The organism is Ruegeria sp. BF10, assembly GCF_056538725.1.
In genome coordinates this window covers 230,686-288,356 of sequence record NZ_JBQFTR010000002.1, presented here as the reverse complement: position 1 = coordinate 288,356, position 57,671 = coordinate 230,686, and the positions used below count along the sequence as shown (strand labels likewise).

General features: G+C 58.4%; 50 protein-coding genes, 2 pseudogenes and 1 riboswitch (1 of these 53 running past the window's edge). Of the genes and pseudogenes, 29 read left to right on the top strand and 23 right to left on the bottom strand.

Annotation, left to right across the window (positions count from 1 at the left end):
- Positions 1–147: 147 nt before the first annotated feature.
- The 3 genes from gpmI to ACR0DJ_RS11075 are packed head-to-tail and all read left to right on the top strand — an operon-like array spanning position 148 to position 4,139.
- Positions 148–1,665 (top strand): 2,3-bisphosphoglycerate-independent phosphoglycerate mutase, encoded by a 1,518-nt coding sequence (gpmI, locus tag ACR0DJ_RS11085; RefSeq protein WP_480684959.1) that lies wholly within the window; start codon positions 148–150, stop codon positions 1,663–1,665.
- Positions 1,662–2,792, top strand: a complete 1,131-nt coding sequence (locus ACR0DJ_RS11080) for a murein hydrolase activator EnvC family protein (protein WP_480684958.1) — start codon at positions 1,662–1,664, stop codon at positions 2,790–2,792. Before gpmI ends, ACR0DJ_RS11080 begins: the two co-directional genes overlap by 4 nt.
- Before the next feature lie 6 nt (positions 2,793–2,798).
- A complete protein-coding gene (locus tag ACR0DJ_RS11075; RefSeq protein ID WP_170345285.1) occupies positions 2,799–4,139 on the top strand; it encodes a S41 family peptidase in 1,341 nt (446 codons plus the stop codon).
- 42 nt (positions 4,140–4,181) lie between these two features.
- Here the strand turns inward: ACR0DJ_RS11075 and ACR0DJ_RS11070 are convergent, their stop codons facing one another.
- The 3 genes from ACR0DJ_RS11070 to ACR0DJ_RS11060 form a co-directional block, all read right to left on the bottom strand.
- Positions 4,182–5,708, bottom strand: a complete 1,527-nt coding sequence (locus tag ACR0DJ_RS11070; RefSeq protein WP_480684957.1) for an MFS transporter — start codon at positions 5,706–5,708, stop codon at positions 4,182–4,184.
- A gap of 78 nt (positions 5,709–5,786) precedes the next feature.
- Positions 5,787–6,146, bottom strand: a complete 360-nt coding sequence (locus tag ACR0DJ_RS11065) for a hypothetical protein (protein WP_480684955.1) — start codon at positions 6,144–6,146, stop codon at positions 5,787–5,789.
- An 11-nt stretch (positions 6,147–6,157) separates the two neighbouring features.
- Positions 6,158–6,919 carry a DUF6478 family protein gene (locus tag ACR0DJ_RS11060; protein ID WP_480684954.1) on the bottom strand — a complete coding sequence of 254 codons (762 nt, stop codon included), beginning with the start codon at positions 6,917–6,919 and terminating at the stop codon, positions 6,158–6,160.
- Between the two features lie 252 nt (positions 6,920–7,171).
- On the opposite strand from ACR0DJ_RS11060, the gene ACR0DJ_RS11055 reads away from it, so the two are divergent.
- The 4 genes from ACR0DJ_RS11055 to ACR0DJ_RS11040 are packed head-to-tail and all read left to right on the top strand — an operon-like array spanning position 7,172 to position 13,417.
- Positions 7,172–10,279, top strand: coding sequence for an ABC transporter transmembrane domain-containing protein (locus ACR0DJ_RS11055; RefSeq protein WP_480684952.1), 3,108 nt, complete (start codon positions 7,172–7,174; stop codon positions 10,277–10,279).
- On the top strand, positions 10,272–11,156 hold the full coding sequence (locus ACR0DJ_RS11050; RefSeq protein WP_480684951.1) for a CPBP family intramembrane glutamic endopeptidase: 885 nt from the start codon (positions 10,272–10,274) through the stop codon (positions 11,154–11,156). The genes ACR0DJ_RS11055 and ACR0DJ_RS11050 overlap by 8 nt, the downstream gene beginning before the upstream one ends.
- 60 nt (positions 11,157–11,216) lie before the next feature.
- A complete protein-coding gene (gene accD / locus ACR0DJ_RS11045; protein WP_170345291.1) occupies positions 11,217–12,146 on the top strand; it encodes an acetyl-CoA carboxylase, carboxyltransferase subunit beta in 930 nt (309 codons plus the stop codon).
- Positions 12,143–13,417 carry a bifunctional folylpolyglutamate synthase/dihydrofolate synthase gene (locus ACR0DJ_RS11040; RefSeq protein ID WP_480684950.1) on the top strand — a complete coding sequence of 425 codons (1,275 nt, stop codon included), beginning with the start codon at positions 12,143–12,145 and terminating at the stop codon, positions 13,415–13,417. The genes accD and ACR0DJ_RS11040 overlap by 4 nt, the downstream gene beginning before the upstream one ends.
- Before the next feature lie 62 nt (positions 13,418–13,479).
- Here ACR0DJ_RS11040 and zapE read toward each other — a convergent pair whose 3' ends face one another.
- Positions 13,480–14,547 carry a cell division protein ZapE gene (gene zapE, locus ACR0DJ_RS11035; protein WP_425079669.1) on the bottom strand — a complete coding sequence of 356 codons (1,068 nt, stop codon included), beginning with the start codon at positions 14,545–14,547 and terminating at the stop codon, positions 13,480–13,482.
- A 148-nt stretch (positions 14,548–14,695) separates the two neighbouring features.
- On the opposite strand from zapE, the gene ACR0DJ_RS11030 reads away from it, so the two are divergent.
- Entirely contained in the window at positions 14,696–15,931 is a 1,236-nt protein-coding gene (locus tag ACR0DJ_RS11030; protein WP_425079668.1) for an MFS transporter, read from the top strand.
- Between the two features lie 45 nt (positions 15,932–15,976).
- Here the strand turns inward: ACR0DJ_RS11030 and ACR0DJ_RS11025 are convergent, their stop codons facing one another.
- The 6 genes from ACR0DJ_RS11025 to ACR0DJ_RS11000 form a co-directional block, all read right to left on the bottom strand.
- Complete coding sequence (locus tag ACR0DJ_RS11025) at positions 15,977–18,016, bottom strand: bifunctional aldolase/short-chain dehydrogenase (protein ID WP_480684949.1); 2,040 nt, start codon at positions 18,014–18,016, stop codon at positions 15,977–15,979.
- 75 nt (positions 18,017–18,091) lie between these two features.
- Complete coding sequence (gene mtnA / locus ACR0DJ_RS11020) at positions 18,092–19,186, bottom strand: S-methyl-5-thioribose-1-phosphate isomerase (RefSeq protein ID WP_480684948.1); 1,095 nt, start codon at positions 19,184–19,186, stop codon at positions 18,092–18,094.
- Positions 19,187–19,307: 121 nt separating this feature from the next.
- Positions 19,308–19,763, bottom strand: a complete 456-nt coding sequence (locus tag ACR0DJ_RS11015) for a YaiI/YqxD family protein (RefSeq protein WP_425079665.1) — start codon at positions 19,761–19,763, stop codon at positions 19,308–19,310.
- A complete protein-coding gene (sthA, locus tag ACR0DJ_RS11010) occupies positions 19,760–21,217 on the bottom strand; it encodes a Si-specific NAD(P)(+) transhydrogenase (protein ID WP_425079664.1) in 1,458 nt (485 codons plus the stop codon). The genes ACR0DJ_RS11015 and sthA overlap by 4 nt, the downstream gene beginning before the upstream one ends.
- Positions 21,218–21,220: 3 nt before the next feature.
- Positions 21,221–22,054 carry an S-formylglutathione hydrolase gene (fghA, locus tag ACR0DJ_RS11005; protein WP_480684947.1) on the bottom strand — a complete coding sequence of 278 codons (834 nt, stop codon included), beginning with the start codon at positions 22,052–22,054 and terminating at the stop codon, positions 21,221–21,223.
- A gap of 103 nt (positions 22,055–22,157) precedes the next feature.
- Positions 22,158–23,087: an AEC family transporter gene (locus ACR0DJ_RS11000; protein WP_170345299.1), complete on the bottom strand. Its 930-nt coding sequence runs from the start codon at positions 23,085–23,087 to the stop codon at positions 22,158–22,160.
- Positions 23,088–23,233: 146 nt separating this feature from the next.
- On the opposite strand from ACR0DJ_RS11000, the gene ACR0DJ_RS10995 reads away from it, so the two are divergent.
- The gene (locus ACR0DJ_RS10995) at positions 23,234–23,851 is read left to right on the top strand and encodes a TetR/AcrR family transcriptional regulator (protein ID WP_425079662.1); all 618 of its coding nucleotides are present in this window, start codon (positions 23,234–23,236) and stop codon (positions 23,849–23,851) included.
- A 106-nt stretch (positions 23,852–23,957) separates the two neighbouring features.
- On the opposite strand, the gene ACR0DJ_RS10990 is transcribed toward ACR0DJ_RS10995, so the two are convergent.
- Together ACR0DJ_RS10990 and ACR0DJ_RS10985 are read right to left on the bottom strand one after the other, a co-directional pair.
- A complete protein-coding gene (locus ACR0DJ_RS10990; RefSeq protein ID WP_425079661.1) occupies positions 23,958–24,137 on the bottom strand; it encodes a hypothetical protein in 180 nt (59 codons plus the stop codon).
- Positions 24,138–24,339: 202 nt separating this feature from the next.
- Positions 24,340–24,551: pseudogene (locus ACR0DJ_RS10985) on the bottom strand (hypothetical protein); the annotation flags it as partial.
- A gap of 116 nt (positions 24,552–24,667) precedes the next feature.
- On the opposite strand from ACR0DJ_RS10985, the gene ACR0DJ_RS10980 reads away from it, so the two are divergent.
- Positions 24,668–24,949 (top strand): hypothetical protein, encoded by a 282-nt coding sequence (locus ACR0DJ_RS10980; RefSeq protein ID WP_480684946.1) that lies wholly within the window; start codon positions 24,668–24,670, stop codon positions 24,947–24,949.
- Positions 24,950–25,121: 172 nt separating this feature from the next.
- Here ACR0DJ_RS10980 and ACR0DJ_RS10975 read toward each other — a convergent pair whose 3' ends face one another.
- Both ACR0DJ_RS10975 and ACR0DJ_RS10970 read right to left on the bottom strand, forming a co-directional pair.
- Complete coding sequence (locus ACR0DJ_RS10975; protein WP_425079660.1) at positions 25,122–25,823, bottom strand: GntR family transcriptional regulator; 702 nt, start codon at positions 25,821–25,823, stop codon at positions 25,122–25,124.
- A 78-nt stretch (positions 25,824–25,901) separates the two neighbouring features.
- Complete coding sequence (locus tag ACR0DJ_RS10970) at positions 25,902–27,263, bottom strand: formimidoylglutamate deiminase (RefSeq protein WP_425079659.1); 1,362 nt, start codon at positions 27,261–27,263, stop codon at positions 25,902–25,904.
- Positions 27,264–27,345: 82 nt separating this feature from the next.
- On the opposite strand from ACR0DJ_RS10970, the gene hutI reads away from it, so the two are divergent.
- From hutI to ACR0DJ_RS10905, 13 genes are all read left to right on the top strand, one after another.
- Positions 27,346–28,557, top strand: coding sequence for an imidazolonepropionase (gene hutI / locus ACR0DJ_RS10965; protein ID WP_480684944.1), 1,212 nt, complete (start codon positions 27,346–27,348; stop codon positions 28,555–28,557).
- Positions 28,554–30,092: a histidine ammonia-lyase gene (gene hutH / locus ACR0DJ_RS10960; RefSeq protein WP_425079657.1), complete on the top strand. Its 1,539-nt coding sequence runs from the start codon at positions 28,554–28,556 to the stop codon at positions 30,090–30,092. Before hutI ends, hutH begins: the two co-directional genes overlap by 4 nt.
- Complete coding sequence (gene hutG / locus ACR0DJ_RS10955; RefSeq protein WP_425079656.1) at positions 30,089–30,883, top strand: N-formylglutamate deformylase; 795 nt, start codon at positions 30,089–30,091, stop codon at positions 30,881–30,883. The genes hutH and hutG overlap by 4 nt, the downstream gene beginning before the upstream one ends.
- Positions 30,880–32,562 carry a urocanate hydratase gene (gene hutU / locus ACR0DJ_RS10950; protein WP_425079655.1) on the top strand — a complete coding sequence of 561 codons (1,683 nt, stop codon included), beginning with the start codon at positions 30,880–30,882 and terminating at the stop codon, positions 32,560–32,562. The genes hutG and hutU overlap by 4 nt, the downstream gene beginning before the upstream one ends.
- Before the next feature lie 142 nt (positions 32,563–32,704).
- Entirely contained in the window at positions 32,705–33,754 is a 1,050-nt protein-coding gene (nadA, locus tag ACR0DJ_RS10945) for a quinolinate synthase NadA (protein WP_425079654.1), read from the top strand.
- A 6-nt stretch (positions 33,755–33,760) separates the two neighbouring features.
- On the top strand, positions 33,761–35,329 hold the full coding sequence (locus tag ACR0DJ_RS10940) for an L-aspartate oxidase (protein ID WP_480684943.1): 1,569 nt from the start codon (positions 33,761–33,763) through the stop codon (positions 35,327–35,329).
- Entirely contained in the window at positions 35,326–36,174 is an 849-nt protein-coding gene (gene nadC, locus ACR0DJ_RS10935) for a carboxylating nicotinate-nucleotide diphosphorylase (RefSeq protein ID WP_480684942.1), read from the top strand. The genes ACR0DJ_RS10940 and nadC overlap by 4 nt, the downstream gene beginning before the upstream one ends.
- 115 nt (positions 36,175–36,289) lie before the next feature.
- Entirely contained in the window at positions 36,290–37,270 is a 981-nt protein-coding gene (bioB, locus tag ACR0DJ_RS10930) for a biotin synthase BioB (protein ID WP_480684941.1), read from the top strand.
- Positions 37,267–38,400 carry an 8-amino-7-oxononanoate synthase gene (locus ACR0DJ_RS10925; protein ID WP_480684940.1) on the top strand — a complete coding sequence of 378 codons (1,134 nt, stop codon included), beginning with the start codon at positions 37,267–37,269 and terminating at the stop codon, positions 38,398–38,400. Before bioB ends, ACR0DJ_RS10925 begins: the two co-directional genes overlap by 4 nt.
- On the top strand, positions 38,397–39,017 hold the full coding sequence (gene bioD / locus ACR0DJ_RS10920; RefSeq protein ID WP_480684939.1) for a dethiobiotin synthase: 621 nt from the start codon (positions 38,397–38,399) through the stop codon (positions 39,015–39,017). Before ACR0DJ_RS10925 ends, bioD begins: the two co-directional genes overlap by 4 nt.
- Entirely contained in the window at positions 39,014–40,300 is a 1,287-nt protein-coding gene (gene bioA, locus ACR0DJ_RS10915) for an adenosylmethionine--8-amino-7-oxononanoate transaminase (protein WP_480684938.1), read from the top strand. Before bioD ends, bioA begins: the two co-directional genes overlap by 4 nt.
- On the top strand, positions 40,297–40,917 hold the full coding sequence (locus tag ACR0DJ_RS10910) for a pimeloyl-ACP methyl esterase BioG family protein (protein WP_425079648.1): 621 nt from the start codon (positions 40,297–40,299) through the stop codon (positions 40,915–40,917). Before bioA ends, ACR0DJ_RS10910 begins: the two co-directional genes overlap by 4 nt.
- Entirely contained in the window at positions 40,914–41,669 is a 756-nt protein-coding gene (locus ACR0DJ_RS10905) for a methyltransferase domain-containing protein (protein WP_170345316.1), read from the top strand. The genes ACR0DJ_RS10910 and ACR0DJ_RS10905 overlap by 4 nt, the downstream gene beginning before the upstream one ends.
- Before the next feature lie 4 nt (positions 41,670–41,673).
- On the opposite strand, the gene ACR0DJ_RS10900 is transcribed toward ACR0DJ_RS10905, so the two are convergent.
- Complete coding sequence (locus ACR0DJ_RS10900; RefSeq protein ID WP_170345317.1) at positions 41,674–42,447, bottom strand: DeoR/GlpR family DNA-binding transcription regulator; 774 nt, start codon at positions 42,445–42,447, stop codon at positions 41,674–41,676.
- 217 nt (positions 42,448–42,664) lie between these two features.
- Here ACR0DJ_RS10900 and ACR0DJ_RS10895 point away from each other — a divergent pair, with 217 nt between their 5' ends.
- The 6 genes from ACR0DJ_RS10895 to ACR0DJ_RS10870 all read left to right on the top strand — a co-directional run bounded on the left by ACR0DJ_RS10895 (position 42,665) and on the right by ACR0DJ_RS10870 (position 51,076).
- On the top strand, positions 42,665–43,609 hold the full coding sequence (locus ACR0DJ_RS10895) for an ABC transporter substrate-binding protein (RefSeq protein ID WP_425079646.1): 945 nt from the start codon (positions 42,665–42,667) through the stop codon (positions 43,607–43,609).
- Positions 43,610–43,683: 74 nt separating this feature from the next.
- Positions 43,684–44,706, top strand: a complete 1,023-nt coding sequence (locus ACR0DJ_RS10890; protein WP_480684936.1) for a quaternary amine ABC transporter ATP-binding protein — start codon at positions 43,684–43,686, stop codon at positions 44,704–44,706.
- Positions 44,703–46,694: an ABC transporter permease gene (locus ACR0DJ_RS10885; protein WP_480684935.1), complete on the top strand. Its 1,992-nt coding sequence runs from the start codon at positions 44,703–44,705 to the stop codon at positions 46,692–46,694. The genes ACR0DJ_RS10890 and ACR0DJ_RS10885 overlap by 4 nt, the downstream gene beginning before the upstream one ends.
- Before the next feature lies 1 nt (position 46,695).
- Positions 46,696–47,577 (top strand): phosphotransferase, encoded by an 882-nt coding sequence (locus ACR0DJ_RS10880; protein ID WP_480684934.1) that lies wholly within the window; start codon positions 46,696–46,698, stop codon positions 47,575–47,577.
- A gap of 8 nt (positions 47,578–47,585) precedes the next feature.
- Entirely contained in the window at positions 47,586–50,030 is a 2,445-nt protein-coding gene (locus ACR0DJ_RS10875; protein ID WP_480684933.1) for a GcvT family protein, read from the top strand.
- 266 nt (positions 50,031–50,296) lie between these two features.
- Complete coding sequence (locus ACR0DJ_RS10870) at positions 50,297–51,076, top strand: inositol monophosphatase family protein (protein ID WP_425079642.1); 780 nt, start codon at positions 50,297–50,299, stop codon at positions 51,074–51,076.
- 23 nt (positions 51,077–51,099) lie between these two features.
- On the opposite strand, the gene ACR0DJ_RS10865 is transcribed toward ACR0DJ_RS10870, so the two are convergent.
- The 8 genes and pseudogenes from ACR0DJ_RS10865 to ACR0DJ_RS10830 form a co-directional block, all read right to left on the bottom strand.
- Positions 51,100–52,110, bottom strand: coding sequence for a FecCD family ABC transporter permease (locus ACR0DJ_RS10865; protein WP_170345323.1), 1,011 nt, complete (start codon positions 52,108–52,110; stop codon positions 51,100–51,102).
- Between the two features lies 1 nt (position 52,111).
- Positions 52,112–53,062: an ABC transporter substrate-binding protein gene (locus ACR0DJ_RS10860; protein WP_253283829.1), complete on the bottom strand. Its 951-nt coding sequence runs from the start codon at positions 53,060–53,062 to the stop codon at positions 52,112–52,114.
- 16 nt (positions 53,063–53,078) lie between these two features.
- Positions 53,079–53,852, bottom strand: coding sequence for an ABC transporter ATP-binding protein (locus ACR0DJ_RS10855; protein ID WP_170345324.1), 774 nt, complete (start codon positions 53,850–53,852; stop codon positions 53,079–53,081).
- The gene (locus tag ACR0DJ_RS10850) at positions 53,849–54,205 is read right to left on the bottom strand and encodes a DUF1636 family protein (RefSeq protein ID WP_480684931.1); all 357 of its coding nucleotides are present in this window, start codon (positions 54,203–54,205) and stop codon (positions 53,849–53,851) included. Before ACR0DJ_RS10850 ends, ACR0DJ_RS10855 begins: the two co-directional genes overlap by 4 nt.
- A gap of 97 nt (positions 54,206–54,302) precedes the next feature.
- Positions 54,303–54,499: riboswitch (cobalamin riboswitch) on the bottom strand.
- A gap of 99 nt (positions 54,500–54,598) precedes the next feature.
- Positions 54,599–55,264 (bottom strand): D-lyxose/D-mannose family sugar isomerase, encoded by a 666-nt coding sequence (locus ACR0DJ_RS10845; RefSeq protein WP_170345326.1) that lies wholly within the window; start codon positions 55,262–55,264, stop codon positions 54,599–54,601.
- 16 nt (positions 55,265–55,280) lie between these two features.
- Positions 55,281–56,207, bottom strand: coding sequence for a carbohydrate kinase family protein (locus ACR0DJ_RS10840; RefSeq protein WP_480684930.1), 927 nt, complete (start codon positions 56,205–56,207; stop codon positions 55,281–55,283).
- 40 nt (positions 56,208–56,247) lie between these two features.
- Positions 56,248–57,297, bottom strand: coding sequence for a glucokinase (locus ACR0DJ_RS10835; RefSeq protein ID WP_480685236.1), 1,050 nt, complete (start codon positions 57,295–57,297; stop codon positions 56,248–56,250).
- A pseudogene (locus tag ACR0DJ_RS10830) lies at positions 57,274–57,671 on the bottom strand (GH1 family beta-glucosidase) (its annotated part continues 904 nt past the right edge of the window); the annotation flags it as partial. The gene ACR0DJ_RS10835 and the pseudogene ACR0DJ_RS10830, both read right to left, overlap by 24 nt.

The window sequence follows — 57,671 nt, the reverse complement described above, 5'->3', positions numbered from 1 at the left end:
AAAAATTCAGGGGACCGTTGTTTTCCAGCGATGGCCCGAAGCTGGCAGGTCGTTTGATTAATTCTGCGTAATTTGCCGCAAAGATGGTTCACCCCTTGCCGGCCAGACGCTAGAAGAAGACCCAAGAGCAGTAATCGGAGAATTTCAATGCCAACCCCCAAACCCGTTGTTCTGTGCATTCTTGATGGGTGGGGCGTGTCAGACGACACACAGGCGAATGCGCCCCATCTGGCGAATACGCCGACCTTTGACGCGATCATGGCCAAATGCCCGCATGCCACACTGACAACGCATGGCCCGGACGTAGGTCTGCCCAGCGGGCAGATGGGTAACTCCGAAGTCGGTCATACAAACATAGGCGCGGGCCGTGTTGTGGCCATGGATCTGGGTCAGATCGACCTGGCTATCGAAAACGGTTCATTCTTTGGCAATGAGGCGTTGCAGGCTTTCATTTCCAAGGTCAAATCCTCAGGGGGGACGGCTCACCTCATGGGGTTGGTCTCGGACGGTGGTGTCCACGGGCACCTGAACCACATCATCGCGGCAACCAAGGCCATTTCGGATGCCGGTGTTCCGGTCGCCCTTCATGCCGTCACGGACGGGCGCGACGTGGCCCCCAAATCTGCGCTGACCTATCTTTCCCAGTTGGAAGAACGGCTGCCCGAGGGGGCTCGTGTTGTCACGGTAAGCGGTCGCTATTTCGCCATGGATCGCGACAATCGCTGGGAACGGATCGCAGAAGCCTATGACGCGATGATCAACGGCAAGGGCAGGGTCGCCAGCACCGCACATGGCGCCGTGGACCATGCCTACAACCAATCTGAGTCTGACGAATTCATTACGCCAACCGTGTTGCAGGGTTACAAGGGCGTCACCGACGGCGATGGCTTTTTCTGCCTTAACTTCCGTGCAGATCGTGCTCGCGAAATCCTGCGCGCGATTGGTGAACCGGGCTTTGCCGAGTTCGAAACCGGGCCGCGGCCGAAACTGTCGGCGCTGCTGGGTATGGTAGAGTATTCGGACGGTCATAACGCATATATGACCACGGTTTTTCCGAAACGGGCGATTGTGAACACGCTCGGGGAATGGGTCGCCAAGCAGGGGTTGCGTCAGTTCCGGCTGGCTGAAACCGAAAAATACCCCCATGTCACTTTTTTCCTGAATGGGGGCAAGGAAACCCCTGAACAGGGTGAAGATCGCTTTATGCCCAAGTCACCCAAGGTTGCGACCTATGACTTGCAACCCGAGATGTCCTCGGCCGAGGTCACAGCCAAATTTGTCGAGGCGATTGAACAAGGCTACGACCTGATCGTAACCAATTACGCCAACCCTGATATGGTCGGGCATACCGGCGATCTTCAAGCTGCGATCAAGGCATGCGAGGCCGTTGATGCAGGGTTGGCTCAGGTCGTTGCCGCCTTGGAAAAAGCAGGTGGTGCAATGATCCTCACCGCCGATCACGGTAACTGCGAAGTGATGGTTGATCCGGAGACCGGCGGCCCGCATACGGCGCACACGCTGAACCCGGTGCCCATAGCTTTGGTCGGAGGGCCAGAGGGCGCGCAGGTGAGTCAGGGGCGGTTATCTGATTTGGCGCCGACACTGCTTGACTTGATGAACCTGCCCAAACCGGCGGAAATGACCGGAGAAAGCCTGCTGTCATGAGGCTGACCGCCCTAGCGATTGTGCTGCTTTCAGCTTGTCAGGCCTGTGCCCAGACCGACTCTTCTCGGGCAGCACTGGATGCGGCAAGGATGCTGGAACAGGCGTCGATCTCTCTGAGCGAAGCAGAAGGCGCAAGGGATCGGGTGCGGGCGCTGACCAAAACGATACAAGCCTATGAGGCCGGGCTGAGCGCGATGCGGACCGGTCTGCGCAAGGCTGCAACACGCGAAGCGCAACTGAGCGCGCAACTGAGCGCGCGTGAGAAGGACGTCAGGCAGTTGCTTGGCGTATTGCAGACCATCGAAACGACCGCACCGCCAGTGCTGATGCTACACCCTTCAGGCCCATTGGGCGCGGCGCGGGCCGGAATGATGCTGTCTGAGGTCACGCCTGGGCTCAATGCAAAAGCGCAAGCGCTGGCGCAGGACCTGCAAGAAGTTCAGACCTTGCGTCTGCTGCAACAAAGCGCCTCGGAAACTTTGACCGAAGGGCTGCGCGGTGTGCAGGATGCCCGCACAAAGTTGAGCGAAGCGATTGCCGACCGCACCGATTTGCCGCGTCGGTTTGTCGAAGACCCGGTGCGCACGGCCATTCTGATATCTTCGACCGAGACTCTGGATGGCTTTGCAAGCGGTCTGTCAGAAATCTCGGAAGGTGAGATCATTGAAACCGACGCAAGCATCCTGGATCAGAAAGGACAGATTCCCTTGCCGGTGCAGGGCGTCATGCTGCACAAGGCCGGTGAACCGGACGCCGCAGGCGTCGCCCGCGCAGGTCTGGTCATCGGCACCCGTTCCCGTGCGCTTGTAACATCCCCGACCGCGGCCACGATCCGCTATCGCGGGCCATTGCTGGATCTGGGAAACCTGGTCATTCTGGAGCCGCAACCGGGCCTGTTGTTCGTGTTTTCGGGCTTGCAAGAGGTCTATGGTCAACCCGGGCAGGTGATCCCCAAAGGCACTCCGGTTGGCCTGATGCCGGGTGAAACGCCGGAAATCGGCGCAATATTGTCAACAAGCGGTGATGGCACTGGAACTGATCGCCCAGAAACGCTCTATATAGAGGTAAGAGAAGATAACAGCCCGGTGGACCCGGAAACGTGGTTTCGGACCGACAAGGATGGATAAACGAGTATGAAGAAATTTGTGATGGCCGGTTTGGCCGGAACGTTGGCAGGCATTCTTGCAACAACGCAGATCGCAGGCCCCCTGTTGGCGCAAGAGGCCGTGAACAAGGCCAGCGTCTATGAACAGCTTGACCTGTTCGGTGACATTTTCGAGCGCATCCGCGCACAATATGTCGAAGAGGTCGAGCCCGAAGAACTGATCGAGGCTGCAATCGATGGCATGCTGACCTCTCTTGATCCGCATTCCAGTTATCTCTCGCCCGATGATGCCGAACAGATGCGCGTGCAGACCCGGGGCGAGTTCGGTGGGCTGGGCATTGAGGTCACGCAGGAAGACGGTTTTGTCAAAGTCGTGTCACCCATCGACGACACACCCGCTGACGAGGCCGGGATCGAAGCCGGCGATTTCATCACACATGTGGATGGCGAAAGCATTCTGGGCCTGACGCTGGACAAGGCGGTGGATCTGATGCGGGGTCCGGTCGGCTCCGAGATCGTCATTACCGTCGTGCGCGAAGGTGAGCCTGATCCGTTCGACGTCACCATTATCCGTGACACGATCAAGCTGACCGCCGTTCGTGCGCGCACCGAAGGCACGAGCGTCGTCCTGCGCGTAACGACCTTCAATGATCAGACCTTCCCCAACTTGCAGGAAGGGTTACGGGAACAGATCGAAGAAGCCGGTGGCATCGACAAGGTCAATGGTGTCGTACTGGACCTGCGCAACAACCCGGGCGGTCTGTTGACACAGGCCATCAAAGTTTCGGATGCGTTCCTGAACGAAGGTGAAATCGTATCGACCCGTGGACGGGACCCGGAAGAGGGTGAGCGGTTCAATGCCACCCCCGGCGATCTGGCGGAAGGCAAACCCATTGTCGTGCTGATCAATGGCGGTTCGGCTTCTGCGTCCGAAATCGTTGCCGGTGCCTTGCAGGATCATCGCCGCGCTATCGTCGTCGGCACCAAAAGCTTCGGCAAGGGGTCGGTTCAGACGGTGATGCCGCTGCGGGGCGATGGTGCGATGCGCCTGACCACGTCCCGGTATTATACCCCGTCAGGGCGGTCGATTCAGGCTCTGGGCGTCAGCCCTGATATCATCGTGGAACAACCCCGCCCGGCGCCTGAACCGGAAGAGGAAGAAACCAATGCCCGTTCACGGTCCGAGGCCGACCTGCGCGGCAGCCTCAACAATGACAGCCTGAGCGAAGACGAGATCCGCCAGATCGAAGAAGATCGCGCCAAGGCCCAGGCAACGGCAGAGCTGAGGGAAGAGGATTACCAGCTGGCCTATGCCATTGATATCCTGAAGGGGTTGTCGGCCTTCAACCCCAACGGGCCGTCACAGTAAAACGCAAAGGGCTGCGCATGTCGCAGCCCTTTCGGACCGGTTTCAGCTTTCGATCCGGTGCAGTTTCTTTTCGTCGAGAAGCAGCGCCAGAACGAGACCGACCGAAACGGACAAGGCCGAAAAGACGAAAGCCATACTCATCCCGCTGTCAAACGCCGCCGACAATGCCCGTTGAACCGTCTCTGCCTCGCTGGGTGACAACCGGCTGATAACCGCGTGGGCGGATGGCGTATCAAGTGTTCCGCCGTTGATCGTCCGAAGCTCTGCTTCCGTCAGCTTGATACCGGAAGCGGCCACATACTGGCGAAGCTCAGACAGGCTGACGACGTACATGATGGCCGTGGCGCAGGCGACAGAGATTGCGCCATAAACCAGGTGGGTCATGAAGCTCAGGCCGCCAACCAGCCCAGCCCGTTCCGGCTTCACGGCACACATTGCAGCCGTGCCGGACGGCCCAACCGTCAAAGTTGCGCCCAGTCCGATCATCGCCATGCCGGGCAGGATACGATAGTACCCCAGATCGCTGGGCATCACCACAATCGTCGCGGCCCCAATCGTGGCAATCAGATACCCCCAGAACAGCAACCGCTTGGGGCCGAAATCATTGTAAAGCGTGCCTGAAACAATTGATCCCACGGCAAGCAACACGGTTAGCGGCGCCAGGCCCAGTGCCGATTCAAACGTCGACCAGCCCAGCACCTTTTGCATGTATTGCGGGAAATACAGCAGCCCCACAAAAGCCGCGGACACGTTGAACATGTTCAGGCCAAGGGTGATGCGAAACTCGCGGTTTTGCATCATCTGCGGCAAAAGCAGCGGCTCTGTCACGCGTTTTTCGACTTTGGGGAACAGAATGAAAAGCGCAGCGCTGATGAAAAACAGCATCACCAACGGAACGGACGTCCATCCCCAATCTGCGCCCACATCCAGACCGTAAAGCAGAGCTAATACGGCAAAGGACAAAACACCCATTCCGGCGAGGTCGAGAGGCTCACCCTTTTTGTGGTGGGTTTCCCGTTCCATCAGGATCAGCGCGGTGGCCATCGAAATGCAGGAAAAGACCACATTGGCGAGGAAGAAATACCGCCACTCCCCCAGGTTCACAGCCAAGCCGCTGATCATCGGGCCAAACACGTTGCCGGTCGTCACACCCGCCAGAATAAGCCCCATCACCAAGGCTCGATGTTCTGGTTTTGATACTTTGGTTGCCCCGAAGGCCAGCGTGCAAGGCCAGACGCATCCTGCGCCAATACCTTGCAACGCGCGTGCAACGATCAGGAAGTCAAGACTGGGCGAAACAAAGCACATGACCGAGGAAAACAGAAAGATCGACAAGCCAAAAAGCATCATCCTGCGGTGGCCGTACATGTCGCCAAGCCGCCCGCCTGCGACCATGGTCATGGCGAAAAACAAGGCATAGATGTTCAGAACCCATTGGGTGCTGGTGATATCGGCGTCAAAGCTGTTTTCGATCGCAGGCACCAGCATCAGGGCACCGGTAAAATCGATGCCGATGCCAAACCCTGTCACCATCAACGCGATGACTTTGACTATGCTGCTGCGATCCATGACAAGGCGCGATCCGCTCTGAAAACGCTGATGATGCACGAATCTGGCAAGATTGACAGGAAAACCGGCCGGAACGGATCAGGGGTCGTCTCGGCAGATCCGGCGGAAAGCGCGTTTCAGCATATCCAGCTCAGCCCGCAGCAAATCAATTTCGGCCCTGAGATCATCTGCGGCGGGCTCACCGGCAATCACGGTGAAGCTTCCCAGTTTCTCGGTCGTGGTTGCATCTGCAACGACGAACGTGTGGACGCCTTCGGATAGAGCGGCAACAGGCACCTGAATGCGCAAGTCCCATCCGTCTTCTGCGGGCGACAGGTCAACATCGCTCAGGGTTTCGCCCTGATAGCTTACCTCGGGGTTTGGCGTATTGCTGGCTTGAATGTGGCCTTGCCAGATTCCGTTTTCGAAACGGATGAAGGTTAGCTTGGTCTGCGTCATGACTGATCTTCTCACAAATCGGCGCGATGAAAACGGCAAAACGTAAGATCCCGGACCACCATGCGATTCATTTCGGGCGATTCAAAAATCAGATCCAGCCACATTTTTTCGATCCTGCGCTCATTCAGGGGAAGGTGCGCAAGATCAAAATCCACGGCTTTTGACACCTCGCCGGGATCAAGGCTTCGCAACACCTGTTCCATATTGGGCCCGTGCTGAATGTTGAGGCGCGCGAACACGCCCAATGGCTTTTCACACTCGATCAGGGTTTCCACCCTCACAAGGTGCTCGCGCGTTAGGTGAATTGCAGCGTCCTCAAGCAATTCGACCGAAACGGACAGAAAGGATCCCCCAAAGCTGAAAACCTCGACCACGAGACTGAACGGAGCCAGATCTCTGTCCCCTCTGTTTCGGATTTGCCGCACGGCAATTTCGGAAAGCGGGCAATCGTGGAACAGGCTGACCTGACGGTCCAGAACGGTCTTTCGCGGCGCCGAAGCCACACCCGGTTGCGTCAGAGGTCCGCGCCATAGGTCGGGTCGGCAGCTCCAGTCTGTTCCGACGGGTTTGGGAAATTGCGTGGACCCAATCGTTGGCCGGATCAGGCGGCTGTCTGCCTGCTGAATCAAATGATCAAGATGCCTGCGCAAACCGCGGGCCTGATCCCGTTGCAAACGCAAATCCGCCTGGCTGGCAAACGGCGCCTGATGCGCGGCCCGGCGCCAGCGCCTCAGAATCTTGCGATGAAAATAGCGATCCAGAATCCTGCCCATGGCCACGTCGTCCGATAATGTTCGGCCTTAGTCAAGAACAACGGCATGAACAAAACCGCAATAACTGAATTGCTGTCGAAGCTTTGTGTTTTCCTGTTGGGGTCTGCCCGCAATCTGGTTAGGTGCAACATGCTGAAACTGACCCGGTCTATTCTTGCAATGTACCGGGTCAGTGCTTACCGTTTGGCTCCTGCAAAGTGGGTCACCCCAAGAACAGCCACACAACAGTTTAGCGCATGACAAGGCCAGGTTATGGAGTCCACTTTATTTGCCTTCATTTGGAAATATTCGAAGAAACAGCAACTTGTTCTTCTACTGCTCACGGTCCTGTCGTTCCCGTTTCTTTACGCTTCGCTGGAATTGCCCAAACAAATCATCAACGACGCAATCGGCGCGCCGGGTGACACGGTAACCATCTGGAACTTCACCGTGACGCAGGTTCAGTATCTGATGATACTGTGCGTTGCATTCCTGGCGACGGTGATCGTGAGCGGTGTCATGAAGATGCGCATCAACACGATGAAGGGTGTCCTTGCAGAGCGCATGCTGCGGCGCTTGCGCTACACGTTGATTCAACGGTCGATGCGGTTTCCGAAATCCTATTTTGCGACAACCAGCCAGGGTGAGCTGGTATCGATGATCACGTCCGAGGCCGAACCGATGGGTGGCCTGATGGGGGATGCCATCGCGCAGCCGGTTTTCCAGTTCGGCCAGATGATGACGATCGTCACCTTCCTGTTCATGCAAAGCGTTTGGTTCGGACTTGCCAGTATCGCGCTGATCCCGCTTCAGGCCTGGCTGATCCCCAAGCTTCAGCGGCAAATCAACCTTCTGAACAAGGACCGCATTCAGGAAGTTCGACGTCTGAGCTCGGAGATCGGCGAAACTGCGGCGGGTATCAGCGATCTGCGTACCAACGGAGGATGGCGCTATCGCCTTGCGCAATTCAGCCATCGGCTGGGGAAACTGTTCGAGATCCGTTTCAAGATCTACAACAAAAAATTCTTCATGAAGTTCCTCAACAACCTGATAACTCAGATGACACCTTTCCTGTTTTATTCAGTGGGTGGATATCTGGCGATTACCGGTGAAGTGACCGTCGGTGCGCTGGTTGCCGCGTTGGGCGCCTACAAGGATCTGAGCGGCCCGTGGAAGGAATTGCTGACCTATTACAACCAGGTCCAGGACATGTCTTTGCGGTGGGATATCGTCACCGAGAGGTTTGCGCCGGACAACATGATACCGGAAGAACTGTTCCTGGGTGAGCCTGAAACCATCCCGCGACTGACTGGCGACATCGAGCTGCGAAACGTGACGGTTCGCGACAGCGATGGTAAAACCGTTCTCGAAGATCTTGATCTGACCATTCCGCGTGGCGCGCGCGTCGCAATTCAGTCTGGACAGGCGTCGGAACGCAGTGCGTTGGGACAGCTTCTGACACGTGAGGTATTGCCGGCTCAGGGTGAGGTGATCATAGCCGGGCATGATCTGCGGGGTCTGCATCAGGCCGTCATCGCGGCCCGGATCGGCTATGCCTATTCGCGCCCCTACCTGTTCGACGGGACGTTGGGCGACAACCTCTTGATGCCTTTGCGCACGCATCCGCGACATCAAGCAGATACGCTCAGGGCTCCGACGCGGTGGCAGATCGAAGCTGTTCGCGCAGGCAATTCACCGGATTCTCTGGACGATGAATGGATTGATCCCGGCCTCGCCGGTCTTGACGATATCGACGACATACGTGACTGGTGGTTCCAGCTGGTGGAAGCGATGGGCATCGACGAGTTCATGTTCCGCCGTACATTGCGTACGCAGTTCGACCCGGAGATTCACCCGGTTCTGGCACAGGAAGTTGTCAATCTACGAGGGACCATCGCCAAGCGCCTGGCTGAAAAGGGGCTTGATCGCTATGTGTACCGGTTTGACCCTGATCGGTTCAACCCGGCAGTTCCGCTGGGTGGCAACCTGTTGTTCGCCGCACCATCCAGGGACATTTCTCCGGATATTCTGGCGGGTGACGAACGGTTCGTTCAGATGCTCAGCGCCCATGATCTGGCGGACGACGTGATCAGCATCTCTCAGGCTGTCATGGACACGCTCAGCAAGACCTTCGGGCGGGACGGGGCGGATCACCCGCTTTTCCTGAAGCTTGGCATGTCCAAAGACATGTATCACAAATTGCTGGATATCGAAGAACGGCGCAAATCCAAAGGCGATACGGCAGTGAGTGACCAGGAGCGTGCCTTGCTATTGACGGTACCGTTCCTGTTGACGGCCGAGCAGATCGGCCCAAACTTCCCGGAAGAATACAAGGAAAAGATTCTTGCCATCCGCAAAAGCCAGGCCAAGCGGCTGCGGGATGCGATGGGCGGCATGTTCATGTCAGTTGCGCCGGACATTTATGTGCCGCGCCTGACCGTGATGGAAAACGCGATCTACGGCCGGGTGTCGTTGATGGCCGGTGCACACGCGGACGAAATAGAAGACGTTGTGGCCGAAGCCATGAACGAAGCCGGCCTGCGACGCCGTGCAGCTGCCATCATCTACGATCTGCCAACAGGCCTGGGCGGGAACAATTTGCCGACCGTCTTTCAGGAGCGTGCCGCGTTCTCACGCGCGGGGATCAAACGGCCTGACGTCCTGATTCTGGACAGGGCCCTGGCAAGTCATGATTCCGAAAGCCGGTTGCGCACCCGCCTGAAACTGCGGGAATTGTTGCCGGAATCCATCATGATCTTTATGGAAGATCACTTTGCACATCCCGAAGCGTATGATCTGTTTGTGGAAATCAAGGATGGTCGTATCGACGGTGTGTCTCGATCCAAATCCACGCCAGAAGACAGCACGTCTGACGATCTGAGCCGCAAGCTCGAGATCATTTCCGCGACCGAGTTGTTTTCCGGTGTGGATGGCCGCAACCAGCGGCTGCTTGCTTTCTCAGCGCAATGGTACGAAGCAGCAGCGGGGCAAGTCATCTTCTCGCGTGGTCAGGCGCCCGACGCGGCGTATCTGTGCGTCTCGGGGCAGGCCAGGCTGGACTGGCCCACGGATGATGGACAAAAACGCCCGATCTCGATCATCGAGCCCGGGCGACTGATCGGTGATCTCTCGATCATCACGGGAGAGCCCAGACAACTGGATCTGGTCGCCACCGAAGATAGCAGTTTCCTGCGTATCGGTGCCGAGGAACTGCGTGCGGTGGTCGAAAGCGATGCTTCGGTTGCGACGCAATTGCTACAGACTGTTGCGGGGTATCTGACTACGTTGTCCACAAGAATCAATGCGGCGCAGAACCCCGAGGAACTGCTCCCGACCATTACGGATCAGGCGATTCAGGAAAGCACGGGTGAAAATGCCTAAAGCATATTCCGCTCATGACCATCTGGTCGAAACCGCACGCGGCAAACCGGAAATCTGGCGCCTGTTGCTGGGGCTCTTGCTGGTTGCCGTGCTGGTCAGCGTTCTGAACATGGTGTTTTTTACCGTGGTTGCCGGGATGGGCCCGGAAAGCTGGGCGCAGACGCTTCTGATGGGCGGTTCACCCCTCGCGCTGCTGTTGCTGTTGGCCAGCTTCGGTTTCATCATTCTGGGCGTGGCCGTCGCCGCGCGGCAGGTTCAGCACAGGTCATTGGTGTCCATTGTCGGCGGGTACCGATTGGCCGCGGGTCAATTCCTGAAAGTGTTGAAAGCATTGCTTATTTTGGGCGTTGTCGGGTTCCTGCTGCCGCCTTACGGCTTTGGCGGATCTCTGTCGCAGAATCTGCCATTGTCGACCTGGCTTCTTCTGTTGCCGGTCTCGGCCTTGGTTGTTCTGGTGCAGACCAGCGCCGAAGAACTGTTGTTCCGAGGATATATTCAGCAAACCCTGGCAGCCAGATTCCAATCCCCTGTCATCTGGATGGGGGTCCCCTCCATCCTGTTTGCAATCGGACATTACACGCCCGACATGGCTGGCGACAACGCGCTGCTGATTGCGCTATGGGCTTGCGTTTTCGGTGTGCTGACATCGGACCTGACGGCACGGGCCGGAACATTGGGGCCAGCTATAGCCTTGCATTTTTTCAACAACATCATTGCGTTGCTGTTCATCTCGTTGCCTGACAACCTGAACGGGCTGGCCCTGTTCACCCTTCCGTTCGATGCATCTGATGCCAAACAGCTTCGTCCCTGGCTTCTGGTGGACCTTGCCGTGATGTTCGTTTGCTGGCTGGCCGCGCGACTTGCGCTCAGGCGTTGATTGCAATTCCTTCCATGGCGTCCTATTTGACGTCAACACCGCACAAGCCAAGGTTCCGACATGAACTGGATCACAAACTACGTCCGCCCCCGGATAAACTCGATCTTCTCACGCCGCGAAGTGCCTGAAAACCTCTGGCACAAATGCGACGAATGCGGAACGATGCTGTTCCATCGCGAGCTGGCGGAAAACCAGAATGTCTGCACACAGTGCGACCACCACATGGCGATCACGCCGCGTGAGCGGTTCAAGCACTTGTTTGACGGCGGGATCTTTACGGAACTCGAGGTGCCTGCGCCAAAAGACGACCCGTTGCAATTCCGCGATCAGAAGAAATACCCCGATCGCATGAAAGCAGCGCAGAAGAAGACCGGCGAAAAAGAAGCCATGCTGGTCGCCTTGGGTGAAATCGGCCGCACCCCAATCGTGGCCGCCGCGCAAGACTTTTCGTTCATGGGCGGATCGATGGGGATGTATGTCGGCAACGCGATCATCGCTGCCGCGCAGGAAGCGGTAAAACTCAAGCGTCCTCTGATCCTTTTCTCGGCTGCCGGTGGCGCCCGTATGCAGGAAGGTATCCTCAGCCTGATGCAGATGCCGCGCACCACTGTGGCAGTCGAGATGCTGAAGGAAGCCAACCTGCCATATATCGTTGTTCTGACTCATCCGACGACTGGCGGGGTCACTGCATCTTATGCGATGCTGGGCGATGTCCATATCTCGGAACCCAATGCGCTGATCTGCTTTGCCGGACCTCGCGTGATCGAGCAGACGATTCGCGAAAAACTGCCCGAAGGCTTTCAGCGTGCCGAATACCTGCTGGATCACGGTATGCTGGACCGTGTCACTAAACGTACCGAAATGCGCGACGAGTTAATCACCATCACGCGGATGCTGATGAATCTGCCGCCGGCGATCATGGGCGATCTGCCTGCACCGGAGCCAACCGACGCAACAGACCCCCCCGCCGAAGAGACAGATCAGAAATGACGGCCAAGACGTCCGACGCCATCCTCGACCGGATGATGGCGCTGCACCCCAAGATCATTGATCTGACCTTGGACCGTGTCTGGCGTTTGCTGGCTGCACTGGACAATCCTCAGCTGAAACTGCCGCCGGTCATCCATATTGCCGGGACCAACGGCAAGGGCTCGACTCAGGCGATGATCAGAGCGGGGCTTGAGGGGGCAGGGCGCTCGGTACACGCCTATACCTCGCCGCATCTGGCCCGTTTTCATGAACGTATTCGATTGGCCGGAGAGCTGATCTCGGAGCCAGAACTGACGGCAATTCTGGATGAATGCTACGCTGCCAATGGCGGCGAAAACATCACCTATTTCGAGATCACCACATGCGCCGCCCTGTTGGCCTTTGCCCGCGCCAAGGCAGATTTCACATTGCTCGAGGTCGGGCTGGGCGGGCGTCTGGACGCCACAAATGTGATCGAAAACCCGGCCGTCACGGTTATTACCCCCGTATCCATCGATCATGAACAGTTCCTGGGTGGTACTTTGGGCAAGATCGCGGCGGAAAAAGCGGGCATCATCAAGCCTGGCGTTCCGTGCATTGTCGGCCCGCAACAGGACGAAGCGCTTGAGGTCATCGAATACACGGCCGCCCGATTGGGTGCGCCTTTGTTGGTTCATGGTCAGCACTGGCACGTGCAGGAAGAAAACGGACGTCTGATCTATCAGGACGAAACCGGTTTGCGAGATGTGCCTCTGCCCAACCTTCTGGGCGCACATCAGGTTCAGAATGCGGGCGCAGCGTTGGCGGTTCTGCGCCATCTGAACATGGGCGATGACGCATACGATGCCGCTGTCACCAAGGCCGAATGGCCGGCACGCATGCAGCGGCTGAAATCCGGCCCGCTCGTCGATCAGGCGCCGCAGGCCGAGATTTGGCTGGATGGCGGTCACAACGCCGCCGCAGGTGTCGCGTTGGCGGATGTGTTGGCGAATCTGCCGCCAAAACCGACGCACATGATCTGCGGCATGCTCAACACCAAGGATGTGACCGGGTATCTCGCACCTCTGGCAGAGAAGGCGACAAGTCTGACAGCCGTGTCCATTCCGGGCGAGACCGCAACGCTCAGCGCGGAAGAAACCGCTGCGGCTGCGGCCAAGGTCAACCTGCCCGCATCCACCGCTGACAGCGTAGCGGACGCATTGAAAGTGATCACGGACAATGACCCGCAGGCGCGTGTTCTGATCTGCGGCTCGCTCTACCTGGCCGGAAAAATTCTGCAAGAAAACGCGTAGGCGCGTTCCAGCCTCTTGCCCTTGCTGACACGGTCTTGGATGGGGCGGGCGATACGGGCGGATCAGCGCCCCTGTCGCCCCCAATCCTGATCCTGCATTTCCCGCAGGCGCGATGCCGTGCGTTCAAATTCGAAGGTTCCTTCGCCTTCGACATACAGCATCTCGGGTTCGGCCGCAGCCGAACAGATCAAACGCACCCTGGCTTCGTAAAGCGCATCGATCAGGGTGACAAAACGCTTGGCTTCGTTGAAATTGTTCCGAGACAGGCGCGGGATGTCCTCAAGCACCAGCACCTTCACTTCTTCCGCAATCGCCAGATAATCCCCCGGTCCCAACATGCGGCCACACAGATCATAGAAGGAAGCCCGCGCCACCCCGTTGCGAAAGGCGGGCAATTCAACGGCCCGACCTTTGACGTGCAACACAAGCGGATCAGCGGGCCCACCGGCAAGATCTGTCCAGACCTGCCGGATTTTTTGCCGGGCTTCTGGGCCAATCGGAGTGAAATAGACCGGGGCACCCTCCAACCGGTTCTGCCGATAGTCCGTGGGCGACACCAACTCCCACACCTGCAACTGCTCTTTGATATGCGCGATGAACGGCAGAAACAGCTGCCGGTTCAGCCCATCCTTGTACAGATCGTCGGGATGCCTGTTCGACGTGGTAACCACGACCACGCCGCCCTCGTGCAACAAGTCAAACAGCCGCCCGACGATCATCGCGTCCGTAATGTCGGTGATCTGCATTTCGTCAAATGCGAGCAAGCGAACTGAGTTGACCACCTCCTTCGCCACCGGTGCCAGGGCATCCTCGACATTCTGTTGCCGTGCCTTGTGCATTCCAGCATGGATTTCCTGCATAAAGGCATGAAAATGCACACGCCGTGCCGGGATATTGCCCAGCGTATCGACGAACATGTCCATCAGCATCGATTTTCCACGCCCGACACCGCCCCATAGGTACAATCCTTTGGGGGGCGGAGGCGCCTTGCGGAAGAGCCCGCGTTTGACCGGCTTGGACAGTGCCGCCCGGATACGTTCGAATTGGGGCAGAACGGCCTCTTGCGCGTCGTCGCGTGTCAGCGTTCCGTCCGCGATGCGGGCCTCGTAAAGCGAAATAAGATCCGTCATGAATCCGAGCCTTACCCGTCACCTCGCCCGTTGAAAAGAAGCCATTTTTGGCGACACATCAATTTTGTTTATCCGTGTCCGCAAATCTGCTGAATTGACGGTGACACCAAAAGTAATACGGTCCTCCGGACGTAACGCCTGAGGTCCCATGTCCCAATCCGTCCGCTTGTTGAATCCGATTCTGATTGTCGGATGTATCATCATCACGGTCAGCTTCGCCGTGCGCGCTTCGTTCGGCGTATTCCAGATTCCGATAGCGGATGAGTTCGGCTGGCTGCGGACCGATTTCTCGATGGCGATTGCAGTTCAGAACCTGGCCTGGGGCATCGGGCAGCCGATCTTTGCTGCGATTGCCGAAAAGGTGGGCGATCGCCGAGCCATCATTCTTGGCGCTCTCACCTACGCGGCTGGCATGGTGCTGACGGCGTGGTCCGTTACGCCGTTCGAGCATCAGATATACGCTTGGCTGGTGGGTTTCGGCATCGCCGGAACCGGGTTTGGTGTGGTTCTGGCGGTTGTCGGTCGCGCGTCCACCGACGAAAACCGGTCCATGTCGCTGGCCATTGTTACCGCCGCGGGCAGCTTTGGGCAGGTTCTGGGGGCGCCAACCGCGGAATGGCTTCTGTCATTCCTGCCATGGCAGCACGTCTTTGTCGTATTCGCCGTGGCGATTCTCGCGCTTGTGCTGACCTTGCCCTTCATGCGCGCACCACAGCCCGCCTCGAAGTTTGAGCTGGAAGAAAGCATGAGCGAGATACTGGGCAAGGCGTTCCGCGACCCTTCCTACGCGCTGATATTCCTGGGATTTTTCAGCTGCGGATACCAACTGGGCTTCATCACCGCGCATTTCCCGGCATTCGTGACCGAGATGTGCGGGCCAATCCAGCCCGGAGGTGTACTGCATGCAATCGGGATCACCTCCACATCGGCCCTGGGTGCCGTGTCGATTTCATTGATCGGTTTGGCTAATATCGGCGGTACGCTACTGGCGGGCTGGACCGGCAACCACTTTCCGAAAAAATACCTTCTGGCCGCAGTCTATACGGGCCGGACGATTGCCGCGGCTTTGTTCATCGTGTTTCCGATCACACCGCTTACGGTCATCGTGTTCTCGCTGGTGATGGGATCGCTTTGGCTGGCCACCGTGCCGCTGACTTCGGGTCTCGTCGCGCATCTTTACGGTTTGCGCTATATGGGAACGCTCTATGGTTTTATCTTCCTGAGCCACCAGATCGGCAGCTTTCTGGGTGTCTGGCTTGGCGGGCGCATGTATGACCAGTATGGCGACTACAACATGGTTTGGTGGATCGGGGTCGCGATCGGTGCCTTCAGCGCGATAGTACACCTGCCGATCCGCGAGAACCGAACAGCGGTTCCTGCCTGAGGCACAACGATACGCCACAGGCCGGGAACCAATCGGGTAAAGGCGTTACCGAAGTTCGGCTTCGGTGTTGCCGCCATCCACCGTCACGACATGACCGGTGGTGCGTTCCATCAGCGCCAGCGCAACAAAGGCATGCGCGACATGCTTTGCCTCGACTTCGCGGCCCAGCAGGTTGCCTGACATATAGGTCTCCTCGGAAACGCCACGTGCGGCAGCGCGTTCCTGAATGAACCCATCCGTCAGCAGGCCAGACCGAATTCGATCTGCATTCACCCCGTTCACACGGATTCCGTATTCGGCCAATTCAAGTGTCAACTGGCGCAACAGGAACAGGGTGGCGGCTTTTGGCGTGCCATAGGCCCCCATGTTCCGGCCCGGGTTGATCGCCTGTTTCGAGATATTGAACAGGATCTGACCGCCGCGGCCCTGAGCTTGCATCACTCGGGCAGCCTGTGTCGCAAACGCCTTGTGCGCGAAGAAATTCAGCTCGAAAGCCGCTCGGAATTCCTCGTCGTCAAGATCCAGCAACGCGCCCGAAGTCGCGGCCCCGGCATTCGATACCATTACATCGAGCCCACCAAACCGGTGTATCGTCGCCGCAATCGCGGCATCTGCGGCGCCTTTCTCGGTGACGTCGCAGGCATATGTCGAATGCCATGTGCCAAGGGTCGATTTGGCATCTGCCAACGCCCGTTCATCCCGATCCACCAGAACGACATTTGCACCGGCTTCAGCAAAGGCCTTGGCGGTCGCCAGACCTATCGCCCCAGCACCGCCGGTCACCATCACGATCTTACCCTGAAGCGGAGGCGCTGAGCTTTTGCCCAGCTTCGCCTGTTCCAAGGACCAGTATTCACAATCAAAGCGATCTTTTTCATTGATGGGGAAAAAACCGCCCGCGTCTTCGCCCACCGTTCGCACCCGCAGGTTTTGTTCCGCAAGATCCGCCGCTGCCGAGGCAGCCTTCGCGTTCGGGCCCATTCCCAGGATCCCCACACCCTCGATCCAGGCATGCTTGGGGTCTTGGGGCAACAGTTTCTTGGGTTCGTCGGCCTGCGGCGCCTGCCGTTCAAAGTATTCCCGATAGTCTTTGGCAAACTCTTCGACCTTTGCCTTGATCCGTGACCGTCCCCCGGATAGGTCCGGCGCCCGCAAAACAAGCGGGCATCCTTTCGTTCGCAATACGTGATCCGGCGACGCCATGCCCCGCTGGGCCAGTGTATCAATGTCCGGACGATCAAAAAACCGCATCACTTCCGGCCCGTTGCGAAGGTCAAAAACCGGCATCGGGTCATCCCGTTGAGCCGCCACTTCGGCGATGACCCCGCGCAGGATCGGCAATACCTCAAGATTCTCAGCCGGATCGCGACGGCCAATTGTCGTCAGGTCCTTCATTCCGAAATAGGCAGCAACCTCGTTGGTATGCGCCACGATCCGGTCATAGCTTTCCTGCGCCGTCGCGCCGAACGTAAAATGCCCATGCTGAAGCAGCAGAAGCCCTTCGACATTCGGGTTTTCGTCAAACACCTCGGCCGCCTTTTTGGCCAGCCCGAAGCCAGGCATGATATAGGGCACAATGCCCAATCGGTCGCCAAAAATCTCGCGGCAGACATCCTTGGCATTTGGCAGATTGGCGAGCACCAGAAAGGGTGTCGCGTGCGTGTGATCCACATATTTATGCGGCAGAAATGCATGCAACAGTGTTTCCACAGAGGGGTTCGGTGAACCCGAGTCCAACAGATTGGCGCGCTGAACATTGACCATCTGCGCGTCTGACAGATGGTCCAATGCGCGCAGTTTCATCAAAGGATCAAGCCACACACCTGGCAGGCCCGGCGCCTCGATGCTGTCCAGATCCCACCCAGATCCCTTGACATGCAGAACGCGCTGCGGATCGCCGAACAGATCAGGGCGTTCCAGCTTGACCGACGTGTTGCCTCCTCCGTGCATCAGGAGGTCCGGGTTCTGACCGATCAGCCGCGAGGTATAGACACGTTCGCCCAGCTCCTGATCTGCGGGATCTGTTCCGGCCCGATCCCGCCATTTCCGTGCCTCGTCGGCCCTGTACCAGTTTTCAATCATCATTCATTCTCAGCAAGTTAAGCGGGTGCATGATCCGCGTGGGCGATTGCACAATTCAGGACTGTGCTAAACAAAGTGTTAACCAGCCCGTTCGGGAAACAACCGGGCAAGCCCGTCGGCAGAAGCCTCGCTGACTCCGCGCTCGGTGATAAGCCCCGTCACCAGCCGGTTTGGGGTGACATCAAAGGCAGGATTGCCACCTTCCGTGCCATCCGGCGCCACGCGTACATCCGAGATACTCCCCTGCTCATCAACCCCCATGACATGAGTGACTTCCCTGGCATCACGTTCCTCGATCGGGATTTCAGCCACACCGTCGCGAACGGTCCAGTCAATCGTGGGTGAGGGCAGGGCGACATAAAATGGCACACCGTTGTCCCGCGCAGCCAAAGCTTTCAGATAAGTCCCGATCTTGTTGCAAACATCACCTTGGGCCGTGGTTCGGTCCGTGCCCGTAATCACCAAATCAACCAGGCCGTGCTGCATCAAATGACCGCCGGCATTGTCCACGATGTAACGGTGGGGAATGCCATGTTCGCCCAATTCCCAGGATGTCAGCGCGCCCTGGTTGCGCGGTCTGGTTTCATCCACCCAGACGTGCAGGGGGATGCCCGCGTCATGCGCGTGATACATCGGGCTTGTGGCCGTGCCCCAATCCACAGTCGCCAGCCATCCCGCGTTGCAATGAGTCAACAACCGTACCGGCTCACCGGCGGGTTTTCGGGCGGCGATATCCTTGATCAGTTCCAACCCGTGGCGGCCGATTGCGGCGTTGATCTCGACATCTTCGTCTGCAATCTCCTGCGCCAGCGACCAGGCGCGCTCGGCACGATCACCCGGAGCAAGCGGCATCAGCGCTTCTCGGCATCTGTCCAATGCCCAGCGCAGGTTGATTGCCGTGGGTCGGGTTGCATGCAAAACGTCATACGCGGCGTCAAAGGAGGCTTCGGAGCTGTCCCGAGACATCTGCTCGGCAATTCCAAACGCAGCGGTCGCGCCAATCAAAGGTGCGCCCCTGACCCACATATCCCGTATCGCAGCTGCAAATTCATCAAGCGTTTTCAGGGTTACGACCCGAAAATCATGCGGCAACCACCTTTGGTCGATGATCCGGACCTCGCCTGCCGGTTTGTCCCACCAAATAGACCGATAATGGGTGCCTTGTACTTTCATAACGCAGTCTCCGTATTCGAAAAGCCTGATCGGAATTCAAGCACAGGGTGCGTTCTAATGAGGTACTTGTAAACGGGCGTTTCGGAATTCGGGTCAGTATTTGATCTGGCGAAAGGAATGATCATCCCTTTCTGGCGGCACGTATTTCCCGTTCCAGGGCGTCCAGAAACCGCGAGCGGTCGGCCTTGCCGAAGGGTCGCCCACCGCCGCCGGTTCCCAGCGGATTGGCTGCGCGCAGATCGGCCATCAAATCACGCATGGCCAGTTGCTGACCAATATTCGCCGCCGTGAAGGTTTCACCGTTCGGGCGCAGCACGCGTGCGCCCGCTTCGACGCATTTTGCAGCCAAAGGAATGTCGGACGTAATGACGACATCCCCCGCTCCACAACGTTCGGCAATCCATTTGTCGGCCTCATCGGCGCCTTCGGAAACGACAATGACCTGCACCAGCGGGTTGGCCGATGGTCGAAGCCCGCCATTGGACACCAGCGCCATCGGCACTTTGTGCCGGGTCGCGACCCGTTCGGCCTCGGCTTTTACAGGGCAGGCATCGCCATCGACATAAAGCGTCGTCACGCCTTCTTCGCCTCTTTCTTTGCCGGTTCCGCTGGTTTCTTTTTGACCTTGAATTCCTCGGGTATGGGCATGCGGTTGAACGCATCCAGGCCCGCGATTTTATATGCTTCGGCAAGTGTCGGGTAGTTGAACGTGTTCTGAACGAAGTAGTCCACCGTACCTTTCAGGTTCAGCACGGCCTGCGCGATGTGAATCAGTTCAGTCGCGCCTTCACCGACGATCTGGACACCCAGCACCCTGCGGGTCTTGAGCGAGAACAGCATTTTCAACATGCCGTGTTCCAGCCCCATGATATGCCCGCGTGACGTCTCGCGGAATCGCGCGACACCGACCTCGTAGGGGATGTTGCGCTCCTGCAATTCTTCTTCCGACATTCCGCAGGTTGATATTTCAGGCACTGAATAGATGCCGTACGGATACCACGGGCTTTCCGGCAGCGTGGGCGTTTCAAGCGCGTGACAGGCAGCCACGCGCCCCTGTTGCAAAGAGGTCGATGCCAGCGACGGATGTCCGATCACATCGCCCGTGGCATAGATATGTGGCACAGCCGTTTGATAGGTCTTGCGGTCGACCTTGATCCGGTTGCGATGGTCCGTCTCCAGCCCGACGGCATCCAGATTGAGTTTGGACGTCGCTCCCATGCGTCCGGCCGCGAACAGAAGCATTTCAGCACGAACGTGGCGACCGTTGTCGAGGGTCACTTCCACATGCTCGCTGGCGTCTTCAATCTTCTCGACAGCCGAGCCCAAACGCAGGTCGACACCGTTTTCCCGGATCTGATGCGTAAAGTCGTGGATCAACCGGCTGTCGATGAAATCCAGAAACGTGTCGCGGGGTTCAATCAGCGTGACGCGCACGTCCAGGGCTGAAAACATCGTGGCATATTCCACACCAATGACCCCGGCACCGATGACAACCAGCGAGCGCGGAATCTCTGCCATTTCCAGAAATTCGTCACCATCCACCACCGTCTTGCCGTTGAACGGAACATAATCCGGGCGATAGGTTTTCGTGCCTGTCGCAATCAGGAACTTCGCGGCCGTTACGCGCGTTGTTTCTCCGGCATCGGTTGCGACTTCTACTTCGTGCGGTCCGACAAACCTGGCCAGACCGTCCAGAGTTTCGACGTGGTTCCGGTTGAACTGATGCTCCAACACGTCGACCTCGTGGTCGAGGGTCATATGCAGTCGGGCTTTCAGATCCTCTGCCCGGATCTGATCCTTTACCCGGTAGGAACGCCCGTAAAAGCTGCGTTCGCGCCAGCCCGACAGGTTCAGCACCGTTTCGCGCAGGGTCTTGGACGGAATTGTACCGGTATGGACAGAGACGCCACCAAAACGGTCTTTGCGGTCGATGACCAGCACGCGCCGTTTCAGTTTGCCCGCCTGAATTGCCGCAGAACGCCCAGAAGGCCCTGAGCCTATGATGATCAGGTCATAATCGTAATTGCTCATTCCTCAGTCTCCGTACAGGGCCTCGGCATGGAAGATGACGTGATCTTCCATAAACGTGGACACAAAGAAGTACGAATGATCGTAACCCGGCTGGAAGCGATACGTCGCTTGCTGGCGGCGTTCGGCGATGGCTTGCGCCAATGCTTCGGGGCGCAGAAGATCCATGAACTGATCGTTTGCACCGGTGTCGATCAGGATCGGACCGTCGAAACCGGTTTTCTTCATCAACAAAGATGCATCGTGTTTTGCCCAAAGCGCTTCGTTGTCACCGAGATAGGCGCTCAGCTGTTTGCGGCCCCAATCCGCTCCGGTCGGGTTCGAGATCGGCGCAAAGGCTGACACCGAACGGAAGCGTCTCGGCAGGTTCATGGCAAGTGTCAGGGCACCGTGACCCCCCATGGAATGGCCCGTAATGGCCTGACGTTCGCTGTCGATGGCGAAGTTTTCGAACAGCAGGGCGGGCAGCTCTTCGGCAACATAGTTCCACATCCGGAAATGAGGCGCCCAAGGTTTCTGTGTCGCGTTCACATAGAATCCCGCGCCCTGACCCAGATCGTAATCCTCATGATCCGCGACACCTTCGCCACGCGGTGACGTATCCGGAAACACCACGGCAATTCCCTGTTCCGCGGCCCACGCCTGAGCCCCGGCTTTGGTCATTGCGTTTTCATGGGTGCAGGTCAATCCCGACAAATACCAAAGAACCGGGACCGGGCCGTCTTTGGCCTCGGCTGGAAGAAACAGGCCAAAAGTCATGTCACACTTGCACGACGAGGAGGCGTGGCGGTACACGCCCTGCACACCGCCGAAACAGGCATTTTCCGAAAGTGTTTCCATCAGGCACCGTCCTTATTTTCGAGTCGCAACATGGCTAACGATCCGCGGACCCGGCGTAAAGTCCATGCGCCTTCGGTGAGAGTATTTTTCGAAAAGGTGAAGGTCAGAAAGTGCCCGCCCAGGCGATCACCATCGGCACGGTGAGAATACTGACGATCGTGGATAGAAGGATTGCCGCCGACGCGCGATGCGGGGCAATGCCGTAATGCGCAGCCAGCATGTAAACATTGCCCGCAACAGGTAAAGCCGCGGCAGAGATGGCTACAGTTGCCGGAAAAGTTTCAATCGGTATCAGCCATAGCAGTGCGACCGCGACGCAGGCCGGATGGATCACCAATTTGCAGAAACTCAACCAAGCCGCGATCTGGACACGTTCAGCCGACTTGCCTGCCAATGATGCGCCAATGGCGAACAATGCTCCGGGAGTTGCGGCACCGCCGAGAATGGTCAGAAAATCGCCAAGAGGTTCAGGAACAGGTATTTTCAGCGAGGACCAGATGAGACCGGCCGAGATGGATACGATCATGGGATTCCGGACCAAACCCATTCCGATCAGCTTGAAGGTGGTCGGGGTCAATTTACCGTCACGGCCGCCATTGATCAGGATCACGATCAGGGATGAAAACACCACCAGATCGACGGTTAGGACCAGCATCACGGGCCCAATCGCAGCCTCAGAGAACAAAAGAGCAAGCATGGGCAGCCCCAGGAACCCGACATTGCCGATGGCCGCGCACTGAGCTTCGACCGCGGCGGTCGGGATGTCGAGCCCGCGCAGCCAGGCGATGGCCGATGCCAGAACGTATACGGTCACAGTGCCCAGCAGATATCCAAGGATGAGCCGGGCATTGAAAATCTCGGCAAAGGGAAGGGTGGCTGCAAAGCGAAACAGCATCGCTGAAAGCGCAAAGTAAAAGACGAACTTGGTCAGATAGGCCGTGGCTTCAGCCGTGAAGAACCGCGTGCGCCCCGCCCAAAAGCCCAGGCCGATGATCGCGAAAAACGGAAGGGTGCGCAGAAAGATTTCGACCATGGGCCAAGTCCTAGCACGGTTTGAACGCGCTGCAAGTACCCGACATCAAAGCAAATGCATCGTCAGCTTCGCTGAAATATTCGAGAATCGTTGTATCTAAACCGAACGGTTTATAAACTGGCGCAGTTATCGATCGAGGAGACGACATGACCCAGACTGCCACCATCCTGCGCACCGGCCGGAAATTCGATCAGGTTCTGCGCGGGGCTCGAGAGGTTTTCATGGCGGATGGGTTTGAAGGGGCAAGTGTGGATGACATCGCTCGCGCAGCCGGTGTGTCAAAAGCAACGCTCTACAGTTACTTCCCTGATAAGCGCCTTTTGTTCATGGAAGTCGCCCAAACAGAATGCTGCCTGATGGCCGAGCGGGTCCTCTCGATGATCGACGAAACCAAGCCGGCCCGCGAAGTGCTTCAGATCACGGCGACACAGCTGACCAGATTTCTTGTGTCAGATTTCGCGCAACAGGTTTTCAGGATCTGCGTTGCCGAACGCGACAGGTTCCCCGAACTGGGTCGCGCGTTCTATGAGGCGGGGCCACAAAATGGCCAGCGACAGATGGCCGAGTATCTGGAAAAAGCCGTGGCCAAGGGCGAATTGGCCATTGATGATGTACATATCGCTGCCGAGCAGTTTTCCGAACTGTGCAAAGTGCGGATCTGGACCCGGGCGGCTTTTGGCATTCAGAACACCTTCACCCAGGAAGAAATAGATCAGGTTGCTGCTCAGGCTGTCGACATGTTTCTTGCCCGTTACGGGGTCTGACCCACAAAAGTGATGGCCCGCGCCCGGAACAGGGGCGCAGACCACCGCTCACTCACCAAAACACTCGATACACAACAGTTTAAAGCTGTAAGTCTTGTAAAACCGTTTACTCGATGAAAGTTCCGGTCAGACTGTCGCTGACAGGCTGTGCCGGATAAGCAATCACCGCGCGTTCGCCTGTGTTGACGAACAGGTCTGCGGGCCTGCCGGGGTCCAACTTCAAATCCGCCGCTTCGTCGGATTGCTGATCGTTCAGTTTGACCCGGGCTTTTGAAAGATCCCGCAAGTATGTTCACTTTCCAATGCGTTAGCCGAGATATCAAAGATAACACCTGGGGCCTCGGGCACATCGGCCTGCGCGAAAGGGGACAAACTGACCCGCCCCGGAAACGTCCCTCGTTCTGACGTAGAGCTTGTTTGGCTTGGGAAGGCGCAAATGAATGCGAAAAAGCTGTTTCACGAAAGCCCGGATCATTGGGATGGACCCGTCACGCTTTCGTGCCGCTCCGATTGCTTGCTATCGCAGCCTTTGCATCGAAGGCCAAAGGGCTTTCCAGCCGAGGGCCGAGTGCCTGCGTCGTCGATTGTGGAAGCCGTTGAAACATTCGAAGATTGCGATCTCGGTGTCTCTACACGTTTTCCAGGATTGCTGCCACAACAGCTCAGCTTTGATCGTCTTGAAGAAGGTTTCGACCATTGCCCGGCAGGCTCATGTATAGCATTCTTTCCAGAGCCGGGCGGCGTTATCATAGCAGTTGCTGGTTCTGGCTGAGCGGACGATTGCGGTAAACGCGATACCTTCTTGGACTGACATCCATGATCTGGCACAGCCGCTCGACAGGGAGGATGTCGGAGGTCTTGGCGGTGAAAGCAAACCTCATTTGCTTTACTCCGCAAAGAACTTGGTGGCAATTTTTAGCTCCTCTCCATCTTAAGCATGCGGTTCTTTTTCCGCAGTTCCGCGACCTCGCGCTCGAGATCAGACTGGGCGGACGGCTTCTCAGGATTGCGCCGATCCTGCTGGATCAAACGGCTCAGCGTCGAGAAGCCAATACCAAAATCTGTTGCAACCTGCTTTCGCGGCAGGCCGCTGGTTAACCTTACCCGCACTGCCTCCGCGCAAAACCCCGGGACAGGACCGGATAGACTGGCTTTAGGATCGAAAAATCATCTTTCGGAAGGGTCAAAGGGGCTATGACGGCAGTAAGGAAGGTGTGTTCGAAACAGTAAGGTTTTTCACCACCATCAAAACCTGTTCAGCGCGTTGGCCTCAATACGTGGTGCGCATCTGGTATCCCTGATGGAAAGTCATGCGCACGAATGTAACGGGATCGCTGCGAAACCAGGTCGTGCGTTCCAGCTGAAACAACGGAGTGCCGGGCGGTACGGCTAGGAACTCCTGCAAATGCCCTGTTGCCGGGACCGCCGAGAAGGCAATTTCAGCGTTTGAAAACGGCACCTCGGACAGCAGCCATTCATTCGGCCCGGTGGTCAGGAAATCTTCGTCGAGAACCTGAGGCACGGTGCTGACGTTGATCCAGCGTTCCTCGAACTGAAACGGACGGTTGTCGGCGTGGTGCATGCATTGCAGATGGATGACCTGCGCACCTTCGGGAATGCTCAGCTTTGCCTGCAACCACGCGGGGCAGTCGATCAGTGTTCGGCTGACCAAGGCATAGCGGTATTCGGCATTCATTTCTTCGATGGTCTGCCGAACGACAGTGATTGGCAGCTTCGCCTGCTTTACCGGCGTGGTCACAACACGCGTGCCACCCTTGCGTTTGCGGGTGACAATGCCTTGTTCGGCAAGTTCCCGCAGCGCCCGATTGACCGTCGCCCGTGCAACGCCGAATTCGGCTGCCAGTTCCATCTCGGTGGGCAACAGACTGCCCTGCGGCCAGACTCGGGTTTGAATGCGGTTCACGACTTCGTCCCGAATGTCCTGGAAACCTAGATGTTTTTGATCGGTCACGTGGTGTTCATCCAATTACGTACAAACATATTGGTATTATGAGGCCATTTTTGTCAGCCCGTAAAGGCGGCAGCAAGCTCAAAGCCTCGGCATGAGATCAGCCATGGCCCGCCGATAGTCAGATACGATCCGATCCCGTGCAATATGACGGCCCCGGCGTACCTGATGGCGGCCAGCCGACCACAGATCGGTCACTACGTGATCCTTCGCGGCAAAGACCAACCCGTCGAGCAACTGTTCAGGACGCAGGGCGCAAAGCGCAGGGTCCTGACTGTCAATGGCAACAAGATCCGCCAGCATCCCTTCTGCGATCTGACCCGCCGCGCGCCCCAGGGCTTGCGCGCCACCCAAAGCCGCATTGCAATACAGTGTTTGTCCAACCGAAACGTCCCCTTCGACCAGAACATTCCGCGACAGGTCTCGCAGGCGTTGGGAATACTCCAGCGTACGCAGTTCCTCTGTCGTCGAAATCAAAATGTTTGAATCCGACCCAACTCCGAAACGACCACCGGCTTCAAGAAAGACGGCGCCATTGAAGGGGCCATCCCCCAAATTGGCCTCGGTGATCGGGCAAAGCCCCGCGACCGCGCCGGTTGCCGCCATATCGCGGGTTTCCTTTTCCGTCATATGTGTGGCGTGGATGAGGCACCAGCGTTGGTTTACCGGCGCATTGTTCAGCAGCCATTCCACCGGGCGGGCGCCCAGACCCTCGTGAACCTGCGCAACCTCCATCGGTTGTTCCGCTATGTGAATGTGGACAGGTCCCGTCTTTTTTGCGTCCAGAACCCCGGCAAGATCTTGCGGTGACGTCGCGCGCAAGGAATGCGGGGCAATGCCTATCTGACAGTCATCCGGCAGATCGCCCAGTGCCGCTTGTGCTTGCTCGACCAACGCCAGATAGCGGTCCACGTCATTGCCAAATCGTTGTTGACCCGCTTCCAACGGCTGCTCGCCGACCCCCGCATAGGAATAAAGTACGGGCAGATGCGTCAGCCCTATTCCCGTCTCGGCCGCAGCAGCCATGATCCGCTGAGACAGCTCTGCAAGATTGGCATAGGGTGTGCCGTCTGGCTGGTGATGCAGATAATGGAATTCACCAACCGAGGCGTAACCTGCTTCCTGCATCTCCATATAGACCAGTGCGGCGATCGCCTGCACCTGATCGGGCGTCAGGTGCGCGGTGAAACGATACATCAGTTCCCGCCATGTCCAGAAACTGTCGCGTCCTGCCATGCGGTATTCGGTCATCCCCGCCATCGCGCGCTGGAACGCGTGGCCGTGCAGATTGGCCAGCGCAGGCAGCAAAGTGTCGACGCATGTATCGCCATCTTGCGCCGTCGCGCCCTGTTGCAGCGACGCTATCAGACCTTCCTTGACTTCTACCCGCAGGTTCGAAGCCCAACCGGTGCTCAATAATGCGCGATTAGCAAAGACAGCCATTTTTCACCTCATTTTATGAATAGACATATAAATGATAGAAATGTACTAGAAAAGAAGGAAATGCACGGAGGTTGCGAGTCACATGCAGACGCAAACGCGGGTTTTGACGGATCTTGACGCTGCAACGATGACCGAAGGCGGCGCGCCATACGGTTTGGTTCCGAATGCAGCGATCGCGTTTCAGGACGGACAAATCGCATGGATCGGAGCTGTCGCTGACCTTCCTTCAAGATTCGCCGACCAGCCACGGACTCGACTCGGTGGACGCCTGGTTACGCCTGCGTTGATCGATTGCCACACTCATGTGGTTCACGGTGGCCATCGCGCCGCAGAATTCGAAATGCGCCTGAAAGGCGCGAGCTATGAAGAGGTTGCCCGCGCCGGGGGTGGAATCATCTCGACCGTAAAGGCCACGCGCGCGGCCGGCGTGGAGGAACTGGTCGCACAAGCATTGCCGCGAGTTGATGCGATGCTGGCCCAAGGAGTATCGGTCATCGAAGTGAAGTCCGGTTACGGGTTGGATGACAAGACTGAATTGAACATGTTGCGCGCGGCTCGGGCGTTGCCGGATCATCGTCCCGTCCGCGTTCTGACCAGCTTTCTGGGGGCGCATGCGGTGCCTCGGGACTATGAGGGCAGGGTGTCGGACTACATTCATCAGGTCTGCATTCCCACGCTTCGCGCCGCTCATGCCGAGGGATTGGTCGATGCGGTCGATGCCTTCTGCGAAGGCATCGCCTTTCAACCCGAAGAGTTGATCCCGCTTTTTGATGTCGCGACAGAGCTTGGCCTGCCGATCAAGATCCACGCCGAGCAATTGTCGAATTTGGGCGGTGCAAAACTGGCTGCCGGATACGGCGCGCTGTCGGCAGATCATATAGAATATCTTGACGAAGCAGGTGTTCAGGCCATGGCGCGGGCCGGAACCGTAGGCGTCATTTTGCCGGGTGCGTTCTACACACTGCGCGAAACACAGGCGCCACCGATTGACCTGTTGCGCCAGCACGGTGTGCCCATGGCGCTTGCCACGGATTGCAACCCCGGTTCAGCGCCGATGACCTCGTTGCTGCTTGCGATGAACATGGGCTGCACCCTGTTTCGCATGACGCCAGAGGAGGCCCTTAAGGGCGTAACGACCCACGCAGCCCGCGCTCTCGGGTTGGCTGACCGCGGTCAGATCTCAGTCGGGCATCGCGCCGATCTGGCGGTTTGGAATGTCGAACACCCTGCGGAACTGGCCTATCGCATCGGCTTCAACCCTCTTCATACTCGCATATTCGGAGGTGTATTTTGACGACGCTCACCCTTACCCCGGGCACCGTTACCCTGTCGCAGCTGGAACAGGTCTTTCGCGAAGAGCGCGCTGTTCAACTGGATCCCGCTTGCCGCCCGGCCGTCGAAGAAGCGCACAAGCGCATCGCCGATGCGGCGGCGGGAGAGGCCGCCGTATATGGCGTGAACACAGGGTTCGGGAAACTGGCCAGCGTCAAAATCGCGGCCGAGGACACAGCAACCTTGCAGCGCAACCTGATCCTCAGCCATTGCTGCGGTGTGGGCCCTGCGATCCCGCGCAACCACGCAAGGTTGATGATGGTTCTGAAATTGCTGAGCCTTGGTCGCGGGGCCTCGGGGGTTCGGCCAGAGGTGATCACCCTGCTGGAAGGGATGTTGTCCAAGGGTGTGACCCCGGTGATCCCGGCGCAGGGTTCGGTCGGGGCTTCGGGCGATCTTGCGCCCTTGTCCCACATGGCTGCCGTCATGATGGGCGCTGGTGAGGCCGAATTCGGTGGCGATGTGATGCCCGGTGCCGTTGCGCTGTCCAAAGCGGGTCTGCAACCCATCGAATTGGGCCCCAAAGAAGGGCTGGCGTTGATCAATGGCACCCAGTTTTCGACGGCCTTTGCACTGGCCGGCCTGTTTGGCGCATGGCAGGCGGCGCAAAGCGCGCTGGTTACCTCGGCGCTGACGACGGATGCGATCATGGGATCGACCGCCCCGTTGCAACCGGAAATCCACACGCTGCGCGGGCATCGCGGGCAGATCGAGGCCGGCGTGACCATGCGAGCGCTACTGGCCGGGTCGGTCATTCGTGAAAGCCATCGGGATGGCGATACCCGCGTTCAGGATCCGTATTGCATCCGCTGTCAGCCTCAGGTGGTGGGCGCCGCGATGGATGTGCTGAGGCAGGCCGCGACAACGCTGGAAATCGAGGCCAACGCGGCGACGGACAATCCTCTGGTTCTATCGGAAACCGGCCTGATCGTTTCGGGCGGGAATTTTCATGCCGAACCGGTTGGGTTTGCTGCAGACATGATTGCGCTTGCCGTGGCCGAGATCGGGGCAATTGCGCAACGCCGCATTGCGTTGATCGTCGACCCTGCGCTCAGCTTTGATCTGCCGCCGTTTCTGACGCCCAATCCGGGCCTGAATTCGGGCTATATGATCGCTGAGGTGACGACCGCCGCACTGATGAGCGAAAACAAGCATCTGGCCAATCCGTGCGTGACGGACTCGACGCCCACATCGGCCAATCAGGAAGATCACGTTTCGATGGCGGCTCATGGCGCGCGGCGGTTGGGGCAGATGGTTGCCAATCTGGAACGTATTCTGGGGGTCGAGCTGCTCTGTGCCACACAAGGTGTCGAATTCCGTGCGCCGCTGCCCACGAGCGAAACGTTGCAGGCCGTGATGGCACGGCTGCGTGCCGAGGTGCCAGCCTTGGGAGATGATCGCTATATGGCGACCGAGATCGAAGCAGCCTCGGCCCTGATTGCCAGTGGCGAGATTGCCCGTGGCACGGGCATCGCCATGCCGGAACTTGGCGCATGAGCGGCCCGGTCGAAATTACACGTGGTGAAAGCCCCATTGTGCTGGGTCTGCCGCATACCGGCACTTATGTGCCCGCCACGATCGAGGCCAAGTTGAATGCGCGGGGCAGGGCATTGACGGATACGGATTGGCATATTCACACCTTGTATGAAGGACTTCTGCCCGGTGCGACCACGGTTCGGGCGACCTTCCACCGATATGTGATTGACGCCAACCGGGACCCGTCGGGCGTGTCGCTTTATCCCGGTCAGAACACGACAACCCTTGTGCCGCTGACGGATTTCGACGGCCAGGGCATCTGGGACATCCCGCCTTCCGGAAAGGATATCCTCGAACGACGGGAAGCTTTCCATGCGCCGTATCATGCCGCCCTGAAGGCCGAGCTGGAACGCGTGAAGGCGGCCCATGGGTTTGCGGTGCTGTATGATTGCCACTCGATCCGCAGCCATATTCCTTTTCTGTTCGAAGGTACTTTGCCCGATTTGAACATCGGCACGAACAATGGGGCGACCTGTGCACCGGAAATCGAAGCCATAACACATGAATTCGCGGCGTCCTCGCCCTATACGGCTGTTCTGAATGGGCGGTTCAAGGGCGGATGGACAACGCGCCACTATGGGCGCCCCTCGGAAGGGGTGCACGCGATCCAGATGGAGCTGGCTCAGTCGGCTTACCTGAGCGCCGAAGCGCCGCCCTGGACTTTTGATACCGACAAAGCCGACCGCCTGCGCCGTTGGCTCAAAGATATCCTTGACGCTATCCACGACACTGCATTGGAGCTTGCCCGATGACCGACCCTCGTAAAAACACTCGTGACATCTATCCCCCGACAGGGCCCGAACTGAACGCCAAAAGCTGGATGACCGAAGCGCCGATGCGGATGCTGATGAACAATCTGCACCCTGATGTGGCCGAGAACCCGCATGAGCTGGTTGTCTACGGTGGCATCGGCCGTGCCGCACGGACGTGGAAAGATTTTGATACCATCGTTGCCAGCCTCAAGGATCTGGAGGAAGATGAAACGCTGGTGGTGCAATCCGGCAAACCGGTCGCCATCGTTCGGACACATGCCGATGCACCTCGGGTGCTGATCGCGAACTCAAACCTCGTGCCGCATTGGGCCAACTGGGATCACTTCAACGAGCTCGATAAGAAGGGCTTGATGATGTACGGCCAGATGACGGCCGGTTCGTGGATCTATATCGGGACGCAAGGCATCGTTCAGGGCACCTACGAAACCTTCGCCGAGGCGGGACGCCAACACTATGACGGGGACCTGACCGGCAAGTGGATTCTGACTGGCGGTCTGGGCGGCATGGGTGGCGCGCAACCTCTGGCAGCGGTCTTTGCAGGGGCGTGTTGCCTGGCTGTCGAGTGTAATCCTGACAGCATCGATTTCCGCCTGCGCACCAAGTACCTCGACGAAAAAGCCGAGACGCTGGACGAAGCGCTCGAAATGATCGACCGCTGGACCCGGGCGGGCGAGGCGAAATCGGTCGGTTTGCTGGGCAATGCCGCCGAGGTTTTCCCCGAAATCTACCGGCGGATGCAGGCGGGCGGCATGCGCCCCGATATCGTGACCGATCAGACCAGCGCCCATGATCCGGTCAACGGCTACCTGCCGCTGGGCTGGAGCATGGCGCAGTGGAAAGACAAGAGGGAAAGCGACCCCAAGGCCGTGGAAAAGGCAGCCCGAGCGTCGATGAAACAACACGTGGCCGCCATGGTCGATTTCTGGAACGCGGGTGTGCCGACCTTAGACTATGGCAACAACATCCGGCAGGTGGCGCAGGACGAAGGCTTGGAAAACGCCTTTGCCTTCCCCGGTTTCGTGCCCGCCTATATCCGCCCGTTGTTCTGCCGTGGCATCGGCCCGTTCCGCTGGTGCGCGCTGTCGGGTGATCCCGAGGATATCTACAAAACCGACGCCAAGATGAAGGAACTTTTCCCCGACAACACGCATCTGCACAACTGGCTCGACATGGCACAGGAGCGCATCGCGTTTCAGGGCCTTCCCGCGCGGATCTGCTGGATCGGACTGGGCGACCGCCACAAGGCCGGGCTGGCATTCAACGAGATGGTTAGGAATGGAGAATTGAAGGCACCGGTCGTCATCGGTCGTGACCACCTCGACAGCGGTTCGGTCGCGTCGCCGAACCGCGAAACCGAAGCCATGAAGGACGGCTCGGATGCCGTGTCGGATTGGCCGCTGCTGAACGCGCTGGTCAATACCGCTTCGGGCGCGACATGGGTCTCGCTGCACCACGGAGGCGGCGTTGGCATGGGTTTCAGCCAACATGCGGGTGTCGTGATTTGTGCCGACGGAACAGATGCAGCGGCCAGACGTCTCGAACGGGTTCTGTGGAATGATCCGGCTTCGGGCGTCTGGCGTCACGCAGATGCGGGTTACGAGGATGCCAAGGCCTGCGCACGTGAACACGGGCTGCGTCTGCCGGGGATTCTGGGCTGATTTGCCATTCATCTTTGAATTTGTCTGCATGGCTTAGCGCTAACGTCTCATTTTCCGGTTTCGAACCGGGGATGTTTCCGCTAGGGCTAAGCCGTTAAGCAGCCCGCCAGGCTAACGACAACTGACAAAGGTGGCTCGCCCGTTGCTCGATATTGCACAAGTCCGCACTGTTCTTTCGGACGTCTATGACCTTGCCCCATCGGCCACATTGGCCAATGAGATGAAAGACACGTTTGCCCGTATGGATCGTGTGATCAGCCCGCCGGATTGGGCGATCTATGCGCCTTATGTGCGGGCGATCAACGCGCTCAAGAAAGAGCGTAACGCCGTGATCCTTGGGCACAATTACATGACGCCCGAAATCTATCATGGTGTGTCCGATTTCGTGGGTGACAGCCTGCAACTGGCGATCAAGGCCAGCGAAGTGGAAGAGGATGTGATCGTTCAGGCCGGGGTTCATTTCATGGCCGAGACATCGAAAATTCTGAGCCCCGAAAAAACGGTTCTGATGCCCGACATGGATGCGGGTTGTTCTTTGGCAGAATCGATTACTGCTGAAGGAATCGACGAAATGCGGGCCAAATACCCCGGCGCGCCGGTTGTGTCTTACGTGAACACCACTGCCGAGGTCAAAGCGGCCTCGGACATCTGCTGCACCTCGTCGAACGCCTTGCAGATCGTGAATGCGATGGAGAGCGACACGGTCATCATGACGCCGGATCAGTATCTGGCTCAAAACGTGGCCAATGAAAGCCACAAGAACGTGGTGTTCTGGCCCGGTTCCTGCATCGTGCATGAACAATACACCGCACAGGACCTGCGCGACTTCCGCGAATGGAACCCCGGTACGCGCCTGATTGCGCACCCGGAATGTCCGCCGGATGTGGTGGCCGAGGCGGATTATTCTGGTTCAACAAGCGGTATCATCAAATATGTGCATGATGAGAAACCCGAAAAGGCGATGCTGATCACCGAATGTTCCATGGCGTCGAACATCGCCGATGAACTGCCCGAGGTCGATTTCGTAGGGCCGTGCAACATGTGCCCGTACATGAAAAAGATCACGCTTGAGAAGATCCTCTATGCCCTGCACACGATGGAAGGCCAGGTCGAGGTCGCCGAAGACGTGGCAGAGAAGGCTCGCAAATCCGTTCAGGCGATGATTGATCTGTCCCGCAAGCTCGGCATCTGATCGGCAATGACCGACATCACCACGGATCGCGTCATTATTGTCGGGGCCGGGATTGGCGCGCTTTATGCTGCGCTGAAACTGGCACCGCGACCGGTGGTGATCATCTCTCCTGACCCGCTGGGCGAAGGCGCAAGTTCGGCATGGGCGCAGGGGGGCGTGGCGGCGGCGATGGACCTGGCCGACAGCCCGGAAAGCCACGCCGTTGACACCGTCAATGCCGGGGCTGGAACCGTCGAGCCTGACGTTGCGGATTTGGTGACGCGAGAGGCACGGGACTATATTCTGGACCTGACCACTTTGGGCACACCGTTTGATCGCACCGAGGGTGGCGGATATGTCCTGTCCCGAGAAGCCGCGCACAGTTTTGCGCGCGTGGTGCGGGTAAAGGGGGATCAGGCCGGCAGTGAAATCATGGCCGCCCTGATCGAACGAGTGCGCGAAACCCCTTCGGTGCAGGTGTTGGAAGGGGTTCTTGCCATTGCGTTGGAAGTGACGGAAGGGCGCGTGGTGGGCGTTGTTTTGCAGGACGCCACGGAAAGCGGATCCGCGCCTGTGACGCTTCGTGCACCTGCCGTATTGTTGGCGGGTGGCGGTTCTGGCGGGCTTTATGCCCTGACGACCAATCCGGCCCGCATCCGCGGGCAGGTCATCGGAATGGCCGCACGGGCGGGGGCACTGATCGCCGACGCCGAATTTGTGCAGTTCCACCCCACCGCCATGGACGTAGGTGAAGACCCGGCCCCATTGGCGACCGAGGCCCTGCGCGGAGAAGGGGCAATTCTGATAAACAAGCGTGGCGAGCGGTTCATGCAGGCCGTTCATCCTGATGCCGAGCTTGCCCCGCGCGACGTTGTGGCCCGCGCGATATTTGCCGAGGTGCAGGCCGGCAACCGCCCGATGCTGGATACCCGCAAGGCTTTGGGCGCGCAAATCAACGAACTTTTCCCGGCGGTTGCCGCATATTGCGCGCGCAACGGAATCGATCCGGTCCGGGATGCGATCCCGGTCGCTCCGGCAGCGCATTACCACATGGGCGGGATTGCCACAGGCACTGATGGCCGCGCGACGCTGGATCGGTTGTGGGTGTGCGGCGAGGCGTCCTCGACCGGCCTTCACGGCGCCAACCGGCTGGCCTCGAACGGTTTGCTCGAAGCGTTGGTGTTTGCACGCATCTGTGCCGAGGACATTGCGCGTTCGATGCCGGACATATCCGCGTTGGAACCTGTGGTCCTTCGATTTGACCAAGCTGACATCCCTGATACGTCCGATGCAGTCAGTGTATTGCGCAGGACCATGTCGCGCGATGTTGGAGTGGTTCGGGACCGCGCCGGGTTATGCCGGGCATTGCACAGGATTGCCACGCTCGAAGAGCAGCATGGCACATGCCCGTCCTTCAGAAACATGTGTGCCACAGCAACCCTGATCGCCGCGGCGGCATTGCAGCGCGAAGAAAGCCGCGGCGCGCATGAGCGATCCGACTTTCCGGAAACTGCCGACGGCCCCGGCAAGCGATCCCGGATGTATCTTAGCGACGCGCTGCACATTCGCGCCGAAGCCTGCAAGGAAATACCATGAGTTTTGCGACCCTGCCCGATCTGATCCTCGAACCCGTCATCCGCGCGGCGCTGATGGAGGATCTGGGAGCTTACGGTGATGTGACCACCCGCGCCGTGATCGCGCCGAGCACGATATATACAGCCCGGCTGAATGCGCGCGAGGACGCCGTTGTTTCGGGCATGCAGGTGGCGACGATAGCGTTCCGGCTGGTCGACCCGACGCTTGAAGTTGAGGTGCTTGTCAAGGATGGCCAGTCCTGTCGGCGCGGCGACACGCTGATGACCATCAAAGGGTCCGCGGCCTCGATCCTGTCGGGTGAGCGGGTCGCGCTGAATTTTGCCGGTCGCCTGACCGGTATTGCCACAAAAACTGCCACCTTTGTCCAGCAGACAAAGGGCACGAATGCCCGCATGACCTGTACCCGCAAAACCACGCCCGGACTACGCATCGTGGAAAAACAGGCCGTGCTGCATGGTGGCGGTTTCAATCATCGCTATTCGTTGTCCGACGCGATCCTGATCAAGGACAACCACATTGCCGCCGCCGGGGGTGTGCGTCAGGTTCTTGAGGCCGCCAAAGCGCAAGCCAGCCACATGATGGCCGTCGAGATCGAAGTCGATCGACTGGACCAGCTGGCCGAAGTCCTCAGGATTGGCGGCGCGTCCGTCGTATTGCTGGATAATATGGACAACGAGATGCTGCGCGAAGCGGTTGCCATGGTGGACGGGCGGATGAAGACCGAAGCCAGCGGTAATGTGACGTTGGACCGCGTCGCATCGATTGCGGCGACCGGGGTCGACTACATCTCGTCCGGGGCGCTGACGCATTCCGCCCGAACCGTTGATCTGGGCCTTGATTTCTGAAAAGCGCGGCATTTCCGCTTGATTTGGGATCGTTTGCGCCAACACGGTTGCGCCTTCAGATTTTATCGATAATAAATCCACGGCAACGCAAGCTGCAGGAAGTTTTATAGATAAAATGATCATCCCTCATTCCGGCTGGACCCGAAAGTCTGCGCAAGCTGTTCATGACCTCCCGTTGATGGACCTTCTGTTCCGGGCACAGACTGTGCACCGCGAGAACTTTGATCCGAACAAGATCCAGACCTCTAAACTGCTGTCGATCAAAACCGGCGGGTGCGCCGAGGATTGCGCCTATTGCTCGCAATCGGCCCGCAACGGATCCACCCTGCCTGCATCGAAACTGATCGAGGTTCAGCGTGTCCTGGCCGAGGCCAAAAAGGCCCGTGACGGTGGCGCGACCCGGTTCTGCATGGGGGCCGCCTGGCGCGAGCCAAAGCCGCGCGATATGCCTGCGCTGGTCGCCATGGTGGAAGGCGTCAAGGCGATGGGCATGGAAACCTGCATGACGCTGGGAATGCTGGATGACACCCAGGTGGTTCAGCTGCGCGATGCCGGGTTGGATTATTACAACCACAATATCGACACGTCCGAACGCTACTATTCCGAAGTGATCACCACCCGTACTTTCTCGGACCGGATCGACACGATGAACCGGGTGCAGGAAGCCGGAATCAAGGTCTGCTCGGGTGGTATTCTGGGGATGGGTGAACATACCGGTGACCGTATCGACATGTTGCTGACTTTGGCCAACATGACCCCGCCGCCGGATTCGGTGCCGATCAACATGTTGATGCCACAAGCGGATACCCCGCTGGCTGATGCCGAACCGGTCGATCCGATCGACTTTGTGCGGATCATCGCGACCGCTCGCATTCTGATGCCCAAAGCCTATGTTCGGTTGTCCGCCGGTCGCAGTGACATGAGCGACGAGATGCAGGCGATGTGCTTCTTCGCCGGGGCAAATTCCATCTTTGTCGGTGAAACTCTTTTGACGGCGGAAAACCCCGAAGAAGACACCGACTCGATCCTGTTTGCGAAACTTGGCCTTCAGGCCGAAACGGCTGCAGAACACAACCGCACGGAAGCCGCCGAATGAAAGCAGTCGAACGACTGGAATCCATGCTCGATGCACTGGAAGCCCGGCACCGCCGTCGGGCTCTGATCCCGGCGCGGGGGCTGGATTTTGCGTCCAACGACTATTTGGGGTTGGCCGGGTCAAGCCTGTTGCAAGAGGCGGCACAGGCAGCGCTGGCGCGCGGCGTGCCCGTAGGCTCGGGCGGCTCGCGTCTGCTGCGGGGAAATCACCCGGAGCATGAGGCGCTGGAACATGAAGCAGCTGCGTTCTTTGGGGCCGAGGCCGCATTGTTCATGGGTGGAGGGTTTCAGGCAAATCAGGCAATCTTTTCCACGCTGCCAGCGGCCGGGGATCTGGTTTTGTATGATGAACTGGTTCACGCCAGCGCCCACGAGGGGATGCGTACCAGCCGAGCGGATCTGCGTGCCTTTCGTCACAACGACGCCGCGGATGCGCGCAACGTTTTGACCGAATGGCGATCCGCTGGTGGGCCGGGTCAGGTGTGGATTGCTGTTGAAAGCGTCTATTCCATGGAAGGCGATCTTGCCCCGCTAAAGGACCTGTCATGTCTGGCGCGTGAAGCCGAAGCCGTTCTGATCGTGGATGAGGCGCACGCCACGGGCGTTTTCGGGGCAAATGGCAAAGGTCTGGCGCATGATCTGAACGTTGACCTTTTGACCCTGCATACCTGCGGCAAGGGACTTGGAGTTTCCGGCGGGCTGATCTGTGGCCCGCGTGCGATGATCGATACCCTGATCAACCGCGCACGACCCTTTATCTTTGCAACGGCGCCGTCGCCTTTGAATGCTGCGCTGGTACGGGCTGTCCTGCGTGAACTGGCCGGGACTGACGATTTGGTCACTGCTGCATGCAAACGTCTGCGTCATGCACATGATGCGGCCCGTGAAACAGGGTTGCCTGACACGGCCTTGAACAGCCAGATCATTCCCGTCGTTCTTGGGGATGAGGCCCGCACGATGGCGATGGCACAGGCTTTGCAACATCAGGGGTTCGACATTCGCGGCATTCGCCCGCCTACCGTTCCAAAAGGCACATCCCGTCTGCGTGTCTCGATCACCGGGAATGTCAGTCCAGAGGACATTTCGGCCCTGTTCGCAACCATCTCCAGCCATCAGTCGGAGGCCGCATGAGCGCTCTGGTCATTGTCGGAACCGACACCGGCGTCGGAAAAACAGTTTTTTCGGCTGGCCTGACGGCGGCCCTGAACGCAAGTTACTGGAAGCCGGTTCAATCGGGCCTCGAGGATGCAACGGACACGGAAACCGTCTGCACCTTGTCCGGCGTGGACGTGTTGCCCGAGGCGTATCGCCTGAACATGCCTGCCTCACCCCATCTTTCTGCGGAAGATATGGACATTGAGATCGATCTGTCCCGGCTTGCGCTGCCGCACGTGGACGGGCCGCTGGTTGTGGAAGGGGCAGGGGGGCTGATGGTGCCTCTGAACCGCAAATCCTACTATCTGGATCTGATCGCCCAATGGCAGGCCCCGGTCGTTCTGGTCGCACGAACGGCGCTGGGAACGATCAACCACACCACGTTGTCCCTTATGGCGCTTCGAAGCGCTGGGTGCGAGGTGGTCGGCGTTGCCTTTGTCGGAGATCCGGAGCCTGACGTGGAGCAAACCATCGTCGAAATGAGCAAGGTTCGACATCTCGGACGCTTGCCATATCTTGGAGACCTGACGCAGCAAAGCTTGTCAGATGCGTTTTCATCCATAGACGTGGCGACCATACGGAGGTTTCTGTGACCCCGCTGGAGTTTGACGCCCACCACCTTTGGCATCCCTATACCAACGTGGCCGATCCCGGTGCGATGCATCTCATCGACCGGGCCGAGGGCGTGTATCTCTATCGGGAGGACGGCGCAAAGATGATAGACGCCATGTCGTCATGGTGGTGCGCCATCCACGGCCACAAGCATCCCGAAATCACATCCGCCATGAAGTCCCAGCTGGAAAAGATGCCTCATGTGATGTTCGGGGGGCTGACACACCGTCCGGCCATAGACCTGGGGCGCAGGATGGTCGACATGTTGCCCGAGGGGCTGGACCGCATTTTCTATTGCGACAGTGGGTCTGTCTCGGTCGAAGTGTCGATGAAGATGGCGGTGCAGTACCAAATGGCCCATGGTCGCAGCCGTAAATTCGAGTTTGCTACAATTCGGGGCGGCTATCACGGTGACACGTGGAAAGCGATGAGCGTCTGTGACCCGGTCACGGGTATGCACGGGCTGTTCCGAGGCGCTTTGTCGATCCAGCACTTCCTGCCGCGTCCCCAGGTTCGGTTGGAGGATGACTGGCCCGAAGACCCGGCGCTGAACGGGTTGGGGGCGCTGGAACGACTGTTGGCCGACAAGGGTGATCACCTCGCGGCCCTGATCCTTGAACCCGTGGTTCAAGGCGCCGGGGGCATGTATTTCTATCATCCCCAATGGCTGCGCGCGGCGCGCGCCATGTGCGATGCCCATGACGTGCTGATCATTTTCGATGAGATCGCAACCGGGTTTGGCCGAACCGGCAAGCTGTTTGCCACCGATCATGCGGGCATCACCCCGGATATAATGTGTCTGGGCAAGGCATTGACCGGGGGGCATATCTCGTTTGCTGCTACCGTAACCAGCAAGCAGGTGGCGTATGGCATTGGCAACAGTGAGGCCGGAGTGTTCATGCACGGCCCGACCTATATGGCCAACCCTCTGGCCTGTGCCGCAGGATCGGCCAGCCTTGGTCTTCTTGCCGGGGGGAGCTGGCAACGCCAGGTCGCAGATATCGAAGACCAGATGCGGACCGAGCTGGAACCAGCACGCGGTTTGCCGGGCGTAGCAGACGTCAGGGTTCTCGGCGCCATTGGCGTTATCGAGATGAAGGAAACGGTTGATCCTTCTGTCGCTCACCGGCTGGCCCCTGAAACCGGAGTGTGGCTGCGCCCCTTTGCGCGCAACATCTATTGTATGCCGCCTTACATTGTTTCGCCTGATGAACTCAGCCGGATCACCAGCGCGATGGTCGCTTTGGCCGGGGGGCAGCAATGAAACACCGGTGGCTGGCGCAATCGGATGACAGCAGGCTGACACTGGTCTTCGGGGGTTGGGCGCTGGGTGCTGCTCCGTTCCGCGGGCTGACCGGAGGCGGATCTGTTCTGCTGGTGGATGACTATACCGGGCTCGATGATCCCCTGCCCGATCTGGCCGGGTTTGACCACGTCGACATGCTTGCGTTTTCCTTCGGTGTCGCGTCCGCGGCCCATTGGCTGGCCAGCACTCATTTTCGCCCTGACCGGCTGGTTGCCGTCAGCGGTACGTTGCATCCTGCCTGCGCGGACCGGGGCATCGCGCCTGATATTGTCCGGGCCACGGCGGATCAGCTGTCATCGGCAAGCTTCATCAAGTTTTGCCGACGCGCCGGACTGTCTGCTGACATACCTGAACTGGACATCGAGCGGGCAAGAAAGGAGCTTCACGCGGTCATCGAACGCGGCTCGGCCCCTGATCCCGGTTTTGATCGGGTTTGGATATCAGAGCGGGACCGGATTATTCCGACCAATGCTCAAAAGACGGCCTGGGCTGCAACCCCGGATGTGGTCAAAGGCGTCGCCGCTCCGCATGTACCTTTCCAACCGGGCCAAAGCTGGGCGGAGTGGCTGTCATGACGGCGCAATTGGCGGACAAGGTGCAGCGAAGCTTCAGCCGAAGCTTCCAGACTTACAACGACACAGCCAGCCAGCAGGCGTGGGTTGCCCGCAAGCTGGTTTCCGAGATGCGCCGGGTTGGCGCGCCGAACCGGTTTGATGTGGCGTTCGAGCTGGGATGCGGCACTGGCCATCTGACCCGGTTGCTGCGGCAGAACTTTGACCTTCCCGATCTTTACCTGAACGATATCGCGCCGCAGGCTCGGGCGACGGCAGATGCGGAAAACGCGGCTTTCATTGCCGGAGACGTCCGCCTGGTCGAATGGCCCGCAAAGCTGGATTTGGTCGCGTCGGCCTCGATGATCCAGTGGATGGAGAATCCGGCCGGTTTGCTGCAACAGGTTGCCGAAGCGCTTGAGCCCGGAGGGTGGCTGGCCATTTCCGGGTTTGGCCCATTGCAATATCAAGAGCTTGCGCACATCGGATCGACAGCCCGTGCACCGGGCCTATGCCTGCCTGACACCCTTGCAACCGCCATAGATGGGCCGTTCAAGATTCTGACGGTTGGCCAAAGCGTTCGGCCATCCTACTTTGACACGCCCAGAGAAGTGCTGAAACATTTGCGCAGTACAGGGGTTAATGGCCGGGCTCGGGGTGCATGGACCCGGTCCACCTTGGCCCGGTTCGAAGCTGACTACGTGCAGAAGTTCGGAACTGACGGCAGGGTTCCTCTGACTTACCACCCGGTGTGGGTCATCGCCGAAAAGCGTTAGGCGCTTATTCGGCGACGACAAGGTCGATTTCATTCGCCGACAGCATCTGGCAGATATCCTCGGGCGGGTTCACATCGGTAAAGAACAGATTGATCTTGTCGGCAGGTTCCAATGTGACCGGCGCGCGTTTTCCCAGTTTTTCGCCATCGGCCACGACAATGCGAACCTGTGCGTTTTGAATGGCGACGCGGGCCAGGTTTGCTTCTTGCAAGTCGTGCAGCATAAAGCCCGGGTCCGCATTGACCGCCCCGACCGAAAGTACGGCGAAACGGACGTTCAAACGTTTGATCAGGTCCTGAGCTTCGACGCCAAATGCGCCCCCATCGTGCGACCGCAGCTCGCCACCTGCCATAAAGACCCGGTTGTTGTTTCTTGAAGCCAATGCCTGCGCCACAAAAACCGAGTTCGTCACCACAAAGAGATCCCTGTGGTTGCCAAGCGCCTGCGCCACATAAGCGGTAGTTGAACCGATATCGAGGAAAACGGAGTCCCCGTCACTGATGACCTCGGCAACCGCCTTCGCCAGCTTCTCTTTCGCGTCAACCTTCTTGTCCAGACGGCTTTGCAGCGACGGTTCCAGAATGTCTTCGAGAAGATGAACCCCGCCATGGACCTTGCGCACGATGCCGCGTTCTTCCAGATTGCGGACGTTTCGCCGAATGGTTTCAAGGCTGACCCCAAGTTCATTCGCCAGAATGCTTACCCGGCACGACCCGCCCGCGCGAAAAAGGGCGCGCAGGATTTCTTCTTCTCGTTGGTTTGTGGTCGGCAGGTTCATGTTTCGCGCTCTGATGGCATCGTCATAAGGGACGTTAAGCCATACCACAATACCCACATAAAGCAACGTAAGACAAAAGGTTGGCCGTAGAAACCTGCTTAGATCAGGAAAAAATGTGGCTTTACGTGGTTTTTATTGACACAAAACCCCACGATGTGGTCGTCTGTACTCAATACCACCGATTCATCGAAAAAAATCACGACAGGGAGAAGGTGTTATGAATTGTAAAATGGGAATTTCCGCGCTGGCCCTCATGGCCGCCGGAGCCGCAACAACTGCCTGGGCCGTTGAGTCCTCGGACCCGATCAAACTGACGCTGCATGACTGGTCGGGGCAGTTGATCAATACCAAGATCATGGGTTCGATCCTGGAAGAGGCCGGATACAACGTTGAATATGTTCAGGCGGATTACATTGCTCAGTTCGCCGGTCTGAAAACGGGTGACCTGCATCTGGCGATGGAAATCTGGGAAACCACCGGGCGCGAGGCGCTGGACGAAGCAACCGGAACCGGCAAGGTCGTCAATGTCGGCGAAACCGGCCTGATGGCGATCGAAGAATGGTGGTACCCCAGTTACATGAAGGAACGGTGCCCGGGATTGCCGAACTGGGAAGCGTTGAAAGACTGCGCCGATGAATTCGCGACGGCGGAAACTGCTCCGAACGGGCGTTATGTCGGCGGCCCGGTGACCTGGGGCGGCTTCGATGACGAGCGTGTCGAAGCGCTTGAACTGGATTTCGAAGTCGTCCATGCGGGTACCGACGCGGCCCTGTTTGCCGAGTTGGAATCCGCGTATCAAAGACAGGATCCGATTGTCTTGTGGGTCTACGTCCCACATTGGGCGCCGGCGAAATATGAAGGCGAGTTCGTAGAATTCCCGCCATTTACGCCGGAATGCTACAGTGACCCATCGGTTGGTGTGAACCCGAATATGGCCTATGATTGCGGCAAGCCGCGTGGCCCGATCTGGAAAGCCGCGTGGTCTGGCCTGCAAGAGAAATGGCCAGGCGCTTATGACATCATCGAAGCCTACAATATCAACAATGATGAAATGAGCGCCATGGTCGGCAAGGCCGATCTGGATGGCGTGGAAATCGACAGCGTTGTTGCAGAGTGGATGGAGACCAACAAAGACCGCTGGTCTGGCTGGATCTCGAAGTAATCCACTGGCCAGAGCGGGCCTGTCGCTCTCTCGGACCGCTCTGGCCTTTTTCGCGAATGAACCGGACCACCCTGATGCCCCCCAAGACCAAACTGTCGTGCCGAAATATCTGGAAACTCTACGGCCCCAACGCAGATCGGTTGCTGCGGACAACCCCCGAACCTACGGCAGAAGATATTCGCAAGGCAGGTGTGATCGGCGCAGTCCGCAACGCCAATATCGAGATCTCGGAAGGTGAGATTTTCGTCATCATGGGCCTGTCGGGGTCCGGCAAATCCACTCTGGTTCGATGCTTGTCCAGGTTGATCGAACCAACCGCCGGTGAAGTTCTGTTCGACGATGCTGACCTCTTGCGCGCCAGCGAGAATGAGCTGATCGAAATCAGGCGTCACAAGATGGGCATGGTGTTCCAGCATTTCGCGTTGCTGCCGCATCTGACCGTTTTGCAGAATGTGATGTTTCCGCTGACGATTCAGGCCACACCCAAACCCGAAGCTGACGCCAAGGCCCGCGAGGTCGTGGAACTGGTCGGTTTGAAGGGGCGTGAGGATTATTACCCGCGTGAGCTGTCCGGCGGCCAGCAGCAGCGCGTCGGCATTGCCCGTTCCTTGGTGACTGAGCCGGACCTTTGGTTCTTGGACGAGCCGTTCTCGGCCCTCGATCCGCTGATCCGGCGCGAGATGCAGGATGAATTCCTGCGGTTGCAGGAGCGGTTGCACAAGACCATCGTTTTCATCACCCATGACTTCGAAGAGGCCGTTCGCCTGGCCGACCGCATCGCCATCATGAAGGACGGAGAGGTGATCCAGATCGCCACGCCGGAACAGCTGGTGATGCACCCGGCCACCGGTTATGTGGCTGAATTCACGAAACATATCCCCCGCTCAAAGGTCCTGACCGTCGGCGGTGTCATGACCCCCGGCGCTGTGGGCGAGGGCAATCCGATCTTTCAATCCACGCGCATCTCGGACGTGGCGGAACGGATTATCGCGGCAGATGCGCCGATCCCGGTGGTGGATGCTGATGGCCAGTCCGTCGGAGCGATTGACCGCAAGGCCGTTGCGCATGTGCTGTTCGGCGGCGGAGACACGGCATGATCCGCCTGACCCGCAGCCAGATTGCCATTTTGGTGCTTGTTCTGATCACCATCGTGCTTGGCTATTTCGGGCGTGATCTGAGCAAGGCGCTGGATGCGCGCTGGTTGACCAAGTTCCCCTCGGCCTGGGTGATCCCGTTCAAAACCTACATTTCCTCGGCGATGACATGGCTGATCGAGGATGCCGCCATCGGGCCGGTGTCCTTCACCGATGTCACCCGCGCCATCGCGTGGTTGATCGAGCAGCCCTACAATCTGGTGTTGGCCCTGCTGGCCGACGGCTTTGTCAGCGGTCAGGGAAATGACGCGCAGGTCATCCTGCCTGCGATCAGCTGGATCGTGGTCATCACCGCCGTTGTCGCCTTGGGCCAATACTGCCGCGACTGGGGATTGGCCGCTCTGGTCGGGGCCTGCTTCGTCTATCTTGCAGTTTTCGGACAATGGGACAGCGCCATGGTGACGCTGGCCTCGGTCCTGATCGCGGTGCCGATTGGCGCGGGCGGAGGGTTGCTGTTGGGCATTCTCGCCTATCGCCATCCGCTTTTTGAAAAGATCATCTCACCAATACTGGACCTGATGCAGACGATCCCGATCTTTGCCTATCTGGTGCCGATCCTGTTCATGTTTGGGTTTGGCCCGATCTCTGCCTTGGTCGCGACGATTATCTATGCGACGCCGCCGATGGTGCGGGTCACCACGTTGGCACTGAAAGGTGTGGATCCCGAAATCCTGGATTTCGGACGCATGGCGGGCACGACCCGGCGGCAGTTGATGTGGCGCGTGCTTGTGCCCTCGGCCAGCCACAGCCTGATGGTGGGTGTCAATCAGGTGATCATGCTGACCCTGAACATGGTCATCATCGCCTCGATGATCGGGGCTGGGGGGCTGGGCTTTGACGTTCTCGCCGCACTACGCCGTCTGGACATTGGAGCAGGGTTCGAAGCCGGCATCGCCATCGTGGTACTGGCCATCGCCGTCGACCGTCTGAGCCAGGCCTTTGCCGAACGGATGGGCCAGGTGCATCATGAGGTCGCTGGCTCGTGGATCGCGCGTCATCGCCGGACGGTTCTGGTTGTGGTTCTGATGCTGCTGACATGGGTATTGGGACAGTTCTCGCCTCTGTTGTTGGAATATCCTGAAAGCCAGACCATCACCACTGGCGCGTTCTGGGACAACACGGTCGAATACCTGAACGTCAACTATTTCGACACGTTCGAAGCCATCAAGGTTTTCTTCCTGACCTGGTTCATGATCCCGATCAAAACGGTTCTGCTGGGCATCCCGTGGCCGTGGGCCATCGCGATGCTGGCCCTGCTGGGCTGGCACGCTGGCGGTTGGCGGCTGGCGTTGCTGTGTGGTGGGATGGCCTCGCTGGTACTTGTGTCGGGCCTGTGGTCAAAGGCGATGGTGACAGTGTATCTGTGCGGTGCATCGGTCATTCTGGCAACGCTGATCGGGGTGCCTCTGGGTGTTCTGGCGGCGCTGAACAAACGTGCTGGAACGGCCATCAACCTGCTGATCGACACGCTGCAAACCCTTCCCAGCTTTGTTTATCTGATCCCTGTCGTCATGCTATTCAGGGTCGGCGATTTCACCGCGCTGATCGCCATCGTTCTTTATGCGCTGGCCCCGGCGGTCCGCTATGCTGCCCATGGCATACGGTCAGTTAGCGAAGAGCTGATCGAGGCCGGTCTGGTTTCGGGCTGCACCCGCAGGCAATTGCTGCGCCATATCCGTCTGCCGATGGCGTTGCCTGAGATCCTGCTGGGGATCAACCAGACCATCATGCTGGCGCTGTCCATGCTGGTCATCACCGCCCTCGTCGGCACCCGCGATCTGGGGCAGGAGGTCTATATCGCCCTGACCAAGGCCGATACCGGCCGCGGTCTGGTGGCCGGTCTGTCGATTGCCTTCATCGCCATCATCGCCGATCGGTTGATCAATGCCAGTGCCCGTCAGGCCCGCATCCGCTTTGGACTGGAGAGTTGATATGAGCCATCCCGACCTGATGACCCGCATCCGCGCTCTGCCGATCTGGCAGGGAGAGATCGAGGCCACTCCGCTGACCGGTGGCATCACCAATGTGAACTACAAGGTTACGGATGGCAGCGGGTCTTATGTGGTGCGTGTGGGCGACGACATCCCCTTGCATCAGGTGATGCGGTTCAACGAGCTGGCCGCCAGCAAGGCAGCCAATGCAGCGGGTCTGTCGCCTGCCGTGCTGCATTCCTCGGGCGATCTGACGGTGCTGGAGTTCATCGAAAGCCGCACCTTGACGGAAGAAGACGTCCGGCATCCGAACATGCTGCCCCGTGTTCTGGAATTGGTGAAAGCCTGTCATGTCGAAGTGCCGAAACACCTGCGCGGGCCGTTGCTGGTATTCTGGGTGTTCCACGTCATCCGGGACTATGCCGCAACACTGACCGGGAATGACAGCGCCCATGCAAAGCTGATCCCCGATCTGATCGACGCAGGCTCGCTACTGGAACGTGAGGCTGGGCCGTATGACATCGTGTTCGGCCATAACGACCTGCTCTGCGGCAATTTTCTGGACGACTGCAACCGCCTTTGGCTGATCGATTTCGACTATGCCGGATTCAACTCGCCGCTTTTTGATCTGGGCGGGCTGGCTTCGAACAATGGCCTGTCGCCTGAACAGGAAGACTGGGTGCTTGAGAGCTATTTCGAAACCCCGGTCAACGACAACCTGCGCCACCGCTATACGGCGATGAAATGCGCTTCGCTGCTGCGGGAAACCATGTGGAGCATGGTGTCCGAGATCACCTCGGATATCGACTTTGATTACGCAGCCTACACAGCTGAAAACCTGGCGCGGTTCCGCGCAGCCCTTACCGATTTCAAAAATACCTGAGGATAGACATGACCGACCTTCCTACAACAGCCAAAGCCGTCATTGTCGGCGGCGGGATCATCGGCTGCTCGACCGCCTATCACTTGGCCAAGCTGGGCTGGACCGACACGGTGCTGCTGGAGCGCAAGAAGCTGACCTCGGGCACCACCTTCCACGCCGCGGGTCTGGTGGGACAGTTGCGTTCGAACGCCAATATCACGCAATTGCTGGGCTATTCCGTCGATCTGTACAACAAGATCGAAGAGGAAACAGGGCTTGGTACTGGCTGGAAGATGAACGGCGGCTTGCGCCTTGCCTGCAACGAAGAGCGTTGGACCGAAGTCAAACGGCAGGCCACGACAGCGCATTCCTTTGGTCTGGACATGCAGCTTCTGACCCCATCCGAGGCGCAGGAGCTGTGGCCCTTGATGGATGTTTCGGACGTGATCGGCGCAGCCTACCTGCCGACAGACGGTCAGGCCAACCCGTCGGATATCACGCAAGCATTGGCCAAGGGCGCCCGCATGGCCGGGGCGAAGATATTCGAAGATACCAAAGTCATCGATATCGAGATTGAAGATGGCAAAATTCGCGCGGTAATCACCGAACATGGTCGGATCGAGTGTGAAAAAGTGATCTGCTGCGCCGGGCAATGGTCCCGCACCTTTGCCAGCCGCTTTGGCGTCAACGTTCCTCTGGTTCCGATGGAGCACCAGTACATGGTGACAGAACCTTTCGACGTGCCCGGCAATCTGCCCACTCTGCGCGATCCCGACCGGCTGACCTACTACAAGGAAGAAGTCGGTGGTCTGGTTATGGGCGGTTATGAGCCGAACCCGATCCCTTGGGCCACCAAGGGTATTCCGCAAGGTTTCCATTATACCCTTCTCGACAGCAACTTCGATCATTTCGAACAGCTTATGGAGCTTGCGTTGGGTCGTGTGCCCGCGCTGGAGAACGCTGGCGTCAAGACGTTGACCAACGGGCCGGAAAGCTTCACGCCCGACGGCAATTTCATCATCGGCGAAGCGCCCGAGTTGAGAAATTTCTTCGTCGGTGCAGGCTTTAACGCCTTTGGCATCGCGGCTGGCGGTGGTGCCGGCATGGCGCTGGCGGAATGGGTGCACAAGGGTGAGCCGCCCTTCGATTTGTGGTCTGCCGATATCCGCCGCTTTGGCCGCCCGCATTTCGACACCGACTGGGTTCGCACCCGTACTGTCGAGGCATACGGTAAACACTACACGATGGCTTGGCCGCATGAGGAGCATGACTCGGGCCGCCCCTGTCGCAAGTCGCCGCTTTATGACACGCTGAGAAAGCAGGGCGCGTGTTTTGGTGAGAAACTGGGCTGGGAACGTCCCAACTGGTACGCGGACGTGTCAAAGGGCGAGGTGGCCAAGGATGAATACAGCTTTGGCCGCCAGAACTGGTTCGATGCCGTCGGGCGCGAACACAAAGCAGCACGCGAAGCGGCGGTGTTGTTCGATCAGACATCCTTCGCCAAATTCGCCCTCAAGGGCCCCGATGCTTTGGCGGCGATGAACTGGATCTGCGCCAATGATGTGGACAAGCCGGTTGGCGCGCTGGTCTATACCCAAATGTTGAACGATAAGGGCGGGATCGAGTGTGACCTGACCGTTGGGCGTGTGGCTCATGACGAGTTCTACATCGTCACCGGCACCGGCTATGCCACCCACGACTTCGACTGGATCAACCGCAGCATTCCCGAGGGTATGAATTGCCAGCTTTTCGATATCACTTCATCGAATGCAGTCCTGTCATTGATGGGACCAAAAGCGCGCGATGTTCTTGCGGCGGTGACGCGCGATGACGTCTCGAACAGCGGGTTCAAGTTTGGCACGATCCGTACCATCGGGATTGCGGGGTGCCCGGTCAAGGCGCTGCGTGTGACCTATGTTGGTGAATTGGGGTGGGAACTGCACCTGCCGGTGGAATATGCCCAAACGGTGTACGACGCCTTGATAGAGGCAGGGCGCCCGCATGGATTGAAAAATGCGGGATACAGGGCGATTGAATCGCTGCGCCTTGAAAAAGGCTATCGCGCCTGGGGCTCGGATATCGGGCCGGATCATACGCCGTTCGAAAGCGGCTTGGGCTGGGCCGTGAAACTTCGGAAGAATATTGATTTCAAAGGGCGTGCCGCCGCTGAGGCGCAAAAAACCGGCGGCGTAAAGAAGATGCTGGCATGTTTCACGGTCGAACCCGACGTTGTTCTTCTGGGGCGTGAAACGATCTATCGGAATGGCGAAAGGGTCGGATGGCTGACCTCGGGCGGCTATGGCTACACCGTCGGAAAGTCGATCGGCTACGGTTACATCCGAAACGCCAAGGGCGTCGACGCGGAATACGTCACGTCAGGGACATATGAATTGGATGTCGCCACTCAGAGGGTACCTTGCGAAGTAACACTGCAACCGCTGTACGACCCGCAGATGAGCCGGGTGAAGATCTGACGCGAGCGAGCAAGAGATGATCAACCGACACACGCACAGCGATCGGAACACATGGGGAAAGCATACAAACACGGCAAATCCGCCCCGAATGTTCGGAAGTTCGTCGAATCTGGCTGTTTGCGACCTATAAGCCTTTGATAAAGTTCCAGTATTGTCACACCTCACGCCAATCTGAAGACTGAACCTCATGACGCCTCATTCAGCCTCCAGGGCAAGCAACCCTTCATCCGCCGGAAATTGGATGACTTCAGCCGAAAGGACCGGAAATGGTAACCCCAGATGCGTTGACTGAGCACGCGATGAAGATTGCCGGTATTGCCTCGGAGTCCGCGATGCGGTTTTTCCGGGGATCTTTGGGCATTGAATTCAAGCAGGATGAAAGCCCGGTGACGCAGGCCGACAAGGCAGTTGAGGCAGAAGTACGCACCTACTTGAAACAGCATTTCCCCACGCACGGCATCTTTGGCGAAGAGCACGGGCAAGAAGCAGGCGACGGGCGTCATATGTGGGTGATTGACCCGATTGACGGAACCCGTTCGTTTCTGTCCGGTCATCCATTGTTCGGGTTTCTTTTGGCGCACCTTGTGGATGGGCACCCTCGGTTGGGGCTGGTCGGAATGCCGGCCTTGCATGAGACCTATTTGGGTGTGGTTGGTGACGGCGCCAGCCTGAACGGGCGACCGATAAAGGTGTCGCACACCACGCGTCTGGATCAATCGGTTTTGTATGTGAACGAAGGGGACAAGATTTATCGCGATCATCCTGATCTGTTCAGCCGGCTGATAAATGCAGGGCAGACGCGCCGATTTGCCTATGATTGTTACCCCCATGCCTTGCTTGCTTCGGGCCATGTCGATGCTGTGGTGGATTACGATCTGCAACCTTATGACTATCTGGCGCTCTCACCTCTGATCACGGCTGCTGGCGGCGTGATGACCGATTGGCAGGGGCACGCTTTGACCCTCGATTCAGATGGCGCGGTCGTTTCCGCCGCAACCCCTGAACTGCACGCAGAACTGCTTGACCTCATCAATGTCGAGAAATGACAGTGTTGCGCGACCTTTGGAAACTAGTTCCCGCGATCGGATTTGAATAAATACAAAAAGACAAAAAGTGATCCTATTGACGTTGTGACGATTCCGACGGGCAACTCCTGCGGAGCCAGAAGAAGGCGTGACAAGATATCAGAGAGTGTCAGCAGAATGGCGCCCACGATGGCCGAGACGATCAGCAGGTTTCGATGCAGAGTTCCGGCGATGCCGCGTGCAATATGAGGCACCATCAGCCCGACGAAGCCGATGACACCGGCAACGGATACGAAACTGGCCGTCGCCAACGCGGCCACGAAGAACATGCTGAACCGCAGGCCCTGAACGGGAATTCCCAGTGACGAGGCTGTGAAATCCCCGGTCAGCAGCGCGTCAAGCCACCGGCTGCGGTAAAGGGAATAGCTCAGGATCAGGCCCAATCCGATCAGGACAAGCGGGAAGGTTTCCCATCTTGCCAGTCCCAGACCGCCAAGCATCCAGAATATCACCGAATGCGCAGCGCGATTGTCGCCAGAGAAAATCAGGTAATTGGTGATCGCGGAAAACAGAAAAGACACAGCCAGGCCAGCAAGGATCAGTTTTTCGGGTGCGCTCGTACGCAAGCCCTGAACCAGCGCCAGAACAATGCCGGATGCGATCAGACCGCCGCAAAACGCCGCCAACGGCAACGTCCAGATTCCCAATACATCACCCGTGACGGTGATCACCAGAACGGCGCCAGCAGCTGCACCAGAGGACAGACCGAACAGAAACGGATCTGCCAGATCGTTTCGCGTCGTTGTTTGCAAAACAACACCAACGACGCCCAGTCCCGCACCAATCACGGCGGCAAACAGGGCGCGGGGCAGGCGAAGGTCGAAGACGATCCGGTGCAAAGGCGACATGTCTCCGTCCACCAGACCGGTTCCAAGGCCGATGGCTGAAAAAACTTCGCGCACGGGGATTGGGGTGGTCCCGTAGACGATGGACAACAGCAAAAGGGCGGTCAGAACAACCGCCCCCAGCAAAATCAAACGGCCCAATTGGACCATATCAGTTGATCTCCGGGTGCATCGCCTTCGCCATCTTCTCGATCGCCTCGATATTTGCCGGACCGGGCGTCAGTTCCTCGTAACGCAGGCCAATCCAGCGCTCGTTCTTTACCGCGTCCGTTTGTGACATTACCGGGTGATCCTTGAGGAACTGGAAAGTGTCCTCTGCGCCGTTGCCGGACTGATAGTCGAGCAGCACCAGAAATTCCGGGTTAGCCGCGGCGACGGCCTCCCACGACGTGCGACCCCAGCTGGTATCCAGATCATGCGTCACGTTCTCGCCACCCGCGGCTGCGATCATTGCATCGGGAATGGCGAACTTGCCGGCGGTAAACGGAGCATCGGCCGGCCCGTCCAGCAGGAACACGCGGGGCTTTGCCAGATCGGCTGTTTTTGCTTCGATGGCGGACAGTTGGTCCTTCCAGCGGGCAACCAGCGCCTCGGCCTTGTCCTCGACCTGCATGACCGTGCCCAGACGCAGAACGTCATCAAACAACAGGTTCATGCTGGCCTCGGGGCGATCCTTGTCCAGATGCACGCAGCTTTCCGACAGAATCATGGTCTTGATACCAAAGGGTTCCAGCGTGTCGGGCGTGACGTCACCGCCGGGTTTCATGCCATAGTACCAACCGGCAAAAAACAGATCGGGTTCGACGGCCACAAGGTTTTCAATGGTCGGGTATTTGGGGGCAAGCTCTGGGATATCGCCACGCTGAGCATCAAAATCAGGGCTTGTTTTGTACCAGCCGGTAATTCCGGTAAGCCCCACGATCTTGTCCTGAAGGCCGAGCGCAAAGGCCATATCCGTCATGTTCATGTCATGCACGACCAGACGTTCCGGCGCCGAGTCAAAAGCCAGCGGTTCGCCGCAATTGTCCACGGTGACGCCCTCTGCTGCCGCGCCACCTGCCAAGCCAGCGAAGACGACCACCGGCCAGAGTTTCTGCATCATATGTAAGCTCCTGTTATTATGACAATTTCCGTTTTCGGATATCCAGTGCGGGGATCATGCGGCCTTCGTGCTGAAAGCACAGATAATCCACGCCGAATGTCTCACGTACCCGGTCTGGGGTCAGAACTTCGCCAACAGGCCCGAACCCTGTCAGACGCGTGGCTTTCATCAACGCCACATGGCTGGCGAATTCCGGGATCATGACCAGATCATGGACGATCATGACGACCGTTACCCCCAGATCAGCGACCAGAGACAGCATGTGCCCCTTGGCATCGGGGTCCAGATGGTTGGTTGGCTCGTCCAGAAACAGCAACGACGGATTCTGGGCCAGCGCGCGCGCGATATGTGCGCGCTGACGTTCTCCGCCCGACAGTTGACCCATCGTTTTGTTGGCAAAATGCGACAGTTCGGTCGTCGTCAGCACCCGTTCAAGATCAGCCTTGTGCTGAGCCACCGAACGTTCGCCCTGAATCGGGATTTGTCCCAGCGCAACGTAGTCTTGCAGGCGCATCCGTCCGTCGGGCATTTCCTGCTGTCCGACCACAGCAATGGAGCGGGCGCGTTGGCGGGCGGACAGGGTACGAAGGCTTTGGCCTTCTATCCAAACATCACCCAAGGCAATCCGTTCAATCCCGCACAGCAGTTTCAACAGAGTGGTCTTACCGGCGCCGTTCGGCCCGGCAATTGCCAGAATTGATCCTTCTTCCAGACGAAAGGATACATCCTGCAACAGGATATCACCATTGAGCGCGTAGTACTCCAGATCCTCGGCAACCAGAAAGCTCATGATGTCCCCCGGGTTGGCAAAGCGGGTATTCGCGACAGGGTCTTTGCGAAAAGGGCAGGGGGGCGGTCCGAAGCGCTGGTCCAGCCATCGTCGCTGTCGCCAAACTGGGTCGCGAATTCGACCAGGGCATCCAGGTCGTGTGATGTCTTAATGTCGCCGAACAGGTACTGCGCTTTGCCTGCGGCCTGAAATCCGACGGTCATGGCCCGCTCACAACCTGCCATGCAGGCCACCATTCGGGTTTCAAAACCGTCAGGCAACTGAGCATCCAGCGCGTCTTGCGCAGCCTCGGCAGGCATCGTCCCCTGACATGTTGAACAGATCAGAACGTAGTGATCAGAATAGCAGGTCATTGCCGTCTCCGTCGTTTGCCAGATGCAGACAGAGGGCACATACCCAGATATTACGCAAACGCGCCATCAAGCCTCCTTCGGGGACGCCCCGCCCCGGGTTGGTTACCATGCGATGGCAGGTCTCCTGACTTGCGGGTCAAGGCTCGGCCCACCTTCCCAACCCATACGGGTCAGTGGTGAAGTGGCGTCGCTCTCCGCTTACAGTTGCGGGGGCAGTCACGGACTTGGCACATTCCAGCGCCGCACCGTGTTCCCATTTTCATCCCTTACGGAACCATCCCGCTCAGCTAGTCCGGCTATGCCAGACTTGTCAAGCGGCAGGCGAAAGGGTGGTGGATGGAATTGCAACAGTTGAGCCAGCGATCCTGCTGCGCCAGCCCGGACCGAACGGTGTCAATAGTCTGATACAAGAAGAAAATCCGGATCGGTATCTTCCTCGACCTTCGAAAACCGTGGGATCGGCTCTTCGAACACATTGTCCGTACGGTCGTCATTCACGGTCGATACCTCGCCAATAAGGCAATCGCCGCGCTCGGCCCAGAAAGCGTGCCAGATGCCGGGCATCAAAGTTACGCTTTGGCCCGGCTTCAGCCGCAAGTGTTCTCCGGGTTGCAAGGTTACAGGGCAGGCATCGCTTGGGACCGTCACCGGATTGTCGCGGTCGACGCCACCGTTTGGATCCGACGCATGAATTTCCAGAACGAGGTCGCCGCCGCCCCGGTTTATGATGTCTTCTGCCTTGACGATATGCCGGTGCATCGGAGAAAGCTGATTGTCTTTCGAGATCAGTAGTTTTTCCGCATAGAGCATCCCGCGCCCGGATTTCAGATCCTTCGCCTCGCCATTGCGCAGAGTGAACAGAAACAGTCCAAGTTCGTCGAAACGGCCTTGTGCGTAATCGGTTATGTCCCATCCCAGCCCGCGGCCGCGGATCGTTTCCGCCAGAGGGCTGCGCATTTTCTCGGGCGACCAATCCGCAAAGGGTGGCAACACGGCACCGAAGGACTGAATGAATGCTTGTGCCTGGGTCTTGATACGGTTGATTTCGGATCGTTTCATCATGCCATCCCGCAGGTCAAAGCTCGTGCGCCCAGGGGGGTTCCGCCCCGGCTCGGGAAACGGTCACGGCCGCCACGTCAGCGCCCAGCTCCATGGCTGCTTGCAGGCTTTCAGCCGTCAATCCGCGCAGACCTGATTTGGTCAGATGCCCTGCACGGCTGAGACCGGTCAGGACGCCGGCGTTGAACGTGTCACCTGCGCCGATCGTGTCGACCACTTCAACGGGCTTCACAGGAACCGAGACTTCGGAACCATCCGCCAGATAGCCGTGCGCCCCGTCGCTGCCACGCGTGAAGATGACAACGGAAGGACCCGCCTGCAACAGCACAGACGCCTTCGCGGCTTCGGATTCAGCGCCCGGAATGATCCAGTCCAGGTCCTCGTCTGAAACCTTGACGATATCCGCTTGTGAGATCATGCGGTTCAAACGCGCTCTGAACCGGGTTTGATCCTTGATGAAACCCGGGCGGATATTCGGATCCAGCATCACCGCCCGGTCGGAACCGTGGCGGTCCAGGAGGGCGGCATAAGCATCTGCGCAAGGTTCACACGCAAGGCTGATTCCGCCGAGATACAGGGCAGAGACAGCAGGAAGCTGATCGGGCATGTCTTCGGGCAGCAACATCCGGCCCGCGGTGTTTTCATCAACAAAGCTGTAAGTCGCGTGCCCTTCCGAAAGTTGCACAAAGGCAAGCGTGGTAGGACGGTCCGAGATGATCACATGTGTCGTGTCCACATGACTGGCTTTCAGCGCATCGATCAATTGCTGGCCGAACATGTCCGATGACAAACCTGTCAGCATCCCAACCGGAACACCCAGACGTCCCATCGCGACGGCTGTGTTCAGAACTGCACCACCGGTATGTGGCACAAAGCCCAGTGCACCCGACACGGTCGGTTCTGAAATCATATCTATCAGCGCTTCACCACAGCACAGGATCATGTTTTGGTCCTTCTCGGAATAGAAATTTCGGTTTGGCTGGTTACTGTCGCAGCGCGTTCTTGCAGAAGTTGTTTGCGCCGATGATCCCGAACTCTGCCTGTTCAGACACGTAAAGGTTCAGGGAACGGCGCAAATCGCTGAAGCGGCCGCCGCCGTTGAACGCATCCTTGAAGGTGTCACCGAAAAGCCAGCGGTTTTTCTCGGCAACGCCGCCCACAAGGAAAACGCCTCCCTCCGGCATCAAGGTGACTGCCAGATCACCCATCAAAGCACCCAGATGAGTGGTAAAAATCTGCGCCGTTTTTTCGGCGATGAGATCGGTGCCGCTGCGGGCATCGTTCAGAATTTCTTTCGCAGAGCGCTCCTGTGTCCGCGCATGACCGGCTGCCAATTCAACCGCCTGATACAGGACCGGCAGGCCGGTTCCGCTCAGGAACATTTCTGCTTCCAGTGCCAGGCTGTCCCCAAAGAAACAGCCCGGTGCGATACGACGCGCCGCTTCAAAAATATCAACTTCGTCGCGATGGCGCGGGTACAGACCCACATGCCCGCCTTCGCCGGAAACCGTGTGATACCTGCCTTCGGAATAAAGCAAGGCGCCAACGCCGAGTCCGGTTCCAGGGCCAACAACCAATCGTGTGCCTGCGGGCGGCGCTACCTGACCCTGCAAGACGGCAACATCCGACCGGGTCACCTCGGCCACAGACCATGCCGCGGCGGTAAAATCATTTATCACAAAGGTGCGCTGCGCTCCTGTTGCATTTGCCAACTCTGTCTCCGAGAGATCCAGGTTCGCGTTGGTCAGCTGAATCGTTCCGTCCCTGACAGGCCCGGCTCCGGCAGCGACGACGGCCTGTGGGTTGGTTCCGATCTCGTCCCTGAGATCATGGAGCGCCTCCAGCAGGTTTTCCAATGTTCCTGTCGGGTGTTTCCGAAGATCTGCCAATTCGCCATTCGTGACGACGCCCAGACGTGTGTTCGTGCCCCCGATATCCGCGACCAGATTCCAATGCTCATGCACGGCACCAAATGGTTGCGCTAACGGCTGAGAGACGCTCTGACCCTCGGACAGGGCGGATTTCAGCGCCATGAAAGACGCTTTGGGCGTTCTCGCAAGTGTTTCGAAATCCACGTCCACCAGTCCAAACCTCTTCTCGTACCCGAAGGCCCATTCGTAATTGTCCAGCAGCGACCAGACAAAATAGCCATTCACCGGAACACCTTGTGCCAAAGCGTCCAGCACGGCCGCAAGGTGCCTGTCGAGATAATCGATGCGATCATCGTCCTGCACGCGCGCCTCACTCGCCATTCCGTTTTCGGTGATATAGATTGGCAGCGCGCCCGTATAGTCTTTCCTTGTTCGGACAAGAAAGCGGGTGAGGGCAGAGGGCTCGATTTCCCATCCCATCTGCGTTTTGGGCAACGGTCCGGGAACCTCTTGCAGGCTGGGCCAGGCGGTGTCCG

What these genes read in the sequence shown, in the direction of transcription:
- ACR0DJ_RS11075 (WP_170345285.1), top strand. Translation starts at nt 2,799, where the DNA reads ATGAAGAAATTTGTGATGGCCGGTTTGGCCGGAACGTTGGCAGGCATT.
- fghA (WP_480684947.1), bottom strand. Translation starts at nt 22,054, where the DNA reads ATGGAAACACTTTCGGAAAATGCCTGTTTCGGCGGTGTGCAGGGCGTG.
- sthA (WP_425079664.1), bottom strand. Translation starts at nt 21,217, where the DNA reads ATGAGCAATTACGATTATGACCTGATCATCATAGGCTCAGGGCCTTCT.
- ACR0DJ_RS10840 (WP_480684930.1), bottom strand. Translation starts at nt 56,207, where the DNA reads ATGATCCTGTGCTGTGGTGAAGCGCTGATAGATATGATTTCAGAACCG.
- ACR0DJ_RS11030 (WP_425079668.1), top strand. Translation starts at nt 14,696, where the DNA reads ATGTCCCAATCCGTCCGCTTGTTGAATCCGATTCTGATTGTCGGATGT.
- ACR0DJ_RS10870 (WP_425079642.1), top strand. Translation starts at nt 50,297, where the DNA reads ATGGTAACCCCAGATGCGTTGACTGAGCACGCGATGAAGATTGCCGGT.
- zapE (WP_425079669.1), bottom strand. Translation starts at nt 14,547, where the DNA reads ATGACGGATCTTATTTCGCTTTACGAGGCCCGCATCGCGGACGGAACG.
- ACR0DJ_RS11000 (WP_170345299.1), bottom strand. Translation starts at nt 23,087, where the DNA reads ATGGTCGAAATCTTTCTGCGCACCCTTCCGTTTTTCGCGATCATCGGC.
- ACR0DJ_RS11040 (WP_480684950.1), top strand. Translation starts at nt 12,143, where the DNA reads ATGACGGCCAAGACGTCCGACGCCATCCTCGACCGGATGATGGCGCTG.
- accD (WP_170345291.1), top strand. Translation starts at nt 11,217, where the DNA reads ATGAACTGGATCACAAACTACGTCCGCCCCCGGATAAACTCGATCTTC.
- hutU (WP_425079655.1), top strand. Translation starts at nt 30,880, where the DNA reads ATGACCGACCCTCGTAAAAACACTCGTGACATCTATCCCCCGACAGGG.
- hutI (WP_480684944.1), top strand. Translation starts at nt 27,346, where the DNA reads ATGCAGACGCAAACGCGGGTTTTGACGGATCTTGACGCTGCAACGATG.
- ACR0DJ_RS10865 (WP_170345323.1), bottom strand. Translation starts at nt 52,110, where the DNA reads ATGGTCCAATTGGGCCGTTTGATTTTGCTGGGGGCGGTTGTTCTGACC.
- ACR0DJ_RS11070 (WP_480684957.1), bottom strand. Translation starts at nt 5,708, where the DNA reads ATGGATCGCAGCAGCATAGTCAAAGTCATCGCGTTGATGGTGACAGGG.
- bioD (WP_480684939.1), top strand. Translation starts at nt 38,397, where the DNA reads ATGAGCGCTCTGGTCATTGTCGGAACCGACACCGGCGTCGGAAAAACA.
- ACR0DJ_RS10845 (WP_170345326.1), bottom strand. Translation starts at nt 55,264, where the DNA reads ATGAAACGATCCGAAATCAACCGTATCAAGACCCAGGCACAAGCATTC.
- ACR0DJ_RS11055 (WP_480684952.1), top strand. Translation starts at nt 7,172, where the DNA reads ATGGAGTCCACTTTATTTGCCTTCATTTGGAAATATTCGAAGAAACAG.
- ACR0DJ_RS10835 (WP_480685236.1), bottom strand. Translation starts at nt 57,297, where the DNA reads ATGGCGCTGAAATCCGCCCTGTCCGAGGGTCAGAGCGTCTCTCAGCCG.
- ACR0DJ_RS10995 (WP_425079662.1), top strand. Translation starts at nt 23,234, where the DNA reads ATGACCCAGACTGCCACCATCCTGCGCACCGGCCGGAAATTCGATCAG.
- ACR0DJ_RS10980 (WP_480684946.1), top strand. Translation starts at nt 24,668, where the DNA reads ATGATCTGGCACAGCCGCTCGACAGGGAGGATGTCGGAGGTCTTGGCG.
- ACR0DJ_RS10890 (WP_480684936.1), top strand. Translation starts at nt 43,684, where the DNA reads ATGCCCCCCAAGACCAAACTGTCGTGCCGAAATATCTGGAAACTCTAC.
- ACR0DJ_RS11065 (WP_480684955.1), bottom strand. Translation starts at nt 6,146, where the DNA reads ATGACGCAGACCAAGCTAACCTTCATCCGTTTCGAAAACGGAATCTGG.
- ACR0DJ_RS10850 (WP_480684931.1), bottom strand. Translation starts at nt 54,205, where the DNA reads ATGACCTGCTATTCTGATCACTACGTTCTGATCTGTTCAACATGTCAG.
- ACR0DJ_RS10860 (WP_253283829.1), bottom strand. Translation starts at nt 53,062, where the DNA reads ATGATGCAGAAACTCTGGCCGGTGGTCGTCTTCGCTGGCTTGGCAGGT.
- mtnA (WP_480684948.1), bottom strand. Translation starts at nt 19,186, where the DNA reads ATGAAAGTACAAGGCACCCATTATCGGTCTATTTGGTGGGACAAACCG.
- ACR0DJ_RS11060 (WP_480684954.1), bottom strand. Translation starts at nt 6,919, where the DNA reads ATGGGCAGGATTCTGGATCGCTATTTTCATCGCAAGATTCTGAGGCGC.
- ACR0DJ_RS11050 (WP_480684951.1), top strand. Translation starts at nt 10,272, where the DNA reads ATGCCTAAAGCATATTCCGCTCATGACCATCTGGTCGAAACCGCACGC.
- hutG (WP_425079656.1), top strand. Translation starts at nt 30,089, where the DNA reads ATGAGCGGCCCGGTCGAAATTACACGTGGTGAAAGCCCCATTGTGCTG.
- ACR0DJ_RS10895 (WP_425079646.1), top strand. Translation starts at nt 42,665, where the DNA reads ATGAATTGTAAAATGGGAATTTCCGCGCTGGCCCTCATGGCCGCCGGA.
- bioB (WP_480684941.1), top strand. Translation starts at nt 36,290, where the DNA reads ATGATCATCCCTCATTCCGGCTGGACCCGAAAGTCTGCGCAAGCTGTT.
- ACR0DJ_RS10855 (WP_170345324.1), bottom strand. Translation starts at nt 53,852, where the DNA reads ATGAGCTTTCTGGTTGCCGAGGATCTGGAGTACTACGCGCTCAATGGT.
- ACR0DJ_RS10940 (WP_480684943.1), top strand. Translation starts at nt 33,761, where the DNA reads ATGACCGACATCACCACGGATCGCGTCATTATTGTCGGGGCCGGGATT.
- ACR0DJ_RS10875 (WP_480684933.1), top strand. Translation starts at nt 47,586, where the DNA reads ATGACCGACCTTCCTACAACAGCCAAAGCCGTCATTGTCGGCGGCGGG.
- ACR0DJ_RS10925 (WP_480684940.1), top strand. Translation starts at nt 37,267, where the DNA reads ATGAAAGCAGTCGAACGACTGGAATCCATGCTCGATGCACTGGAAGCC.
- ACR0DJ_RS10885 (WP_480684935.1), top strand. Translation starts at nt 44,703, where the DNA reads ATGATCCGCCTGACCCGCAGCCAGATTGCCATTTTGGTGCTTGTTCTG.
- ACR0DJ_RS10905 (WP_170345316.1), top strand. Translation starts at nt 40,914, where the DNA reads ATGACGGCGCAATTGGCGGACAAGGTGCAGCGAAGCTTCAGCCGAAGC.
- ACR0DJ_RS10900 (WP_170345317.1), bottom strand. Translation starts at nt 42,447, where the DNA reads ATGAACCTGCCGACCACAAACCAACGAGAAGAAGAAATCCTGCGCGCC.
- ACR0DJ_RS10970 (WP_425079659.1), bottom strand. Translation starts at nt 27,263, where the DNA reads ATGGCTGTCTTTGCTAATCGCGCATTATTGAGCACCGGTTGGGCTTCG.
- ACR0DJ_RS10910 (WP_425079648.1), top strand. Translation starts at nt 40,297, where the DNA reads ATGAAACACCGGTGGCTGGCGCAATCGGATGACAGCAGGCTGACACTG.
- gpmI (WP_480684959.1), top strand. Translation starts at nt 148, where the DNA reads ATGCCAACCCCCAAACCCGTTGTTCTGTGCATTCTTGATGGGTGGGGC.
- ACR0DJ_RS11025 (WP_480684949.1), bottom strand. Translation starts at nt 18,016, where the DNA reads ATGATGATTGAAAACTGGTACAGGGCCGACGAGGCACGGAAATGGCGG.
- ACR0DJ_RS10880 (WP_480684934.1), top strand. Translation starts at nt 46,696, where the DNA reads ATGAGCCATCCCGACCTGATGACCCGCATCCGCGCTCTGCCGATCTGG.
- nadC (WP_480684942.1), top strand. Translation starts at nt 35,326, where the DNA reads ATGAGTTTTGCGACCCTGCCCGATCTGATCCTCGAACCCGTCATCCGC.
- ACR0DJ_RS11080 (WP_480684958.1), top strand. Translation starts at nt 1,662, where the DNA reads ATGAGGCTGACCGCCCTAGCGATTGTGCTGCTTTCAGCTTGTCAGGCC.